We start from the raw sequence: 57671 nt of genomic DNA on the forward strand, positions 1-57671 counted from the left end.
TCAAAAAAATACATCCAAAAAATTTTTGTACCTACCATAAAGTATTTTTCACCCTTGAAATAGGAAAGTCTTCTTCTCGCCCTTTATCACCTCATTTATTCCCCCTTCTTTATCCGCTACATTTCATTGAATAATTTTCATCATTTATCACCCCCTTTATACCCCATCTCCCATTCCTCCCTATCTTGCATTCTACGCATTCAAATCTCATCTTAACGCTATCCTTAGCACAAATCCTTATAGCCTTTATACTCATTCTTTCTCTCATTTATCACCTCATTTATTCCCTCATTTATTGCCTTATTTATCACCTCATTCTTTCTCATTTACTCCCTATCTTTGCCATTTTTTAAACATATTTCTAGCATAAACTTTCCCTGATATATAAAAATACTCATTTCATACCCAAGTTAAATAAAAATACGGTATAATTTCATAAAGCACTAAAACCACAGGAGAAAACTTATGTCTAAAACTAATACACGCCCAAGCGAAAAAACAAAATGCACAAAGCCATAGAAACTTGGTTTACCAAAATATACCTAAACAAAATAATCCACAAAGAGAAAAACGACAAATTATTTGTCAATATAACCAGCTGTCTAGCATTCATACTCTCAATCTATGGCAAAACAGATGAAAACAAAAGCAAAATGACACCTGCTGTTATGTCTTATATCAAAAAAACAAAAAACACTTTTATTGCCAAACTAAAAAGATAAAAACCATGAGAACATTATCGATTTACAAGCCAAATACCCAAAGCTTGATATAGTTTCAGCCTATCAGTTTCTAACACTCAAAGACAAATTCAAAATCACCAAATCAGAAATCCAAGATTTTGAAACACTAATCGATATTCTTTCAAAAAACGCCCAAAAATCAAAAAAATAACCCTAAAACGATAAAAATCATTTTAGCCTTTTAAAGGCTAATTTTGTCATTTTAAACCCTATATCCATTCAAGATACCCACTTGCAATCAAAAAAACACAAAAAAACCTACAAAAATCGCAACACAAAACAAAAACCACAGTCCATTTCAAAACTGCAAAGCATTTTTGAAAATTCGCAAGAACTTCTAAAATAAGCCCTAGCTCTCATATTATCGCTATAAATCAAGCACAATCAAAAATACACGCCATGAAGAAAATTTTGTAGTTTTTAGCTCTAAAGTCTATTTTTGCCAAAAATCTTACACAACAACTCGATTATCAATAATGCTTAAAAACCTACAAAATAGATATTTTAAAAGCTTTTTACAAATCGCAAAATGTCGGTAAAACATTAGCATAATTTGCCTACAACAATAAGATTTAAATGCCTATATTTAGGCTATATTATTGCATTATGCCCATTGGCTCAACTTTTTACATTTTTTTCAAAAAAGCAAAAGAGCCTAAAAATAAGGATTTTAGCATAATAAGCCCTAAATATTGATATTTTATTTTTTTATTACACTTTTTAGTATATTTTTTTCAACAATAAAAATTAAATTAATATTAAAAACCCTATAAAATAGTATTTTAAACAAACTCTTTTTTGTAGTTAAGTTGTAATAAAGTTGCACTCAAGTTATAGTAAAAATAACATTAACTACATATTAACTACACTTTTACTTCAAAAAACATGCAAATTTTCACATTTTTGTAGTTAAAGTGTAGCGAAAGTGTAATAAAGTTGAACTCAAATTGTAGTTAAGTTGCAAATAATTGTAATAAAGTTGAATTCAAGTTGTAATTATGTTGTAGTTAAGTTGTAGTTAAGTTGAAAATAAAATGCAGTTTATCAAGTAGCGTTTTTTTGCACTCAAGTTGTAGTTATGTTGTAGTAAAAGTGTAGTTAAGTTGAAATAAAAATTACATAAACATAAACTATACTTGAAGTAAAGTTGTATTAATGTGTATCACATATTGAAATAAAATTACATATTGCTTGAAAACAACTTGTAATATATGTATTTTATTTAGTTGATTTGTAATTAACTCGCAACAACTTATATTTTAACTCCAACAGGAAAAGTAATAGGCACTCCTATTGAAGGAGCGGTTGATTCTGACATACTTTTGGACTATTGAAAGGTTTAGAAGATTATAAGAAAGGACAATTAGGTTTTTAGCGTGGAAAAAACATAGAAAAATTAATTTTAGAAGCCTATGAAGATAGTAAAACTAAATTTAACCATGTTACTACAGGACATATCAGTCAATATTTGAAAAGAAAATATGATTTAAAAATCAATTGTAGTAAGGCATTAATAGAAGCAGACTTTGATCTTGAAAAAGATGAAAACGAACCTTCTTTAGTTTATGTTAAAAAAGCTACCACAAGAAACAAGACTTCAAATCGTGATCAAATTCAAAACAAAGTTGAAGAGAAACCTTTGTTGTTTCAATTTGCCTATTTTCCAAATTTTCTAAATACACTCCAAGAGCTTTCTAATATAGCCCAAAAAGAATTTTGGGGAAACGGAAATAATATTTTATTTTCTTATCTATTTAAATATTTTGAGTTCATTTACGAAAATAAAAGCTATCCTGATATTATTACTTATAATAAAGACAAAACAAAGGCATGTTTCAATACAGGTTTGTATAGTACAGGTGTTTTTCCAATATTTGCATACTTTGAAATTCAAGAAAACGGAGGATATGTTTTTAGAAAATTTTGTTCTAATGGAGATAGAGTTTTAGATGATTTAGAAATACCTAAATCTTTAAGCGATTATGATACATTCAAAAATGAAATCATTTTTGACAGTAAATTGGATTTTAGGGTAAATCATTTGCATCTTTTTGAGAGAAAAGAGCGATTACCTGAAATTGTGAAAAAACTAAATGATAGGTTCATAGGACACATTATTAATGGTGAATTGAAAATCATCAAAGATAATTATAATCTTCAAAAGATGATTATTCCTGCAGCTTATAAGCAAAGGGTAGTTTTATACATTCCTTTGAAACTTCAAGAAGAATCAGTTGATACGATAGTTGTAGTTGAAAAAGAGGAAGTTAAAAACGAACAGTATTACGCTGTGAGAACTATACTAAATCCGCAAGATAATATCTACAAAACCGCAAGAGTTCTTTCGATAGTTGAATCTGAATGGGTAAAAAACACCATTTGAAAGTGAAAACATTGGTAAAATAGGCTTTTGAGATAAGTCATTTTACCATATAATTTTATTTCCAAAAAAAGAAATGGAAAGAAAGCTTGAAAAAAGTACTTACAAGTGTGAATAATAATATTTTTTGTAAAAATTTGATATGATTTAAGAATATTAATCCAATATTAGAGAAATTCATGCCAACAGAACAGACCGATCTTGAATATTTGTTTTCTAAAGAAAGATTAGAATCTTATAATAATATTTACGAACATTTTGATAATTTAAAAATGATTGCAAGCATAACAACAAAAATAGCAATACTTGAACTAGTATTAAGAAATTTACTAGATAAACATATGAAAGAAAAAGATTTAGAATGGTTAAGAAATTATAACGAAGAAAACATCAAACAAAAAATAATTAAATTGCAAAACAAAGAAATATTAGATAACAATCAACTCATTTCAAGAATTTCTTTAGGAGATGTAATATTTATAATTAAGCTAGAACACTTAGAGGCAAAAATAATTAATTCTTCTAATATAAATTTTAAAAAATATTATGCACACAACAAAGAATATTACTTTCACTATGTAAATAATAAAAAATATAAAAATAGTTTTAGCAATATAGAAAAAGCAAATACTGTTCTTAACCTTTTACTCACAATCAGAAATAGAAGTTTTCACTGGGAAAATTTATATAAAACAAAAATAACAAATCAAAAGGCTTTAGCTCCTAGAATCACCACAAAATCACATAATACCTTTATAGGCGTTATGCCAAATAAAATCAATGCTTTTTTAAGTGATTTAATAGAGAGTTTTGAAAAAGATTTGAATAGCTACTTAAAATAGTATTTAAGATGGGCGATCTCGATCCGCCCTTATAATGATTTTAAATTATATCATACAATAAAAAAATTGTCAATTTAGTTTATGAGGAACTAAAAAATAAAGAAATTTTTATAGAAGTTTTATAATAGAACATATTAACGATAAAGACTTTGCAAGAACAAATAGCCGAAAGCCACGCCTCTTTCGGTTAAGTGTTTTTTGTTACAATTGTATTAAGCTTAGACTAAGTGTGGTTTTTATAGAATTTTCAACGGTTTTTTAAGTGAGATAATCAACAAGCTTGATTATCTCGTTAATTAATTCTAAGACAAGAACTAAAAAATCAATGACTACTCATCATGTCTCCTTCTTATAACCGAAAGAGTAGCCATGCTTAATACGCTTTAATTATAGTATTTTTGAATGAATAAGTTTTAATGTTTTATATGAAAATTTGGGTGTTATCTCAATTCTTTCCTATAATTTGTTTTTTTCTTCATCATTATGAAAAATCATTGTTTCAATACAATTTTCTTTACAAAATTGTTTTATTTCATAATTATTGTTTGTTTCATAGAATTTAACAAGATGGGTAAAAAACTCATTCATATCATTCTTAGCAATTGCCAAAATACCGAATCCATTTTCAATTAAAATTTTATTAGCAATTAGCATTGAAGTTCTTTTATTTCCATCAAAAAATAATTGACTTCTCATAAGATATAACATCAAATACAATGCTACTTCTTTTTTATTTTCATTTTTTAAAATTGTTTCTATGTTTTCACTAACCTCATAATCAATAGGTAATTTTGGTTTAAAATTTGTTCCACTTATTTTAACATCAGCTGTTCTTAAAAATCCTGATTTATGAACCAAATCTCTGCCTACAATCCTATTAAAGTCCTATATCAAACTCAAACTAACTTTTTCATTAATGGTATCAAACAAATAATTCCAAGCTCTTTTGAGATTTAAAATTATTGTTAAATCTTGTATTGTTTTATCAGGAACACTAAAGCCATCTATAATCATTTGAGTTTCAGGAAAAGTAACATTTACACCTTCTAAATTCGCGGATTTCCAAATAATATCTACAAGGTTTCTTTTTGCTAAAAATATATTTTCTTCTAAAGTTAAATTTCTCATTTTAAATCTTTCCTTCATAAAAATCCGCCTTGAGTTTTAACTCTTGGCGGAAATAACCCTAAAGGCTTAACTATGAAACGACATAGTAAGCGTTTTGTGAGATTATATCTAAACTTTATTAAAAGAATTGCGTTCGGTTTATAAGTGATACTTAATAAAAAGTGTGTATAATACATACTCATAAGGATATTATAGTGAGTAAAAAAGATAAAATTATTAAAGATTTAAAAAATAATCCTAACAATATGCGCTTTGAAACGCTTAAGATTTTATTAGAAAGCGAAGGTTATGAATGTTTTAATAAAGGCGGATCACATTATCAATTCAGAAAAAAAGAATGTGATCTTATTACTATTCCATTTAAACGCCCTATAAAGGCTATATATGTCAAAATGGTTTTAAAAGCTATAACAGGAGAATGAATTATGAAAGACTTAGATTACTATCTTAATCTACCTTATGAAATTATTATAAAAAAACTTGATAAAAAAGATGGCGGAGGATATTTTGCAAGATATAAAGATTTCCCTTATATTATGGGAGATGGTGAAAATGAAATAGAAGCCTTAAAAGATCTCAAAGAAGCATTTAAAGGAGCATTAGAAGTTATGCTTGAAAAAGGTGATTATATTAAAGAACCTATTGATAATGAAGCAAAAATTAGAATTAATATTACCTTGCCTAAAAGCTTGGTAGAGGCAATAGATACAATAAGCGATAATAGAAGTAAATTCTTAGCTGATCTTGCAAATAGTGCTATAAAGTCTTATAAAATAAGCACTTAAAAATTGACATAGTTAAATAAAAAAGAAATCCGTTTCAAACCCCTAAAAATAGGCATTTTATAGCATAAATACTTGCAAAAATTATTAAAAAATGGTATTATCATGTTAATAAACTTTAAAAAGGAAATTATAATGCACACTATAACCATTACAAGTGATGATATTGATTTTATAAAAAGTTTAGAATGTTTGTCAAAAAATGCAGGAGCTATTTTTAAAATTTCTAAAAATGATTTAGAGGCTACTTTGGATAATTATGAAGATAATCGAACCATAGATGAAATAAAAAAAGAAGCTGAAGAAACTTTATTACACTATAAACAAGGAAAATTATCAGTAACTCCATTAGGTAGCGAATGGCTGTGAATGAAAATTGTGGAAAGTGATAAATTTAAAAAAGAGCTTAATAATATTTTAGCCTTTATTGCTAAAGATAGTGTGAGTGCAAAAAATTATTTTTCAAAATCTTTAAAAGATGCTATTTTGTGTATTGACAATATGCCTTATAAATTTCGAAAATCTACTCTTTTTAATGATGAAAACATAAGAGATTTTATCTTTAAGAAATATGTCATTCCATATTATATAGATTTAAAAAACGATAAAATACTTTTAATTACGATTTACAAAAATAACCTTGTCAAATAAAAAAAAGAACCCCATTTGAACCCCTAAAAAATAGGCATTTTATAGCATAAATACTTGCAAAAATTTATTAAAATATGGTATAATTTTATTAAAAATATGAATAAGTTATAATTGAAAGGAATAAAGATGGATAAAGTAGAAGTAAAACTTAAAAAATCAAAAATGACTACAACCGAAAAACTCATACTTACTCTTTGGCTTTCTTGCGGAGTTGCAGCTATTGTTTTGCTTTTGGTATATTTAAAAATTATCACTAGCTTTATAGGTATTTTAGGGCTTTTATCTGTATCTAGCCTTGTAATTGCTTTTGTATTATTCCTTGCTAAAAATATAAAAATAGTTCCCTATGATGAGAAAAAGCATGGGGGAACAAGTGAAATTGGGGGATATATAGAAAGCGATCCTCGTAAATTTGATTATATATTCGGTGCTATACGAGATCACTAAGCCTAACTAAAAAGCTAGACTTATTTTTTGCTCATAGCATCAAATAAACCTTGAGCTTCTTTTGCAAGCTCATTACCTGATTTACTTGCATCTTGTATTATATAAGAGCTAGGATTTACTCCCATTCTCCTGTTAGCATTTTGTTCTACTATGGCATCTTTAGCGCTATTATTAACCACATTAGAAGTGCTTGTTCCTTGATTTTTGAAATTACTTATAGCAGCTCCACTTTGCTGACTGAATTCATTTCTTATATTATTTCCCCCTGCTGTTCCTAAGTTATTTAGACTATTTTGATTAGCTACTGTATCATTATTATGAGCATTGTTAGCCCCTACGCTTGAAGGACTGTAATAAGATTTATTGCTAACATCATGAATTCCATCAGCATTTGGCTTAGCTGTATTCATATTAGCATAATGCAACAAGCCTTGCAAATCTCCCCTTGCGGCTAAGTTTTCTAACCCTTTAGCTGCAGCAGCAACTTGTTGTTCTCTAGTTCCGCCCAAATTATTTTCAGCAATGTAATTTTCAGCCATATTAGGTAAAATTACTTGCCTGTATAGCTTCACTGTATTGACTTGCTTCACTATAAGAATGTGCTTTTTGTTTGGCATCAGCAAATTCACTGCCTGTGCTTGTAGATAGAGCATTAGAATAAGCAGAAGCCACACTATCACTAGATTTAATGATATTGCCAAGTTTTTCAGCATACATTTTATCAAATGCAGCCTGTCCTTCTTTGCTTAAGCTTCTTGAATATTCTTGTGTTTCATTTGAACTTGTACCTATTGAAGCTGTTCCTCTAACCGTACCACCTACTTCACCGCCACTTCCAAAGACTTTAAGTCCTGCTGAGGCATTAGCATAAGCACCAATGCTTTCTTCTAAAGCTTTTTTGTCTGTTTCAGAGAAGCTAGATTTATCGCTTAATGCTTCATTCATAGTTTCTTTTAAAGCTTTCGTTTCTGCTTTCTCAATTGCTTTAGTATCTTCAACTCCTGCGCCATGATTTCTAAGGTAGTTAGAAGTAATACCTTGATTAATGCCTGTTTTGTGAGTATCGGCAATAGAATTAGCAAGAGAATCTTGTCTAGTTTGAGTTTCGCTTTGTGCGTGTTTTGCATCAAGTCCTATTCATATTAGAAATTTCACCATGATTTCCCAAAGCAAAACTTGTACCTGTATTCACATCTCTAGCTGTTGTTCCACCCCCTGTTATACTAGACATGCTAAATCTACCACCCCCTGCACTCATAGCACTTTGCAAGCTCATCACCCCTGCATTCATTGCCCAAACTTCATCTCCTCTAGGAGCAGCAATGCTAGTTTGTGTAGATAAGGCTTGCTGATTTGCAAAACTTCCCGCAGCTCTTGAAGCACCTGTTAGAGCTTGAGATAATCCAGAAGCAAAAGTTACAAATCCTTGTTCACTTGCTTTAGCTATAGCATAAGCTAAAACAGGAGTACTCATTACAAGATAATTCATGAAATTTGATCTACTTGCTACTTCTTTAAAGATAAGCATATTATCTCCTAAGCTTAAAGCTGCTTTTCCACCTGTTATTACTTGCGCAACTTTCATAAGATTATAATCATTTAGATAGTTAATAATACAAAGAATAGGAGTCCAAAGTACTATCCAAATACATAGAGTAAAAAACATCTTAATATGAGCATAAGAGCCAAACACAATAGAAAGCAAAGCAACAAGCCAAGACAAACCTATGATAATAGCTGTTAAATAAGCTTTAGCTAAAGGCAAATAAGTTTGCGCCAAGTGTCCTTGTGCTTGCATACTTGCATAAAATTGCTGATCCGCATAAGCAGTATTTGCAGCCACAGAAGCAGGATTTAAACCTACTGATTTAGCGGTATTAATGATTGCATCTTGAGAAGCAAGCATTATCATGGATTGTTGCAAATAAGATCTAGCACTTACAGCTTGTTCGTTATAGATTTGTGCAACGCCTAAGAACTTTTGCTCATAATTTGCCATATCATTCGCCATACCAAGCAAAGCAGCATGAATCTTCATAGCTTCATCTGTATCGTTTTTAATCATTTCAACGATTTGAGGACCTGCATCAGAACAGGGCACAACACTTTGTTTTTCAATATTATTGTTATTTTCAAACAAAGGAGTAAGCTGAGAGCCATTGCCTATGTTTGTGAAAAGATCTTGTATTAAATTATCAGAGTTTTGAAAAAGATTTCTACCTTGTTGATTAAGCAAGATACCTACTGAAACGCAGTTTCTAAAATAAAAATCAATATTTTTTTGCAAAGTTGCATCAATAGCCGAAAGCTTTAAGCTTGGCAAAGTACTCATCACTTGAAGTGAAAAACCTAAACCTGCGTTAGAAAAATTTGTAGATTGTGGAGTTGAAAAATGTTTTTCCATAGCTTCTAGGATAACCTTCTCAAATTGCGTCATCAATGCAAAGCTTTTTCCTATGCCTATAGGAATTTGAGAAATGACATAATCTTTGCTAGTGACTTCATCGTGAATCATGAAGCGGTGATTATTGTCATTTGGCGCCCTTAAAAATATGTACCACACTACAGCAAAAAGTACAAACATTTTTCCAAGTTCAAACACAGGGTTTGTTTGTCCATCCATTGCTTTTTTGATACTAAAAAGCAATAATGAAATAGCTAAGGCTGCATTAACGATATAGCCTGTTTCAGTGGTTATACCTTTAACAGCTTGCATGATTTCATTCATCACATCGCCATAACCCCAAGTATAAATTAAATTGCTATTAGCTATGTTTGTAGCACCAAATAAAAATGAAGGTGCAAAAAACAAAGTGCTAAGGAATAACAAGTAAAATCTTTTCATGGACTATATTAAAGAAGTTAAAGAGTTTGTTTGGTATAATTGCATTAAGGGTTTTGCCACAAGGCTGCAACCCTGTGGCATAATCACGCCCTAGAAAGGGGGTGAAACTATGTTTCGTTTCGTACTTATAATTATACTAATTTATATAATTACTGTCAAGGCTTATTAGCCTTGCCCCTTTTTTAAGGGGCGAAACTCCCTTGTGGCTTACCAAACAAACTTTTAACTAAGCTTCTCTTCTTTCTATTGAATTTCTATATTTTTTTATATTTTTATTTGAACTAAATAATAAACTTAACAAGATTTAAATTTACCAAATCTATCATTTACTTATACTTACTTCAATCTCACATTCATAATCATATTAGATAAAAAGATACTATCTTTATCAAAGTCTTTTGAGTTATATTCATTTTTTGATTGTATATTTTGCATAGTTTGCATTAAAGTTGAAAGATTATATAAACTTAAACTTTCTAATATATTTATGAGTTCTATCTTGCTTAAAGTATTAAAATCATTTAACAATCTAAGATAATTACTTATAATAGAAGAAGAATTTATATTATGAAATACAATTTTATTTTTTATATCTTTTTTAATAAAAAATTGATTATTTTTTATATAAAAATAATTTCTAAAATGATTATTGCTTATTATTTGATTATAAAAACTTAAAAGACTTTCTTTGCTGTTTAAGTCTATAAAATTAAGATAAAAATTCTTTTCTTCTAAGGCTAATTTTAAAGCATTAAGATTTGCAAAAGAAGCATTAAGATTTTCATTATTTTTTAAAGCAAAAACGATATTTTCTTGTTCTTGTTTTTGGGTAATAGCATATTGTAATAAAGGATTTTTATAATGTGTATCGCTATTGATTAAAACATTGATATAAAAAGCTTCTTTGCTTTTCTTAGTTAATTGAAGCAAAGATAAAAGTGTAGAAGGGATATAAAAAGAATCAAGCTTTAAATTTAAATACTTATCATAAGTATTTATATAAGTTAATTCTTGACTAAAATCCAAAGCTTGTTCTTTTAAATTTAAAAGCATTGTTCCACCTAATCCTAATAAAGCTAGATTTTTGAAATTCTCTAAAGCTTTTCTTTTTTCTAAATCGATTTGAAGTATTTTTTGCATTGTTTTTCCTTTCTTTTGTGGTTTACTCTTTTATATTATGCTCTTTAGCATAAGCTAGTATTTTAGCTCGAAGTTCTTGCGGAAAATTATATCTATAAATAGCAGGAATTCTTGGATCAAGAAGTTTATCAAGCTTATGTCTTTTATAAATAATTTCTAGTCTTTCAGGGCTATAGTATCTTGGAGCATTAGGATAGCCTTGAGGAGGAGTTAAGGCTGCGAGTTTGGCGCTTAATACTAGAGTATCTTTGAATAAAGTGGCTTGTCGATCACCCCAATCATTTGGAATATCAGCATCGAATCTAGTTTCCATTCCATTTACATATCCATCCATATAATGATCAAATTCTTTCCTGCTTTCAGGAGTAGAATCTATATCTCTTGGATCTTTTAATTTACCTTTTTCAATATCATCATATAAAGCCCAAATGATTCTACCTTCTTCATCAAGAGCAAATTTATATCGATTTAAATCAATCACCCAATCTACTCCTATAATCTCATCTAAAAAAGGAAGCATACCAAATTCATCTAATAAACTCTCATAATGATAATCGTGTAAATCGTAAATCATTTTTGCTCTAAGCTTATTCCAATGTTGCCCTGTAAGAAAAGAATTAGAACACAATACTGCTAAACCTAAACTTTTAAAAGCATTTTTATCTCCAAGTTGAGCTTGTAAAAACAATGCTTGTTGTTGTCTTGCTTTAAATCCTACGGCAGCTGTAGGACTAGCTTTAATATTTCCCAAAAGTAAAGCAGACAATTCCCATTCATTAAAGAAAGAATAAGATTTTAATGTTCCACGATGAGAACTTACTTCATCGTAAATATAGGCATAATCTTCATTAACCAATCTTCCTTTTTCATCTACATTAGCATAAGCATCATAGGGTATATCTATAACCACAGATCTTAATCCACTTCTTATTGCTAAATATTTATATCTTTCTCTTTTGGTTTTTAAAGATTTATAATAAGCTTTTTCTGCTTTAGTCCAAGGAGCTATAGCTCCTTTTATAGGATCTTTTAAATATATGCTTTGCCATTCTTTAAATTCAACTAGAGTGGATTTTTGCCCTGTATAAAAGTTAGGATCTAGGTATTGGGGTTTATAGTCTTTGTAGGGGGAGTTTCTTAATATACGATCAGCTTCAAACAAAGCTTTAGAATATTCTTGGGTGTATTTACCTACCTTAGCTCCCCCATCATATAATAAAATTTTATTCGTTTTTTTTCTACATCTAATATACCACCATTAGGTGTATAAATCTCGTAAGTTTCACTCATTTTTATCCTTTCATCCTATATATAAACCATCTTCCATGATTATAGTTGTAGCTAGTCTGCCTATAAACTTATTAGAATAATCTTGGGATTTATTAGTATCATCGCTTTCTTCATCCTCTTCTTTCATCTTAATTTCATTTTTTACCTTTTCATCCCCTATCCCCTTATACATCACTTCCAAATTATGTTGTCCTATGGCTTCTAAATTTTCCATCAATCTTCTTGCTTTTTGCTTATCTTCTATGAACTTACCCTTTTCATCTTGAGTGGTATTATAAATCCCATTTGCATATTCATATAAAATTTGTATAGTATCATTATAAGCTAAGATAGGGTGTTGTTTTATCACTGGGTGTTGTATTTTATACTCTTCTTTTCTTTGAAAATGCTCTAGCTTATATATATTACAATTTCTAAGTTCTATATTGTTTTTTTCAAAAAATTCCTTATCATTTAAGATATATTTGCCTTCATTGATTTTATCTTCCATAAAAGCACTTCTTTTTTCATCTAAAATAATATAAGATAAAAGTCTTTTTAAGGCAAATTCCCTAGCTTCACTTGAAGTTGTAGCACAAGCAATACTAGGATAATAATTAAGCCCACCCGTGCATAATAAAGAACCAAAAATAAACTCAGATAAATCAAAACTCATAAATCTAGAATTTATCAATAAAGGATAGGTTATATATTCTTCTTTTTTTACAGCTAAAGGAAAATCATAATTGTAAGTAAATTTTTCATACATTAGTTTTTCATATAAAATTTTCAATCTTTCATAATTTGTAGGCAAAAGTGTATCAATAAAAGATCCTGCTAAATTTTTTAATATATCCACGCTCAAGTCTTTACTCATTTTAATAGAAAAATCAATAGCTAATTGTTTTTTTACTTTTGATATCAAATGAATTTGCTTAGCTTTATCTAATCTTGAAAAACTCTTTGACTTTTTTAATTCACTTGCATATTCTAATTGATTAAAATAATAATAATTTGTTCCTATTTGATATAAAAAAAGCTTATTGAGTGATTTTTTACTTTTTGGATTAATTTTTATAAAACGCCCTTTAGGGCTAAGTGCATAAAATATCCCTAGTTCTTTAAAAAAATGTGCTTTAAAACTAGAAAATAATTTATTACCATAATGCTTTTTATCAAAGCTTGAATCTATAAAAAACAAAATCATTTTTTTAAAAAAATCAGGCTGACTCATAAAAAATTCTGTAAAAGGAAAAAGTTGCTTAATAATATTAAAAAAAGTGATATCTATGGATAATTTTGCAAGTTCATTATCAAGCATAATATCTTGAATGCTTTTATCTAAATCTTTTTTTGAAGGAAGAGTTTTGTCTGTTTGTATATTTTCTTCAAATTCAATCTCCTCATCAAAGCTTTCATTTAAGGTTTTTAAAAAATTTACATAAGTTTGATCTTCTTCTTCAAAATCATTTTCAAACATAGCTTTGGCTAATTCATCTAAATAAATAACTTCATCTTCTTTTTTATTTTTATTTAATTCTTTAGATAAAAAGATATAAATTTTTTTATCATTATCATAAAAATAAATATCATCAGGGATAAATAAGATATACTCATTAAAATAATTTGGTATTTTAATCCTTTGGTAATTAAGTGAAATTTCTTTATCGCCATAATCTGGATTTGGAATTACAATATTTTTAACACCAAGAGAATATTCTTGCGTAAAAGCTAAGTCTTTTTGTAAAACATACAAAGTTAAAGTCAATAAAACAACCGTTAAAGGTGAGTATTTCTTAAAATCTACATTTTCATATGTTTTAAACATTAATGGTTTTGAGTTAAGATTGGATTGTATTTGGTTATAGCGAGAATTGATATTGTCTAAATAATCATTAAAAAGCCTGATATATTCTTTTACTTTTTCTTTTTCGCTAATTTCTTCCAGTTCTTTAGGTAATTTAAAAAAGTTATCAATATAAGCAAAATCTTGCTTAACTTTTTCATATTCTAATCGTTCGTTTATATGTTCCAATAAATAAAGTTTCATCCAAGAATATGTTTGATTATAAAAATTAAAATATCCCTTATATTTTTGATAAATCTGTCCATCAAGTTTCACAAAAGGACAAAGTTGCAATACATAATCATCTTCTTTTTTAACATCTCTTTCTATAAAATAAGAACCATAATCTCTTTTGCTAGGAAAATCGCCTTTTAATGCAAGTTTTTCATTTTTTGTAAGAGCTTTGGGGCGATTTTTTATTATTGCTCCTAATTTTTTTTGATACAAGTCCTCACAAAGTCCTGCATTGTTAAGCTGTGGTGGATTAGTAATAAGCAAATAATTTTTACCCATTTTGGTTGTATTGATTTGATCAGTATTTTTTTTATCTAATATCATTTCTACTAGCATGGAAGAATTTAAATCAGGATATTCTGCATAAAAGAAATGATTGAGTTTAGAGATATTTAAATTGATTGCTTTTTTTAATGTTGTATCAAAATTATTTAAACTAGAATTCACTAAAAGTGTATTATCTAACTTTTCATTTTCAAATTTTAGATTATTTTCTAAAAAATTATCAAAAATACCTTGAAATTCTTCATCTAAAATAACTTTATAAAAACTATTTTTATAAAGACTAATAGAAGGTACATTAGAATAAGATGAAAAATCTAATAATACTTTATCATCTATAATTAATACATCAGATAAAATTTCTTCATTGCACAAAGCGATAATAGGATAAAGCTTACTAGTAATAAGCTCTAAAAGTGGATAAGCAAAATCATAATAATATTTTTGTTCCTTATACTCTTGATACTCAGCAGAAGAATTATAAGCTTCAAATAATGTATTTACAACAAAAACATAAGGATTTTTTTTGACTAAAGAGACAGGTTTTTTAAGATTGGTTACAGAATCTAATATATTGATAAAAAATTTTGCTATAGCTCTAATAATTTGCTTATATTCATCATCATTAGATTGAGTAATATTTTTTAAAAGTGTATTAAAAAGTGTATCTAGGGTAAGTTGTATCTTTGGTTTAATTTCTTGCTCAAAATAGTTAGATTCTTTGATATTTTTTAATAATATATTTAATTCTTTTTGAATTTCTTTTAAAAAATTTTCAATATTTTCTACATTGTTTTCATCAATAATTTTATTGAGCGTTTTATTTTCATTTTGATTAATTGCATTATTTAAAAATTTTAAATTATTAAAGATAATTTTTTTAATGCTAGATAAATTTTTATCAGAGCTAAATTTTTGTTCTTTTGTGATTTCGTCTTTATTGGCTTGATTTAAATGTATGATTTTAAAAGTTTTTGTATTATCAATTTTAAAATTATCTTCAATAGTATGTAGTGTCTTATACAAAGAATTCTTAGCTTCTTTATATCCATCAAAATCACTGCATATAAAAATAATTTTATTAGCATTTTTGGTAAGATTTTTTAACTCGATTTCTAAATTATGATTTGATGCAATTAAAGTAAAATTTTTTATTTTCATATTTTAACCCCATTTACCACCACAAATTTACAAACATAAAGCTCTTGTTTTCTATCTTCATCTTCTAAGATTTCATCTAGTCCTTGTGCGATTTGAAGTTTTAAATTTTGCATTTTAGCAGGAGTTAAAAAACTAAAATGATATTCGTTTAATTCTTTATTATCTTCTAGGGAATTTTTGATGATTTTATCATACTCATGTAGCTGTGTAAAATACCCTGCTCCTAAATCTTTATTTTTAAATTCCTTATAAGCACTTTTATAAACTTTAGCAATGTTTTTTGGGATAATAAAATAAAGTTTGATTAAATTAGTATCAAAGCTAAGATTTAGTTCTTTAAATTCATAATCTTTACTAAAGTCTTGTTTGAATTGATTAAGAATATTTATATCCTCTATATCTTTTAAATCTTTTAAATCTATATTAAATTCATTTAAAGCCTTATTTTGTTCTTTTTTTTCATTATTGATTAAAAGATTATAGATAGGTAAATTATCTTTTTGAAATCTATCACTTTTATAATGAAGTCTTATTATAGGCTCTTTTAACTCTATTTGATTTTTACTTTGTTCTCCTAAGCCCTCTTTAGGATCAAAGCTGTGATCAAATTTAAACTTAGTAGGAGTAAAGCTTACTTTTAAAGCAAAGCCTTTATCTGTTTTACAAGCTGAGATGAGTTCTTGTAAGATTACATATTCATTATTGACTTTCTTTTGAGATAAGGATCCTTTTACATTAACAACTTTAGTACAAGGAACACTTACACCTGCTATAGTATTAGGACAAGCTACTATACTAGAGTTTAATAAATCACTTTCTAGCATTATAGGCACACCATCATCTTTAAAAGTTTTTCCTTTGTTTGATTTAAGTATGACTTTACCTCCATGGATACATTCTAGGTTTTGATTTTCTAAAAGAGCATGAAGTTTAGCTATAGCTTGTTTTTTATCTACTTGTGTGGTTTTTTGTTCTTTTAAAGTGTTTGAAATTAAGTCTTTATACTCTAAGCTTTGTTTGCTTAAACATTCTAATTTGATATTTAAAGAATTTTCTATAATAGAATAATTAAGCAAGCAAAGTTCATCATTTTTATAAAAGATACTAAGTCTTCCTAAACCACTGCTTTCATCTTTAGGAGAAAAATAATAACTAGGTGTATCTTGTTTTATAGTATTATCTTGATCTAATTCTCCAAAGTAAAAAGGATTGTTAGGAAGTTCATTTGAGCCTGTAAGGAGTATACCTTGAAAATAAATTTTAGAATGAGTTAAATCAACATTTTTAGCCCTTAAGACTTCACAATCAATCACTTCTTTATCATAAGCAAAAATTGTTTCTTTTACTTTTTCAAGAGGCATGAATTTTCCTTAAATTTTTAGTCATTTTATGATAACTTAAACTCCAGTATTTATCGCTTTTTTCTCCTGCTAAAACATTAAAATAAAATTCATTTCTATCTTTTTGATATTCTTGTGAGATATTACCATAATCATATTTATGATAAAGCATTCTTGAAAGCATTTCATCTTTAGGTATAAAAATAAAAGGATAAAACTTACTCACACTAAAATTATTATATTTTTGACTCAAATCTAAATCTTGTATCGCAATAGCTTCATAATCATTATCTGCTTTTAAAAGTTTAATTTGTCTATCTTTTCTATCGAAATAAATCAATTCAAAATCGCCTTTTATGCTTGTATTAAATTTTTTAGTGATAGATTCCAAACAAAAATCTAATTTATTATATATACTTTTAAGTTGGGAGGCTTTATCATAAAATTTTTTAATACTTTCATAATATCTTTGATTTTCTATATCTTTTTTACAAAAAGTTTGTATTTTCTTTTCTAAATTTTCCTGATTTACATAACATATATAATTATTATCTAGCATAGATCTAGTCCAAGTAATAAAAGCTCTTGCACCTTTTACGCTTTGTAAATTATCATCAATGTTTTGAAATTTCAAAAAGATAGAGTGAAGAGATTTGATCAAGCCAAAGATATCTATCAAATTTCCAGGCACTTTATATTCATCATCAATAAGCTCTATTCCTATATCAGAAAGTTTTTGAATAACCCAAGTAACGCAGTTGTTTTCAAGAAGCTTATAGGTAAATTCTTCATTGATTGGTTCTTTGCTATTAGGTGTAATTTCTTTTGTAGTATTAAAATCATTTTTAATATTTGCAAGTAGGATTTCATATTGTTCTTTAGAAAGTTCTAAAGTGCAACGATTAGAGGGTTTGAAAGCTTGGGGGCTTCTTAGTTTTTTAATAATATAACAATTTTTATCAATATTGCTATCTAATACATATTGGTTATTGTTAAATACTTTGCCAGGAGATCCTATAAGAGATTCTGCAACATTAGCAATTCCAGTTCCAAAACCCCAAAAACCATCATTGAATTCATTAGGTTCTTTAGCTTCATACCATTTTTGATCTATCTTGTCCCATTCTTTGTTTTTAAGATATTCTTGTCTTAATGTTTCATCTATTTTATCTAACTCATCAGGACTTTTGCCTTTGGTAAGTCCTAAGAAAGCGTGGGTGAAATCTAAGCCGTTTCCATTATAAAGACTAACTAATATTTCATATTCTAAAAACTCATCAATATAAATCGTTGCATAATATTTCATTTATAAAATCCTTTCTAATATGTTGCCAGTCCATAAAAAAAGAACAATGTGCAAGTATAACCCAAGGCGAATAGTAAAACACTAAACATAAACTTTCTTTTAAAAATGGATATTAAGAAAAATACTCCTATACCACAACAACCAACAATAAACAAGCTTAAACTAGAAAAATAAAATGCTAAAAATATAAATACCGCAGATAAAACCAAAGGAATGGCATTATAAATATATAATAAATTAAACATTATGCAAGAATATACAATAACAAATAACTCTATTGCATTTCTATCAAATATTAATAAAAATAAATTCTTATCATATTTACCATAACTAATGTAAATGTAGTGAAAAGTTAGAATAATATAAGTTACCAAAGCAAGAATCAAGCTACACACAAACCAAGCAATTTGTCCACTTGATATATTGTCTATTCCTTTGCTTTCTAGCTTTTCTTTGAGTTTAGAATAAATAGGAATTTGCAAATTTACTCCTAATATAGATAAATTGTTTTATTATAACCAATCTACTTAATACTTTTAATTAATTTAAATTCTTTGTTTTTAAGATATTCTTGTCTTAATGTTTCATCTGCTTTATCAAGCTCATCAGGACTTTTGCCTTTGGTAAGTCCTAAGAAAGCGTGGGTGAAGTCGATTTGCTTTATGCTTTCACCCAGGGTTTGAAAAAGATCATTCATTTATATTTTCTCTACTTGTTCCATAAGTTCTTTTGTACTTACTTGTGGTTTGTAATTAAATGATTTAGAATAACTTGAAGCATTTGCACATTCTTTGATTTTAGATTCTAACTCTGTAGCATTTTTTGGATCTTCATAGTATTACATACTTTTTTGGCTCTGAAGAGCAAGCAGAAAAAACACAAGCAGTAACTATACTTAATAAACTTAGTTTAATTAAATTTTGCATAAAAGTTCTTTTTTTCTATAATTTTATATATATTTATAGTAACTATAATATACTAATATTTATTAATATATAATAAAATTAATTTTATATAATAATATTATTATATAATATTTCACAAAATAATTATAAGAAATAATTATTTTTTATTTTAATATGATGAATTATCTTGTTATATCTTTTTGAGATATTGTTTTTGTAGGATTTTCAAAGGTATTAAGCTTATTATGAAAATCAATGAAATTTAATTGTTTTTTGACTTCATCAAGCCCTTTATTTAAAAAAATGTCATTGAAATCACTTATTCCTTGTTCTGCTTCTTGATTACTGATTTTTGGAATAATAACTTTAATATCTGAAAATTTTTGTTGAATTTCTTTTGCAGTTTCCACCCCGACATTAGAAAGACCTTTTAATTCTCTTTTTTTATCATTATCGGCTATTAAGGTAATAGGAGTGTTTTGAAATTTGTTTTTTAGGGTTTCAACGATTTTTGATAAGTTTCCAGCATCTATACCCATTATTACAGGCTTATTGAGTGCTTTGTATATAGTTGCAGCAGTAGCAAAGCCTTCTGCTATGATAAATTCTTTGCAATATTCTAGGTTTTTTGCACCTATTAGGTGAAAACATCCAGATTTTTTTGCAGAATATTCAATGCCTTGCTCTTTTTCTTCTTTAGTTTTAATTACACCAATAATTTTATCACCATTTGGGAATATTCTTTGCACAGACCATAATTTGCCATTTTCATCTTTTAAGGGAATAAGTAAAGAACCTTTGTTATCCTGCTTAAGATAAAAGTTTTCACTAAAACCTTTTTTCTTTAAATAAGGATGATTTGAATGAGCCCAATTAGCTTGATTATATTCTTCTTCAATTTTTAATGCTGTTTTTTGCTGAAGCTCTAAAATGTCTTGTTTCGTATTATTGCTTGTAGAATTATGTAATCTTTTTTGACTAGGAGTTTGATAACTTACAATGTTTTGTTTTGCATTTTCTGAAGGCATTTTCCAATTTTCTTTAATACCTGTTTTAAAATTTTGAATAAAACCAGCAGGGTATTCATCTAAAAATCCACTATAAGCTCCACTCATTTCTCTACCTTTATCTGTTGTTGTTTTTACTCTGTGGATTTTGCCATCCATGATAGGTGAACCATCAATAATTAAACCTTGATTTTCTAAAGCAGATTTAAAAGTAGTTAAAACTTCATTTTCATCAAATGAAAATTCTTTATTTTGGTGCGGATAAAACCATTGTGAGAAAATATTTTTATCTAAGCTTTTTGGAGCAAACCATTTTTTTTCTTTATCATCCCACATTGCCCCTAATGATTTTACTTTTTCTTTGTCTTTAAATGGAACATAAAGATAAATTCTTTTTTGTGGCATCGTATATCCTTTTAGTTTCCTTTAATATTATTATTGCTATAATTGCAATTAAATTCAAAGGGCTTCCTAGTAGCCCACTTTTTTTATATTAACAATATTCCAAAATTTCTTCGTTAAATGTTTTAATTAAATCACTTAAGAATAGATCTATTTTTTGCAGATCTACTCCTACATGAGTGTTCTCAATCTTTGTTGTTAATCTTGGATAATGTTTGCCATTTTTTTCTGTAGTTTTTAAAATATTTTCCCAATGATAACTTCTATTTCTTAGATTTTGTAATAAGCTAAGAACAATATCAACCTTATGCGTATTTCTAAAGCGTAATTTTATACCATTTTCAAAAAAGAAATTTCTATTGTGTTGATTGTAGTTTCTAAAATTGATATTTTTTAAATCCATTATAGAGTTTTGTAATTTATTTTCTTTGATAAGATGAATAATAGCTCCTAAGCTCATACGAGAAAGATATTGATGATGAGATAAATTTCTATTTTTTTCTCTATATTCAATTTCATCTTTAGCTTTTTTAATATTTTCATCATTAGAATTTTTTATCCAATTACTATCTTTCTCTGATAATTTATTATCTAGTTTATTTCTAAGAATAATTTCTAATGTAGCAATTTTTGGAGTGATTTTTCCTACAAATTTAAGGTTATCATAATGCTTTACAATATCATCATTATAAGAAGATAATCTTATCTGCGATAGCAGCTCATGAAATTTTACCTTATTTAGTGATTTTTTTGAATATATATTATTTTATCTATATAAAATAATATATATTCTACTATGTTTTTATTTTTTTTCATATTATCCTCTAATTTCTGAATATTTTAAATATCTTAACACGAGATAGATGAAATATTATTATATGTTTGTATCACCATATCTTTTTATAGGTATTTTTAAATTTGGAAAATTTTTATCCATAGTATAAATTGCACAGCAATTTTCTTTTTCTGCACAAAAGTATTGCAAATAATCTTCAAAATCACCTTTATTCTGCAAATGAAAATCACAAGCCATATTAATAACACTTGAGCCAAACGATACTATTTCAAAATATGGGTTTGTTATTGTGCTTTTAAAAAAAGACATAAGAGCTGGTAGCTTGTTTTTGTCTATTAAATAGGCAATAGTTGAAATCATATCTTCAGAAAATACGATTTTTATTTCATTTGATATTAAAAAATATATTAATTGCTTAGCTTGCTCATTATTTACCCTTGTTTCATCAAAAAAATCAATAAAAATATTTGTATCAAGAAATACTTTTTTCATATATTACCCTCTTTTAAATCATTCTCTAAAGATTCTTTTTTCATTTCTTTAACTGTTTTGCTCGGATGAAAAGCTCCATTAAACATACCTGCAAATTTATTAATAAAAGCTTTTGCATTTTGTTCATTTTTATTTTCAACAAAAAGAGCAGGTTGCTCTTCTTTGTTATCATCCACTTTAACACCAATTATTTCTTCTTTTGGATAATCTTGATCGTTGTCTTTTTCAAAAATAATAACTTGATTTTCTATTGTATTCTTATTTGAGGCTATTTGTTTGACTTCCTCAATAACATAATTATCTGGATTTTTCTTAACCTGTTCAAATCCTTCATATTCACTCTCAACTGATATTTCTTGTTTAAATTCTAAATTATCAAAATCAAAAGTTTTAACAACAGTTTGTCTTAATTTTTTAAGATCTTTAAAAGAACCTTTGCCTATGATCTGCGGATTCATAATATATGAATTTGAACCTATGATATCATATTCTTTTCTTTGTTCTTCTGTTACTTTAAAAATAACTTGCTTGTCTTCAAGTTCTTTTATTGCACGATAAACACTCGACTTCCCTAAAATCTTTTTACTTTCGAAATAATGAACAAAATCGCTATTATAGTTAAAGACATTTTGGTAATTTAAATTTTTAACCATCATCAAAACAACCCTTAAAGCAGGATTTGAAAGATTATCAGTAAGAAAACTAATGTTTTCAACAAATAATTTAATAAAATCATCTTTAGTTTTTTCTCTTTGTAAAAAAGAACTTATTACGGTAGTAACTTCTCCAGTTGTAGCATCAATTTTTTCCTGAACACTACTATATAATTTTTTAGTATCTCTATTCTCTAAATTAACTATTTTTGCCATTATTAACCTTTTCCCAAAAAATAAAATACATTATAACACATTTTTCCCAAAAAATGATAATTTCCCAAATAAAAACACAAATTATAATTCATATGATGAAATTTATTAATTATTTTGGGAAAAACTACTTTTTAATTTTTTTCCACCACGAGCAGTTTTTCTCCCACTGATGGGAAAATCAAAAACCTTTACAAACAGCTATTTTATAGATATTTAGAAGTATTTTTCATTTAATCTTTTTTTAAAAAATAGTTTTTGTCTTTTTTCTTATCTTCTAGTTTATCTATAGTTTTATTATTTTAGATATTTTGAGTTTCTTTATAAGCTTTTAAAAATTCTAAGAAGCAGTAAAAGTGTAAGAATAAATGAAAACAATTTAGAAAAATCTTTCAAAGATATTTCATTAAATGTTGAAAAATTATCTAAAGAGCTAGAAAAAATAATTATTAAAAATAATAAAAGAGTTTAATGTCAAGACTCAAAATCTAGTAAGGGCAACCTTGTGTCGGTTCGAGTCCGACCTCAGGCACCATTTGTTTTTTACTCTCAAGTGTTATTTTTTGGCAATTTATATTAAAATCAGTTTTTATATTTTCAAAAATAGCTTTCTGATTATACTATGTGAGTTTTATAATATCTTCTAAAGCTTTGAAAAATCACTAGGAACTTTGATAATCAAATTTTCATTTTTAAGTTTAATTTCTTAAATAATAGGTTTTATTATCATAGGAAAAACTTTGGTTTAAAAATACTTTTTTTTAAAAAATGCATAGTCTTTATAGAAAAAACTTCTTGATAAATTTTATTTAAATTTATATCTACTAAAATTCAGTTGCATTCAATTGCATTACCCAAATTCTTTAAATTTTCTCTCTTGTATTGCTTTTTTAAAACCTTGCTATTTTTTCAAATTAATTGAAGATGTATATTTTCATTAACAAATCACACCTGCTAAATCTACTATCTTTTTACTTCAATCTCACATTCATAATCATATTAGATAAAAAGATACTATCTTTATCAAAGTCTTTTGAGTTATATTCATTTTTTGATTGTATATTTTGCATAGTTTGCATTAAAGTTGAAAGATTATATAAACTTAAACTTTCTAATATATTTATGAGTTCTATCTTGCTTAAAGTATTAAAATCATTTAACAATCTAAGATAATTACTTATAATAGAAGAAGAATTTATATTATGAAATACAATTTTATTTTTTATATCTTTTTTAATAAAAAATTGATTATTTTTTATATAAAAATAATTTCTAAAATGATTATTGCTTATTATTTGATTATAAAAACTTAAAAGACTTTCTTTGCTGTTTAAGTCTATAAAATTAAGATAAAAATTCTTTTCTTCTAAGGCTAATTTTAAAGCATTAAGATTTGCAAAAGAAGCATTAAGATTTTCATTATTTTTTAAAGCAAAAACGATATTTTCTTGTTCTTGTTTTTGGGTAATAGCATATTGTAATAAAGGATTTTTATAATGTGTATCGCTATTGATTAAAACATTGATATAAAAAGCTTCTTTGCTTTTCTTAGTTAATTGAAGCAAAGATAAAAGTGTAGAAGGGATATAAAAAGAATCAAGCTTTAAATTTAAATACTTATCATAAGTATTTATATAAGTTAATTCTTGACTAAAATCCAAAGCTTGTTCTTTTAAATTTAAAAGCATTGTTCCACCTAATCCTAATAAAGCTAGATTTTTGAAATTCTCTAAAGCTTTTCTTTTTTCTAAATCGATTTGAAGTATTTTTTGCATTGTTTTTCCTTTCTTTTGTGGTTTACTCTTTTATATTATGCTCTTTAGCATAAGCTAGTATTTTAGCTCGAAGTTCTTGCGGAAAATTATATCTATAAATAGCAGGAATTCTTGGATCAAGAAGTTTATCAAGCTTATGTCTTTTATAAATAATTTCTAGTCTTTCAGGGCTATAGTATCTTGGAGCATTAGGATAGCCTTGAGGAGGAGTTAAGGCTGCGAGTTTGGCGCTTAATACTAGAGTATCTTTGAATAAAGTGGCTTGTCGATCACCCCAATCATTTGGAATATCAGCATCGAATCTAGTTTCCATTCCATTTACATATCCATCCATATAATGATCAAATTCTTTCCTGCTTTCAGGAGTAGAATCTATATCTCTTGGATCTTTTAATTTACCTTTTTCAATATCATCATATAAAGCCCAAATGATTCTACCTTCTTCATCAAGAGCAAATTTATATCGATTTAAATCAATCACCCAATCTACTCCTATAATCTCATCTAAAAAAGGAAGCATACCAAATTCATCTAATAAACTCTCATAATGATAATCGTGTAAATCGTAAATCATTTTTGCTCTAAGCTTATTCCAATGTTGCCCTGTAAGAAAAGAATTAGAACACAATACTGCTAAACCTAAACTTTTAAAAGCATTTTTATCTCCAAGTTGAGCTTGTAAAAACAATGCTTGTTGTTGTCTTGCTTTAAATCCTACGGCAGCTGTAGGACTAGCTTTAATATTTCCCAAAAGTAAAGCAGACAATTCCCATTCATTAAAGAAAGAATAAGATTTTAATGTTCCACGATGAGAACTTACTTCATCGTAAATATAGGCATAATCTTCATTAACCAATCTTCCTTTTTCATCTACATTAGCATAAGCATCATAGGGTATATCTATAACCACAGATCTTAATCCACTTCTTATTGCTAAATATTTATATCTTTCTCTTTTGGTTTTTAAAGATTTATAATAAGCTTTTTCTGCTTTAGTCCAAGGAGCTATAGCTCCTTTTATAGGATCTTTTAAATATATGCTTTGCCATTCTTTAAATTCAACTAGAGTGGATTTTTGCCCTGTATAAAAGTTAGGATCTAGGTATTGGGGTTTATAGTCTTTGTAGGGGGAGTTTCGTTTAATGTCGTGTGCTTCAAACAAAGCTTTGGAATATTCTTCGGTATAGTTGCCCTTTGCTGGTGGATGTGAATCTAAACTTTCTACAAAATATATTTTGTTTGTTTCTTTATCTACTTTTACAGCTATTCCATTAGGTGTATAAATTTTATAAGTCTCACTCATTATTTATCCTTTCTTAATTTATCCCATATATAAACCATCTTCTATGATTATAGTAGTAGCTAATCTGCCTATGAAGTTAGGCGGTAATTTTTGGGATTGTTTGTTTTTAGTTGCACTTTCTGTATATTCCTCATTTTTTTCCTCTTCATCACCTTCTTTTTCTTGTAAATTGTCTTGTTTCTTATTTATCCCCATATACATAGCCTTAAGATTGTTTTGTCCTATGATATTGAGTTTTTCTAGTAATCTTCTGGTTTTATTTTTATCTTCTATATATCTTCCTGTTTTATCTTTACTTGTATTGTAAAGTCCATTAGCAAAATCTTGTAAAATTTGTAAAGCTTCATTGTAAGCATGAATAGGACTATCTTCATCCTTTTTAAAAGCACTAATTTGCTTTTCTTTATTTCTAAACTCTTTAAACAAAGGATGATTACAAGGAAGTTGATATATAGTGCATTTTTTAAGTTCTAAAGATTTTAACTCTTTAAAATAAAAAGTATAATCATCTATAATATATTTTTGTTCTTTTATATCCTCTAAAGCAGTTGCATTTCTTTTCTCATCAATAATCAAATAAGATAAAAGTCTTTTTAAAAGAAATTCTTTATTTTCTTCAAGCTTTTGATCTATTTCATAATGAAAGGAAAAATGAGTGTCAAAAACTCCTGTGCAAAGATCTATGCCATAAAAAATTTTCTTTAAATCAAAGCTAATGAATTTCGAATTGATTGCAAAAGGATAAGTTATAAAATGATCTCTTATAACTGCTAAAGGAGAATCATCTTTAAAGGTGTAAAGCTGATAAACAATGCTTTCATATTGTTCTTGTAGGGCTTTAAAATTTGTTGGAAAGAGATAATTTAAAAAAATACCCACAAATTCTCCAGTCACAATAGAAGCAAGGTCAAGTTTATTTAGCTTAGCATAAGTATAAATAGTATATTTTTGAGTTTGTATATCTATGCTATGCATAAGAGCAATTTTAGATATATTGCTTTCTTGATTAGAGTATATAAATAATTGTTTCATATATTTATCACTCCAATAAATCTTAATTTGTTTTTCATTAAAGTATTCTTTTATCTTTGTGATAAATAGATTTAAACCGGATGTATTTTTTTGTATTATTAAATTGGATTTTATCTCTTGTGCTAAAATCATTTGGATTTTAGTATGAATTAATTCTTTTTCTATTTGTTGCAAGCGTGCTTTTATTATTAAATTAGATTTTATGTGTATATGATATATACTATTCTTTTTTGGAGGTGCAAAAATACCAAGCTGTTCTTTAAAAAATTCTTTAAATCCTTCTTTGTTTATTTTAATACAAGCTTGAATAACATATTCTATTGTTTTTAAAAAATTAAAATCCCACAACATTTGAGCTGTAAAGCTGATAAAAGGACTAGCGCTTAATAAAATTTTTAACATTGCATAAGTAAATATTTCACTTGTTTTTTGTTCTTTTGCCTTATTTAAATATTCTTTTCCATACATCTGTTCCAAAAGCTTTGATAAATCTGATATTTGTTTCTCTATATCCATCCATGCAACAAAAGCTCGTTGCGTTTCTTCGTCTAAATTCATAAATTCTTTAATGCATTTTTGTTCATCTAAATAATACATTTGCTTTAATTTGATTATTTTTTTATCTAATGTATTTGTTGTATCTAAATCTTTTGATAATTCATTAAAAAAATCATCTATAGTTATCGAACTATCATTTTCCACAAAAGAATAATCTTTTTTGTCAAGTATTTTTAATAATTGCGATACAACTTCATATGCTGTAATATTTGTTGGCTCATTATTTACATATATTGGACATTCATCTGTCCATAAAACATAAGTTTTATCTAAGTATTTTATATATACAAAATTACTGCCTCCATATTTTTTCAAATCCAAATTGATATTTGGAAAAATAAGCTTAGCTTGATACAAGACAAATGAAATGAATAAACATTCCATTAAAGAATAGTTCCCAAATGAAGATTTATCCGATTTTTCAAAAAACTCTTTTTTCAAAAAAGTTAAATATTGATGAGCTATCTTTTTTTCTTTTTCTATGATGGATTCTTTGGCTTCGTTTTGTTTAAAGAATTTTTTGATATAAAAATAAGGAAGCCATTTTTTATCATTTATTTTTTTATTGTAGTCAATATAAGCTAAAATGTTTATTCGTTCGCAATGTCGTAAATTTTCCGTCTTTTTTACTATTTCTATTATTGGCTCATTTTCTGATATTGCTAATTTTTCTTTAGCTGTTTTTGCGAATTCTGGTAGCTTCTGCGGTGTAGCAACAAAATTTGTTAAATATTTATAAACCTTTTGCATATCTTCATAAGCTTTTTTACTATTCTCATAAGCTTCTTTGGATATTTTCACAAAAGGGCTTAATTGTAAAATATAAGGTTCATTTTCATCTTGTGGCATTTCTATGCTATATTCGCTATAATCTCTTGTGCTGTCATAAGTTTTTTTTGAAGTATCAATATTTTTTTTAATTCTTCTGTATTTATCTTGTATATTATAGTTGGCGATTTCTTGAGTTAAACTTTCACTAAGTCCTGCATTGTATTTATTGGGGATATTTGAAATAATCAAATAATTTTTACTCATTTTAGTTGTATTTAAATCTATTTGTGCATTTTGATTTTTTTGTGCGAAAAATTCAGCTAGTTTACTTGAGTTAAAATTTGGACTTTCTATATAGGAAAAATAAATAAATTGTTTAATATCTTCTTGCAAATTCTTTAAAATAGCATTGTTTTTTAAATACAAATTAGATAATTTTTGCGTTGAAATGAAAGCGGGTAAATTGCTCGATTTTGAATCATTGGGTGTATTTTTATATCCCTTGTCTTTTTGTTCTGGGTTTAAAAAGATTTCACTAAAAATATTTTCAATGCTTTTTATTTCTTCGCTTAAAGTGATTTTATAAGCCAAATTCGAAGCGATATTGCTTTCATCACTTCCAAGATATAATCCAAAACCACTTAAATCAATAATTTCTTTTTTATTAATAATTAAAACACAAGATAACAAGCGAGAATTAATATAATGAATAAACATAGCACATCTAGTGGCTAAAAATGCGGCTAAAGGCGTTAAAAGTGTGCCATAATCTCTTTGAGCAAATTCATAATACTCGCTTGCAGAACCCATTAAAGAAAATAAACCAGCAGCCAAAATAGCTAATCCTGCCCCACCTGTAAGAACAGCTACCACTGTGGCTATTGCAACACCCGCTATAGCACTTAGTATGATTTTAATTTTTTCATATTCTTTTTCTTCGGCAAGTTTTTTAATGTGTTCTAACAACTCATTGATAAATTTTTCATAAGTATTTTTTAAAGTGGGACTTATGCTATTTTTGAAAAAATCCGATTCTATGACATTTCCAATCTTTTCTAAAACTTTTTTCTTAAAATCATCAAATTTCTCACTGCTTATATCATCAGGATCAATGTTTTCGATTAACTCGTCTAAGGTTGTTATATCTTCAGAATCTTTGGCTAGTTCTTTTAAAGTATTGATAAATTCGATACAAAGATTATTTTTATCTGTATGATAAAAAAGATTAAAATCTTTACCTTGTTTCTTGTCTTGAATTTCTTCTTCTAAGTCTTCTAAATAAACTTTAGTGCAAATTTCACTGCTTGATAAATCTTTTAAATTTACATTTTGTCCAGCATCAAGCTCATTAAGGGTATGGATATTTATTTCTATACTATTGTGATTATCACAAGTTTGTTTTAAAATTTCTAGTATTTCCATAGTCAATATTTGATTTTTAGATAGCATTTTTCTTTGATGAAAATCAATATTTTTTAATATAGCGTGTAAAATAGAAAAATTAGGATAAATAAAATCAATCTGTTTAACTTCTTTATTGTTGATTGTTAAATTTTTAATAGTTTGAATTAACTCTGTTTTAGAACTTATAAACATAAAAGATTCCTTATATAAAGCATTATTATATCATTTTTTATTTGCTAATATTTTTTGTCTCTATTAATCTCTCCTATCCATCTAAGCACATTGCCCTTATCATCAATCTCTACTTCTAAATCTTTGTATTTGTTGTAAAATTTAGGAGCTAAGATTTCATTAATTAGGATTTTTATAACTTTAAAAACTTCTTGTAATTCTTATTGTATCTTTTTAACTTTTTACATATTCTAGGTATTTGTTGTTGCTTGCTGCCTTTGTTGCGTCTATTTTTCACATAATTTCAGACGATATTCTTGTATAATCTGCTTGTTTTTAGAAATATATAAAAAATTATTAAAAATATTGTATTCATAAATACCATTTTTAAAAACATATCCTTTAAAATTCATATTTACATCACTAATAGACTTACCGTTTAAGACAATATATTTTCCATTATTTTTATTGACACCCACATATACAACCTTATCACAAGTTATATTACCCTCTGGACATAGATTTAAAATTTTTATCCAAAACTTTTCATTTTCATAGGTACATTGCTCTAGTGGAGTAAAATCCTCTTGTGCTAACAAATAAGTACTAAAAAATAAAAACAATAATATATTTTTAAAAATTACCATTTTTCATAACCTCCTTGAGTGTAAAGCTTTATTCAGCATTTCTCCTATTAATTAGTCCCTACATTACTTTATTTTGACTTTTGTTCCATGCCATCCAAGCTTCCTTTAATGTTTTGTAACCCGTTTTCTCTGCATTGATGATTTTAGCAACAAAAGAGTTTTTAAAATTATCAATCCCTATATTAAAACATAATATAACCAAGGCATCAAATTCATTCTGTACCAAGGAAGAGTTTATTGAATTTTTTACAGCATTTTCAAAGGGTAACAAATCGCTTTTAAACAATTTATCCGCTTCTTGTAAAGTAATACCATTTTTATACAAATCCCATTCATTTTGCCCTATAAGATGTCCATATCCGATAGTTGCACCTTTAACATATGAAGTAATTTCTTTTCCATTTTGATCATTATAAGGTTTGAGTCTTAGCTTCTCTATATTTTTTAAAAGATTTTGACCATCATTGCTTAGATGAGTGATTTTTTCTTGAGTATTGTTTTCACTAGAACTTATATTATTGCTTTTTGTAGTGTTTGTGTATTTTGTGCCATTATTTATATTTACATCTTTATTTTCTTTTATTTTGTTTTCACTAACCCCATTTACCACCACAAATTTACCAACATAAAGCTCTTGTTTTCTATCTTCATCTTCTAAGATTTCATCTAGTCAAGGTGATAGAATGAAAAAATATAAAAAGATTTTAGTGCTATTATCACCAATAATTTTAATTATATTATTTTATACCCCTTTTTATATCCTAGCTATTGGGAATTTAGAAGGTTATGTAAATTAAATAATTATCCAAAAAGTGAGGAAAAATATAATAGAATCTTAGCTTATTTTTGATAAGAGTTTAGATGGTAGTATAGGAAAAAATGGTTATGCAAAAATAGGTTATAGTAATAGAATAGATTTAGGTATATATATTTATTATAAGAATCCAAATAACAAAACATTAACTTTTAAAAATATTAATAAAATATATTTTAGACCAATATGGAAAAACTATGCACCAAATATTTATGGTAATGAGGGTAATATGGATTTTAGATTAAAGCTTGACGGTGAAATAGATTGCAGAAGCTTATTAGGAGAATTATATGGATAATAAACAACAAATCAATAAACTAAGGGACATGGCAGAACTTGCACAGGCAAGTTATGGATATTTTCATTATGTTGATAATAAATTTGATATAAAAGATGAAGATAAAATTGTTACCTTTGAAAATGTTTTAGATATTACCTATAAAAACTCTAAAATTATTGATGAAAGAGGATTTAAAATCGGCAAGCTCGATGGCGACTTCTCCCCACTCCAAGCTAAACAATTCTTTTCTTGCTATGATTTGTTAAAACATTGCTCTAATACGGGATCTGGCTTTAGTGCTGCTTTATTTGGAGAAAAAAGAAAACAAATTGATAGTAAAACTAAAGAAAAAAGCTATACAAGTGAATATGGCTATATCAATTATATTTTAGCCATTAGAGGAACAGAAATGAGTTCTTTCAAAGATTTGTTTGTAGCTGATGCTTCTTTAGCCATAGGCTCTATACCTAAAGCCCAATATGATGATATGCTAAACTTTTATGAAACTTGTATTAAAGATTATCCACAAATCAAAGAAAAAGATTCTCTTACTATTACAGGACACTCTCTTGGAGGCTGTCTAGCACAACTCTTTGCTTTAAGTATCTGTGATGATAGGAATAGAAACAATATCAAAGCTTTATATACTTATAATGCACCTGGAGCTAGAAAGATAGCACCTCCTTATGATTATATAGTAAAACTCTTTATATTTCACAGTAAAGAACAACAAGAAAGATTTATAAAAGAAGAAATAGAAAATATAGCAAATAGAGCAAGAGATTTAGGCAAAGATAATATTTTCTTAGAAAGTAAGATACGAGAGATATTACACAAGATAATCCAAGAAAAACAAAGTCAATACTATGGGATAACAATGAGTCTTTCTACTCATACAACAATGATGACACTTGATATTAATGCCATTCCTATCTTAGCAGATATTGCACCATATTATAGACAACTTGCTTATAATAATATAGAATCTAAAGAGAGTGTATAAATGATAAGACTTAAAAAGATTCTAAAAATATCAAGTTTTATTCTACTTTCTTTGATAATTATATGGAGTATGATATTTGGTTGGGGGTGGTTTGTGCCTTATAGCCTACAACCGAGTTATCACGAATTTAAAGAGATGTGTAAGCTAGAACCCAAAATATATCAGTCTAATGGTGGTAAGATAGACAAGGAATACTATAATAAATTATTAGCTTATTTTAACACAAATTTTGAAGAAGTTTTACAGGGAAATAAAGGAATGGCCAATGTTTCAAATAGTCAATATATCCAAAGAGAAAATATAGAATTATATAGTTTTAATGAAGATAGAGACAAAGGGCGTTTATCGTTTAGTCTAGGATTGGACATAGAAAAAAATAAAACTACTAATGAAATTTTACCATTAAAAAAAGTTTTTTTCTATGTAGAATGGTATAATAGAAGGAAGTATCTTACAACAAAGAGTGTTGCTTCTTATGAGCTTGAATGGCGTGAAAATTATGAAAATTTTGCTTATTTTAAAAAGGAAATAAAATGAACAATAAAGAACAGATTAAAAAGCTTAGAGACAATGCAGAACTAGCTTGGGCTAGTTATGGTTATTTTGACTTTATAGACAAGCAATATAGCTTTGATGAAAAGGATAAAGATAAGTTTAAAACTTTATATGCAAAAATAAATGATTTAAAGAAAAGCGATGAAAAAGTACAAAATGCCAAAGCTACCTACACCGACATTCTCAATATGGAATATAATTCCTTATTTGATGGCGAATTCTCCCCACTCCAAGCCAAACAATTCTTTGAAAGATATGATTTATTAATCCATCAAACAAATACAGAGTCAAGCTTTTCTGCTGCTTTGTTCTATGATACACACAAAGATGGTTTCGTGGTGTGGTTTAGGGAAACAGAATGCGGATTCTAAAAATACTTTATATTTGTTGGATTATATTATGTGTTGTAGGTTGGTTTATATCTCCTATTGTTGGACATAATCCAAATAGGGTTGAGGAGTTTTTTATAATGCTTGGTTGGATAGTCTTTCCACTAATGATAGCCAATCTATGGCTTTTTGGAATAACAAGAATTAAAAAATATTTAAGGAATTTTTTAATATTGTTTTTATATTACCCTTTGGCATTTGCTCTGTTTTTGGTGCTAAATTAACTTTAGGAGACTAAATGAAAGAATTAATCAACAATCTAAGAGACTATGCCGAGTTGGCCCAAGCAAGTTATTTTAACTTTATGTATATCAATAACGATGAGCGAGAAATGGATAGTTATAAAATAGGGCAAAATAGATTCCCTAAAGATAAAGACAATATAGAAAATTTAGAATATACAAAGACCTTATCTAAAAAATATAAAGATTATTTTATTTATGATGATTCCATTGCACTATATCCGACACTTAATGGAGAATTTGGGGAGATTCAAGCTAAAAACTTTGCTAAAAAATATGAGATTAAATTCCACCAACCAAATACGGCTTCTGGCTTTAGTGCTACTTTGTTTTATGATAAAGAAAAAGATAAGTTTGTAGTAGGGTTTAGGGGGACAGAGGGACTTTGGAGTATGGATACTTTGGCGGATATAGGGCTTACCTTTGGTAAGGGCGATTTTCAACTTAATGCTTTAAAGCAATTTTTATTAGACATAGCACCTATTTTAAACAAAGTAGATTCAAATAATATTATTTTTATAGGGCATTCTTTAGGCGGATATTTAGCAGTTATAGCAATGCAATTTTGCGATACTATTGATAGGAGCTTAAATACACAATTTAATGCAATCAAATTTATGGCATCGCAAGTCTATACTTTTAATTCTCCTGCTATTGATGAGATTGATAATATGCTAATGCGGGCTTTGGCAGCATTATTAGATAAAAATATTATGGAGCAAGTCTTAAATCCTCAAAAAGTATATTGTGTCTATGACAGCGGTGGTATAAATATCATCGCTTCTGCTCAATATGGCTCACACAATAGACTGCCTATCTATACGGGTAAAGATTCTCACTCCATAATCCCCCTAACTCAAACTCTTTACTTCTACTCCTATCTTTTAGAATTAGATGCTAACTATAACAAAGTCAAAGATAAAAGCCTTAGTGAGTGTATAGAGTATCTTAATCATTTTATGAAAAATATTCAAATTTATACAGAAACTTTTGTGTTAAAAAATAATGCTATTAATAATAAAAATTTCGCTCTTAAAAATGGACCTCTTGGACTTTTTAGAAGTTCTCCAGAAAAAATCAATCATTTTGAATATTTTCTTTCATTAATAGCCACCATAATGCAAGAAACAAATGGTATTTTAGAAGAGCTTGGAGATAATTATTATGCAAGCTATAAAGCTCCTACCATTAGTCAAACAAAAATCATAGATTTTATTTTAAAGGTGCAAAAAAAAGAAAAATACATTTTAATTCTTGATAAAAATGATTTTAATAAATACAGAAAAGATTGTTCCTTTATTAATAATCAAGAAAACTTAGCTCATAAAATTGCCATTGGGGAATTTAGAATTTTCATTGTGGTTTATAAAGATATAAAATGTCTTGAAAATATTAATAATATAACAAAAATATATGGATATAATTCAAAAAGTTATAAAATAAAAGATCAAATTTGGGATGAGCAATATTTAGGTGGAGTTTGTAAAATATCACAAGCTTTGTATTTTAATGGAAAAGCTAAAATAGGTATTATTTAGGAAAATTATGATAGGTAAAGACTTTTTATATTCTATTCATAAAGATAAAAAAAGTATTTATTTGTTTTGTGAAAATAAAAGCATAATTGATTGTCAAAGTATTTATGATGAACTTTATAAATTAGAAGCAACGACAGATTTTACTTTTGAAGAACTTCAAAACTATCAAGCTTATATCTTCCTAAACTCCACCCTCCTTACAGGCTCAAATGAACTTCCTAACAATCCTTTTTACTTTGGAGAATTAGATCAAGATAATGCCATAAAACAAGATACACCTAGTTATTATTTTTCTCCTAGTAATGAATTCAAATGCAAATCATAAAGGATAAAATAATATATGAAAACAAGCCAAATATATGAAACTTTATAAATATGCTAGAATGTGCTGGACTAGGTATTCTATAAATTTAAATGAGAACATGCTTAAGGAATTTCTAAAATATAAAAACAATAGGATGAAATAATGGATGAAGAACTTTTTTGGGAAAACATTGTTCCAGTAGGACATATTAATGAAGAAACTTTAAAGAGCCAAATTTATATTAATAATATAAATTTTAGCACTTTACAATATGATGAAACAGTGTTACCTACAGAATTAGAGTGTTGTTATAATGAATTTAAATACTATCAAAAAAGCAATAATGAAATAGCAACACTAGGTTGGGCTATTAGCTATCAACTTCAAGTATTGTGGCAAAATAGCCCTAAGATAGATACAATACAAAATTATCATCTCCCCGTAAAACAAAATAAGCCTAATAATCCCCAAGCAGAACAAAGACTAAAAGAAATACAAAATTTCTTACAAAGTAAAGGTATAGAACCTCTTATTTTACATTATACCCCTTATCCAAACAACACACAAACCCAAGAGATGAAAAGACTAAGGCAAAATTCAGAGCGTTTTTCGCGCCATGTAGATAATAAAACAAATGAAGTAAGAGAAGAAAGGCGTTCTATTAAATTTTACACTACGCTAGATTGGGATAAGTTTTATTCTCATTTTCCTATAATAAAAAGACTAAGTAAAAAATTTCATACAAAAGAAGACATATACACTCAAAATTTTACAAAGCAAATAGAAATAATCTTACAAAAAACTCATAATATTTTGATATTAAAAAATTTACCTCAAGGAGAATATAAATTTGATTTTGCGATCGATATAAAAGAAAATCGAAGCGATAAAAATGAAGAATCTTATTTCATCATTAAAGAAAATGATGAAATTTCAAAAGATTATAAACGCATTTTAGACTGTAAGCCCTATGAGCTTGATACTTTAAATTGTCAATATATAGGTGTGGGTGATGATGAGTTTTTCAGACAAATTTGGCAAAATTTAGGTATAAATATTGCAGAGAAATTTAAGGTAGATTTTTCTTATGCTAGACTTGATAAATTTATTTTTGCGACATCGCCATTTGGACTTACTTATAATACATATGAGACTTTAGAGCAAACTTATGATGAACTCATGCAAGATCTATCTCTTTATGCTTGTAGTGGTAAATTTTCTTTTAATTTTGTTCCTTCAAAATTAAGCATTAAAAAAGAAATTCAAGGAGATAGAGAAAAGGTATCATACCGCGTTGATGAAATGCTTGTTTATGTTTATGATAGCTTTGATTTTTTAGATCAAGGACATGAATTTGATGATGAGGGAAATTTTATCAAGCTAGGACAACCTGTTGGAGCTTGGGATTTTAATACGAAAACTTTTAGCATAGAAGGTTCTTTATATCAAATGGCAACTTATAGAGAATGGCTTGAATGGGAAATAGATGGATATAAAATTGATTGTTCAATAAGCCCTCAAAGAATTCTGCAATCTCCAAAAACCAAACAATACTATCTTTACAATCAAGATTATCAAGACTATCAAAAATTCACTCCTTATGGTTTGGATTTTAGACTTTATAGTAAAGATTTTATCACTAAACTTGATTTTAAAGATGAAGCTTATAATGTGCTTTATAATACAGGAGTTTAAATGGGAGAAGATATTATACTTTCTATTTTTTGGGGTTTATTTGGATTTATTCTTGCTTTTACTAATATAAAATTTTATCTTACAACTTTAAGTGTTCTTGTTGTCTTTTCTATTTTAAATTATTGGATTAAAATTAACATAAAAGAATTTGTAAAATCTTATTTTTTAATATCTTTTATTATCTTTTTTATGGCTATTGTTATCATATTTTATCTTAGCTATGATCTTGAATTTTATAAATCGCTTGTATTACTTGATCCTCCAGAAATTGAAAAATTATCACCGCAAGAATATAGAGTGCGTAATTATTTTAAATTTTTAACCTTTGCAACTATGTTTTTTTTAGTAATCACATTTATCATATTTCCTTGTTTATTACAAGCTTATTTATTTAAATGTTATAGCACAGGAGAAAAACGCAAAAAATTAAGTTGGCTTATAGGGTTTGTGTGTAATGTTCCTATATTGATCTCAAGTGTTTATGTGATATATGAAAATCTTTAAAGACTATCAAAAATTTAATATATTTGATATAATATTCATTTATCTTAAATATTTAGAAAAAAATGGATAGAGAATTATTTATAACAAGGCTTGCTTTTATAAACAATGATGAAATAGACACAATAGATAAAAATTCATCCATAGCATACTTAAAAGCCTTATATCAATGTGAAAATTCCATAGCTATAAATTATAATCAAGAAGAGCTTTTCACCCAAGCTACCGCTATAAACAATCTAGGCTATAATTCTACTTTCACAAAGATCTTCATCCTAGATAAAGAAAAGCTCAATGATACCTATCTTGATGCTAGAAAAAGGCTTTATAAATCTATCAATACTTTAAAAGAAAAAAGAAATGAAAAAATAAAAGATATCCAAGACTATTTAAATAAAGAAATTTCCTTACAAGATAATCTAAATAATCAAAGCTTTAATACTAAGGAAAATGATGTTAATTTAATTTTAAACGAAGTATTTAACATAGAGCAATTTTATGATAAAAATACCAATACCATAGTATTAAAGACAAATAATATAAAAATCATATTCTTAGATAAAGTAAATTTACAAGATTTGCAAGATAATTCTAACAATACTTCTTTCATCTCTATGTCAAATTTGATCCATATTTATGATAATCATTGTGATATTTTTGCAAAAGATAGAAGTGTTTTGGATATAAAGGACATAGAAGAAAAATATCAAATAGATTTTAAAAGTTTAGATATAAAAATCTTCCTAAACTCCACTCTCCTTACAGGCTCAAATGAACTTCCTAACAATCCTTTTTACTTTGGAGAATTAGATCAAGATAATACTATAAAACAAGATACACCTAGTTATTATTTTTCTCCTAAAGATGAAAGCAGTGGTTTAGGAAGACTTAGTATCTTTTATAAAAATGATGAACTTTGCTTGCTTAATTATTCTATTATAGAAAATTCTTTAAATATCAAATTAGAATGTTTAAGCAAACAAAGCTTAGAGTATAAAGACTTAATTTCAAACACTTTAAAAGAACAAAAAACCACACAAGTAGATAAAAAACAAGCTATAGCTAAACTTCATGCTCTTTTAGAAAATCAAAACCTAGAATGTATCCATGGAGGTAAAGTCATACTTAAATCAAACAAAGGAAAAACTTTTAAAGATGATGGTGTGCCTATAATGCTAGAAAGTGATTTATTAAACTCTAGTATAGTAGCTTGTCCTAATACTATAGCAGGTGTAAGTGTTCCTTGTACTAAAGTTGTTAATGTAAAAGGATCCTTATCTCAAAAGAAAGTCAATAATGAATATGTAATCTTACAAGAACTCATCTCAGCTTGTAAAACAGATAAAGGCTTTGCTTTAAAAGTAAGCTTTACTCCTACTAAGTTTAAATTTGATCACAGCTTTGATCCTAAAGAGGGCTTAGGAGAACAAAGTAAAAATCAAATAGAGTTAAAAGAGCCTATAATAAGACTTCATTATAAAAGTGATAGATTTCAAAAAGATAATTTACCTATCTATAATCTTTTAATCAATAATGAAAAAAAAGAACAAAATAAGGATTTAAATGAATTTAATATAGAGTTAAAAGATTTAAAAGATATAGAGGATATAAATATTCTTAATCAATTCAAACAAGACTTTAGTAAAGATTATGAATTTAAAGAACTAAATCTTAGCTTTGATACTAATTTAATCAAACTTTATTTTATTATCCCAAAAAACATTGCTAAAGTTTATAAAAGTGCTTATAAGGAATTTAAAAATAAAGATTTAGGAGCAGGGTATTTTACACAGCTACATGAGTATGATAAAATCATCAAAAATTCCCTAGAAGATAATAAAGAATTAAACGAATATCATTTTAGTTTTTTAACTCCTGCTAAAATGCAAAATTTAAAACTTCAAATCGCACAAGGACTAGATGAAATCTTAGAAGATGAAGATAGAAAACAAGAGCTTTATGTTTGTAAATTTGTGGTGGTAAATGGGGTTAGTGAAAACAATACTCAAGAAATTATCCCTGATAATGTTATAAGAATACAAACACAAGATGGCAGTGGGGAGTTTATTGAGATAGTATTTCCTAGTCAATTAGAACTCAATGATAAACCTTTGGAAGATGTGAGTTATACATTTGTTCCGGCTTTAAAATTTTTTAAAGATACTGAGTATTTAAAACCCAGAACATTGACTAAAGATGAAGTGTTGCAGATAGTAGATAAACTGCCAAAAAATGTTCGAGATAAACGCAGGAGAATAGTTGAAAATAAAGAGGAATTAGACAAATTATGGAAAAAGTTAACTAAAAATTCTGAAGAGTTTGAAAATAAAGTAGATAAAAAATACGGACAGCCGATTTATATGAGAAAACTAGATGATCAAACTATTATACAATATAAGAAAACTTCTAAAAGCGGGGGTGAGACCATAGAGATAAATTCCAATAAGCCAAGAGGAAATCTTAAAACAATACATATAGAAAATGGGATAAAAAATGAAATATAGGTATATAAAATGGGATGAAAACGAAAAGTGTGCTATTTTTTTTCCTGATATAGATTTTGATATATGGAAAAAAACCCAGCTTTTAGAGAATGATTATGCTAATCCAACTTTAATTATATCATCTCATTTAAAAGATAAGGTCGGTATTTTAGAACTATTTGAATATTATATTTTGCTTATTTGTGGAAAAAGCATGGGTGTCTCAAGGTGGGAATGTAATAATTTAATTTTATTAGATACTTACAGCATCGATAATATTAGCAGTCCATTTTATTTAAATACACCCAAACCTACCTATATAAGTGAATATATTAATGTCTTGGGGCAACTTTTTCTAGCAGGTTATATAGATTTTGGATCTTATTGTGATGAAGATAGAAATAAAATAGATTATCCCTCAAACTTATCTTATTATAAAGAAGATAAATATCAAGCTTGGATATATTTTAGAGATAATTTCTTTTATCAAGACAAATTTATTAGAGATTTGGACGATCCTGAAACATTAGACGAGGGTGGATATAGTCTTATTTTAAATGATGTTTCTTGGGATACACCACAATATTGGTCACAATACAATATCTGGATAGCAACAACCCCAAAAGGCACAAAATACTTCCAAGAAATCTTAGCTCCTAAATTTTACAACAAATACAAAGATTTAGAAGTAGAGATTGATGATAAGGGCAATGTGCTTAGATGGATAGGAGAGATTAATAGAGACAAAAAATATTAGCAAATAAAAAATGATATAATAATGCTTTATATAAGGAATCTTTTATGTTTATAAGTTCTAAAACAGAGTTAATTCAAACTATTAAAAATTTAACAATCAACAATAAAGAAGTTAAACAGATTGATTTTATTTATCCTAATTTTTCTATTTTACACGCTATATTAAAAAATATTGATTTTCATCAAAGAAAAATGCTATCTAAAAATCAAATATTGACTATGGAAATACTAGAAATTTTAAAACAAACTTGTGATAATCACAATAGTATAGAAATAAATATCCATACCCTTAATGAGCTTGATGCTGGACAAAATGTAAATTTAAAAGATTTATCAAGCAGTGAAATTTGCACTAAAGTTTATTTAGAAGACTTAGAAGAAGAAATTCAAGACAAGAAACAAGGTAAAGATTTTAATCTTTTTTATCATACAGATAAAAATAATCTTTGTATCGAATTTATCAATACTTTAAAAGAACTAGCCAAAGATTCTGAAGATATAACAACCTTAGACGAGTTAATCGAAAACATTGATCCTGATGATATAAGCAGTGAGAAATTTGATGATTTTAAGAAAAAAGTTTTAGAAAAGATTGGAAATGTCATAGAATCGGATTTTTTCAAAAATAGCATAAGTCCCACTTTAAAAAATACTTATGAAAAATTTATCAATGAGTTGTTAGAACACATTAAAAAACTTGCCGAAGAAAAAGAATATGAAAAAATTAAAATCATACTAAGTGCTATAGCGGGTGTTGCAATAGCCACAGTGGTAGCTGTTCTTACAGGTGGGGCAGGATTAGCTATTTTGGCTGCTGGTTTATTTTCTTTAATGGGTTCTGCAAGCGAGTATTATGAATTTGCTCAAAGAGATTATGGCACACTTTTAACGCCTTTAGCCGCATTTTTAGCCACTAGATGTGCTATGTTTATTCATTATATTAATTCTCGCTTGTTATCTTGTGTTTTAATTATTAATAAAAAAGAAATTATTGATTTAAGTGGTTTTGGATTATATCTTGGAAGTGATGAAAGCAATATCGCTTCGAATTTGGCTTATAAAATCACTTTAAGCGAAGAAATAAAAAGCATTGAAAATATTTTTAGTGAAATCTTTTTAAACCCAGAACAAAAAGACAAGGGATATAAAAATACACCCAATGATTCAAAATCGAGCAATTTACCCGCTTTCATTTCAACGCAAAAATTATCTAATTTGTATTTAAAAAACAATGCTATTTTAAAGAATTTGCAAGAAGATATTAAACAATTTATTTATTTTTCCTATATAGAAAGTCCAAATTTTAACTCAAGTAAACTAGCTGAATTTTTCGCACAAAAAAATCAAAATGCACAAATAGATTTAAATACAACTAAAATGAGTAAAAATTATTTGATTATTTCAAATATCCCCAATAAATACAATGCAGGACTTAGTGAAAGTTTAACTCAAGAAATCGCCAACTATAATATACAAGATAAATACAGAAGAATTAAAAAAAATATTGATACTTCAAAAAAAACTTATGACAGCACAAGAGATTATAGCGAATATAGCATAGAAATGCCACAAGATGAAAATGAACCTTATATTTTACAATTAAGCCCTTTTGTGAAAATATCCAAAGAAGCTTATGAGAATAGTAAAAAAGCTTATGAAGATATGCAAAAGGTTTATAAATATTTAACAAATTTTGTTGCTACACCGCAGAAGCTACCAGAATTCGCAAAAACAGCTAAAGAAAAATTAGCAATATCAGAAAATGAGCCAATAATAGAAATAGTAAAAAAGACGGAAAATTTACGACATTGCGAACGAATAAACATTTTAGCTTATATTGACTACAATAAAAAAATAAATGATAAAAAATGGCTTCCTTATTTTTATATCAAAAAATTCTTTAAACAAAACGAAGCCAAAGAATCCATCATAGAAAAAGAAAAAAAGATAGCTCATCAATATTTAACTTTTTTGAAAAAAGAGTTTTTTGAAAAATCGGATAAATCTTCATTTGGGAACTATTCTTTAATGGAATGTTTATTCATTTCATTTGTCTTGTATCAAGCTAAGCTTATTTTTCCAAATATCAATTTGGATTTGAAAAAATATGGAGGCAGTAATTTTGTATATATAAAATACTTAGATAAAACTTATGTTTTATGGACAGATGAATGTCCAATATATGTAAATAATGAGCCAACAAATATTACAGCATATGAAGTTGTATCGCAATTATTAAAAATACTTGACAAAAAAGATTATTCTTTTGTGGAAAATGATAGTTCGATAACTATAGATGATTTTTTTAATGAATTATCAAAAGATTTAGATACAACAAATACATTAGATAAAAAAATAATCAAATTAAAGCAAATGTATTATTTAGATGAACAAAAATGCATTAAAGAATTTATGAATTTAGACGAAGAAACGCAACGAGCTTTTGTTGCATGGATGGATATAGAGAAACAAATATCAGATTTATCAAAGCTTTTGGAACAGATGTATGGAAAAGAATATTTAAATAAGGCAAAAGAACAAAAAACAAGTGAAATATTTACTTATGCAATGTTAAAAATTTTATTAAGCGCTAGTCCTTTTATCAGCTTTACAGCTCAAATGTTGTGGGATTTTAATTTTTTAAAAACAATAGAATATGTTATTCAAGCTTGTATTAAAATAAACAAAGAAGGATTTAAAGAATTTTTTAAAGAACAGCTTGGTATTTTTGCACCTCCAAAAAAGAATAGTATATATCATATACACATAAAATCTAATTTAATAATAAAAGCACGCTTGCAACAAATAGAAAAAGAATTAATTCATACTAAAATCCAAATGATTTTAGCACAAGAGATAAAATCCAATTTAATAATACAAAAAAATACATCCGGTTTAAATCTATTTATCACAAAGATAAAAGAATACTTTAATGAAAAACAAATTAAGATTTATTGGAGTGATAAATATATGAAACAATTATTTATATACTCTAATCAAGAAAGCAATATATCTAAAATTGCTCTTATGCATAGCATAGATATACAAACTCAAAAATATACTATTTATACTTATGCTAAGCTAAATAAACTTGACCTTGCTTCTATTGTGACTGGAGAATTTGTGGGTATTTTTTTAAATTATCTCTTTCCAACAAATTTTAAAGCCCTACAAGAACAATATGAAAGCATTGTTTATCAGCTTTACACCTTTAAAGATGATTCTCCTTTAGCAGTTATAAGAGATCATTTTATAACTTATCCTTTTGCAATCAATTCGAAATTCATTAGCTTTGATTTAAAGAAAATTTTTTATGGCATAGATCTTTGCACAGGAGTTTTTGACACTCATTTTTCCTTTCATTATGAAATAGATCAAAAGCTTGAAGAAAATAAAGAATTTCTTTTAAAAAGACTTTTATCTTATTTGATTATAGATGAGAAAAGAAATGCAACTGCTTTAGAGGATATAAAAGAACAAAAATATATTATAGATGATTATACTTTTTATTTTAAAGAGTTAAAATCTTTAGAACTTAAAAAATGCACTATATATCAACTTCCTTGTAATCATCCTTTGTTTAAAGAGTTTAGAAATAAAGAAAAGCAAATTAGTGCTTTTAAAAAGGATGAAGATAGTCCTATTCATGCTTACAATGAAGCTTTACAAATTTTACAAGATTTTGCTAATGGACTTTACAATACAAGTAAAGATAAAACAGGAAGATATATAGAAGATAAAAATAAAACCAGAAGATTACTAGAAAAACTCAATATCATAGGACAAAACAATCTTAAGGCTATGTATATGGGGATAAATGGAAATGAAGAAAGCTTGAAAAACAAAGACAATGAAGAAGGAAACGAGGAGGATATAGAAAGTGTAACTAAAAACAAACAATCCCAAAAATTACCGCCTAATTTCATAGGCAGACTAGCCACTACCATAATCATAGAAGATGGTTTATATATGGGATAAATTAAGAAAGGATAGATAATGAGTGAAACTTATGAGATTTATACACCCAATGGATTAGCATTAGATGTGGAAAAAGATACCAATAAAATACTCTTTAAAGAAAATGTTAAGCCCACAGGCAACTATACCGAAGAATATTCCAAAGCTTTGTTTGAAGCACACAACATTAAACGAAACTCCCCCTACAAAGACTATAAACCCCAATACCTAGATCCTAACTTTTATACAGGGCAAAGTTCTACTTTACTTGAATTTAAAGAATGGCAAAGTATTTATTTAAAAGATCCTATAAAAGGAGCTATAGCTCCTTGGACTAAAGCAGAAAAAGCTTATTATAAATCTTTAAAAACCAAAAGAGAAAGATATAAATATTTAGCAATAAGAAGTGGATTAAGATCTGTGGTTATAGATATACCCTATGATGCTTATGCTAATGTAGATGAAAAAGGAAGATTGGTTAATGAAGATTATGCCTATATTTACGATGAAGTAAGTTCTCATCGTGGAACATTAAAATCTTATTCTTTCTTTAATGAATGGGAATTGTCTGCTTTACTTTTGGGAAATATTAAAGCTAGTCCTACAGCTGCCGTAGGATTTAAAGCAAGACAACAACAAGCATTGTTTTTACAAGCTCAACTTGGAGATAAAAATGCTTTTAAAAGTTTAGGTTTAGCAGTATTGTGTTCTAATTCTTTTCTTACAGGGCAACATTGGAATAAGCTTAGAGCAAAAATGATTTACGATTTACACGATTATCATTATGAGAGTTTATTAGATGAATTTGGTATGCTTCCTTTTTTAGATGAGATTATAGGAGTAGATTGGGTGATTGATTTAAATCGATATAAATTTGCTCTTGATGAAGAAGGTAGAATCATTTGGGCTTTATATGATGATATTGAAAAAGGTAAATTAAAAGATCCAAGAGATATAGATTCTACTTCTGAAAGCAGGAAAGAATTTGATCATTATATGGATGGATATAAAAATGGAATGGCAACTAGATTTGATGTAGATATTAGAAACGAAAGAGATGAAAGATCTGCTAAACTGACTATGGATACCCTAGTATTAAGCGCCAAACTAGCAGCCTTAACTCCTCCTCAAGGCTATCCTAATGCTCCAAGATACTATAGCCCTGAAAGACTAGAAATTATTTATAAAAGACATAAGCTTGATAGACTTCTTGACCCAAGAATTCCTGCTATATATAGATATAATTTTCCAGAGGATTTAAGAGTTAAGATACTAGCTTATGCTAAAGAGCATAATATAAAAGAGTGAAAATCACTCAAAATCTTTAATATACTTTTCCAATGCTTTGATGGTAAGATTTTCAAAAAGAATCTTATCTTCTTTGATATTGTTTTGTATGGCAGCTTCAATATATTTAATAAACATATTTTCTTCCATTTCTTCAAATATTGGAGTATATAATTCTTTTGCGATTAGGCTAAGGGCTAAAATATTGATCAATCTTGTGGATTTGATTAAGGGTATATTATTAATAATACTTTCAAAATCTTTGATACTAATAGAAGAATAATCTTTATTTAATTTAGAGCTTTGTTGTTTTGTTTTAATATCTTTTAAATTTTTTACCAAACTTTTTAAAACATTTTCATATTCTAATGAATTTGGATTTTTTTGAATTATTTCTTTTAAAAAGCTATCATCTGCCTTTTCTTCTTCGATAAATTTATAATCATTATTTTCTAAAATCTCTTTTAACTCTTTGTTTTTGTCAAAATTTATACTTGTTTTTCCTCTAGGTTTAATTTCAATTTCATCAAAATGATTGCGTTTTTCAATATCTTCTAAGTATTTTTTATTTTCTTTAATGCTTGCTTCAATGCTTTTTGCATCCACAAATCTAAATTCTAAATTACCGATTTTAAAAATATCGCCTATGCTGATTATTATTTCATAGCCACTTGGCATTCTAGAAAAGGACTTATTATAATAAATGTCAGAATCTTCAAAAGCCGCAATTGTAAAAGATCCTTCTTCATAAGATACTATGGCATGGGTATTTTTGATTTGTTCTAGTTTATCTTGAATACGAAAAGTGCAATCATCACCGCTTCCTATAGTTCCACCCTTTGTGTTAAATACAAATGTTTTAGAACCACTAATACATTCGTCATAATTCTCAATAGCAATTCCTATCTCTTCTTTTTCTATCATTGTTTATTTACCCCTGTAATATTTTCTACTATTTTAAGATTGTTTAAAATATAAACTATATTATTTAATTCACTAGCACCGTTAATAATTTCAAAGTCAAAATATAAGTTTTTATTATTGTTAAATATAATGCTGTATATAGAATTACTTTTATTATCTTTTATAAACTTATACCATGCCCATTCTCCTTTATATGATTTTGTATAATTTAAATTAGGATTAGAGTAGTTATAGGCTGTAAAATTTAAACTTGTTCCATTATTGAATTTTTCTGCTACAATTTGTAGGGTTTGATTAAGAGTATGATCGTATTGGATATTTTTATTATCATAGCCAAGCTTTATAAAGGAAAAATCCGCACTTAAATCAAGGCTTTGAATAGTAAAATTAACTTTTATATTATCATTACCATTTAGTATGAGACTAGAGAGATTGCCTGCATTGGTGATAAAATCTAAAAATTCTTTAGAGAAATTTAATTTTGAAGCAAATTGAGAATTGATAGAATAGTTATTTTTTCTTTTTACTAAAACATTGTTCAAGTATTTTTTATAAAAACTATTTAATGTCCCATTTCTTCCAAAAAATGTTTTAAAACTATCCATACTAAGATCTGCTACACTCTCATCATTAAAAGGATAATATGGTGCAATATCATTAACAAATGGATTATACACTTCATTAATCCAAGCAGTATTAAATAAAGAAATACCATGATTTTCTATAAAATTCCACGAATAATTAGAAAGCTGACTATAATATCTCTCTAAATCATTAGGTAATTTTTTTATGTTCATTTGAAATACAGCAAAAGGATCATTGGCATCTTTATTGCCTCCAAGAGCATATGAAATTTTTTCTTCAGCACTTTGGTTATTATTAGAACTAAAATCTATAATTTTATTGGACATATTTGTAATATTTGTATTAAGAATATCTAATATTTTTTCATCATCAGTGCCTTTGCCCACTTCTATATTACCAACACTCAAAAGTGTATTTTTGTTTACTAGCTTATGATATTGTGTGAAAGCATTGCTTACCCCAATAAAATTTGATCTAATTTCCCCAGCATTTAACCCTAAATTGTAGGCTTGAGTTAGTAAAACTGCATCATTTAAATTTGTATTAGAACTAACAATTTTTAACAAAGAATATAAAGGGTTTTCTTTTTTTGATAAGATATTAAGCTCATTAACCATTGCCTCTTTGGTATTATACCTAACAGGTTGCAATGAAGCGAGTAGATTTTGCCAAGCATTTTGGTATTCACTTAAGTATAATTTTAAAATACCCATAGTCAAAGTGTTTTTATTTTCTTTAAAATTGTTATCTAGCATCCAAGATTCAATATTGATTGCGGTGTCAACTTGTTGATTTAAATCATTTAAAAAGTCCATCATACCAACTTTTGTATATATTTTATCTATAGAAGTTATTTGAGAATTATTTGAAAATACACTATTTGCAGCAAAACCTAAATCCTCTTTTATAAGATATTTTTCTTTAGGTTTATCGCTATTTAAAAAATTAAGAAGAATGTAAATTCTTTGAGTTCTACTTATACTCTCAAGTTTTCTTTTTCCTGTATGTATACTGTTTTCATCTTCTGTAAAAGATTTAAGATTAAATTGTTTAAGCTCATCCACCCCTTCTAGAAAGTCATCTTTAGAGATTGAATACTTACTTAAAGTATTCCAATTCTCGTTAATCCAAATTTTTAGTATTTCTTTATTAAAATATTTTTGTTCAAACAAAGATCTATACATATATAATGTTTTGATTAAATTTTCTTTATTTGTATCGGTAAGTAAAGTATATTCCATTTCTTTTAATAAAGTATTTTTTAACACATCTTCATTCAGTTTATAATAAAGTTGTTTAGCTTCTTTAAATCCTTTGTATGAGAGATTTAGATTTAAATATTGAAATATATTATTATCTTGCCAAAGTTCAGGATAAGTATTTAAAATATTTCTCAATTCAATTAAGAAGTCAGCTTTTTGTTTAATATTTAAATTTTGATAATCTTGATCTTTAAGAAGCAATTGTAAAGATCTTAAGGTGTTTTGGCTTTTTTCGAATTCTTTATTATTTTTACTTATAAAATAAGAAGATATAGCATATGTTCCAAAGCTTATGATTAAAATTATAATTAAAAAAGATAATTTTTTAGAATAAGATTTCATAGTGCTTAAAGAATAATCTGTAAAAATTAAATCTTCGAGCAGTGATTTAACAAAATAGCTTTGTTTATTATGTATAATATTGGATTTTGATAATACTTTTTTGCAGTTATATTTCTCACATATGGCATCGAGTAAGAAATTTCTAGGAATATTTTCTTGATAGGCACTAACAAAATAAACTCCTCTAAGATAAGAATTATTTTTAAGCTTATTTTCTTCTTGCACTTCCAAAATAAAAGTCTTTGCTAATGCAAATAAATTATCAAGTTGTTTTAAAAATAAGTAGCTTTTATTTTTATTTTCTATATTATAAATATGGGAGTTTTTACTCATCAAGGAACATAATAATGAATCACTTAATTCTTTAAATTCATTATTTAAAAATTCTTCACTTAAGATTTTATCAAAAGATAATCCTAAAATTTTATCTGAAATTTTTTTATCGAAAATATCAAAATACTCTTTCATGCCTTCGATCAAGTCGAGTTTTGAAAAAACTATATAAATAGGCAGTTTTAAATTTAAAGTTTTTTCACATTCATTTACTCTTTTTGTTAGATATCTAATAAGATTTTTGGAATACTCCTTAGGATTATTTAAGAAAATTACAGTGTCAACAACTAAAATAATTCCATTTAGTTTGCTATGAAAAAAATTTTTATTGAGAAAAGTAAGGAATTTTTTCCATATATTTTTTTTAATTAAAAAATCTCTATTTTTATCTATATCATCTTCGGGTATTTCATCGCTACTTGTAGGCTTAAAAAATTCTTCTTGTGAAAAATAGTTTCCTTCTGTATCTAACAAAGCACCTTTTTTTGATACATAAAGTGCAAAATTTCTAGTAGACTTATGGAATTTTTTATAAGACTCTAAACTATCACTGAGTGGGTATTCGATGTCAGAATAATTAATAAAAGTGCTTTTTCCAGCTCCTTCATTTCCTATGATGATAATTAAGGGTAAATTTTTTGTTTTTAAATCATTCTTCCATGTTTCTTTGGCATCTTTAAGAGATAAAAAGAAGTTTCTTTTAGATTTGTAAATGAACTCATCAGCTTCTTTTTTTAGGACTTTAAATTTTAATCTTTTTTCACTTTTTAAAGAAGATATAAAATTTATAATAGGCTTTAATAAAAAAAACAAAAAAACAATAAGCCAAATTATCAAAATAATACTAAATCTTAAAAATGAACTACTAAAAATATATATGTCATTAAAAGCTACTAAAGAACCCCAAAACCAAAATAAAATACTCAAAAGAAAAATACAACAAAGCAAAAAAGCAGTTATAAATAATCTTGATTTCACAAAATCAAATATTTTTTTAAACATCATTATTCCTTAGTAAAGTAAAAACAAATTAATATGCAAATATTTTGCAAAAATTTAATAGATTAAGATTAAAATGATACAATTTTGAATGTTAAAAAAAATTAAAGGAGTTTTTTTATGGCTGAACCAGCGTTTATAAAAATTGAAGGTTCCACACAAGGTTTGATTTCAAGCGGTGCATCTACTGAAGCGAGTATTGGCAATAGATATAAATCGGGTCATGAAGATGAAATCATGGCTCAAGAGGTATCTCATATTGTAACCGTACCTGTTGATCAGCAAAGCGGACAACCTTCTGGACAAAGAGTTCATAAGCCTTTTTCTTTTACTTGCTCATTAAATAAATCTGTGCCTTTGCTATATAATGCACTTACCAAAGGAGAAAGACTTCCAACAGTCGAAGTTCATTGGTTTAGAACCGCAACAAGTGGCGGATCTGAACATTTTTTTACTACAAAATTGGAAGATGCAATTATTACAAATATTGAATTAATAATGCCAAATGCGCAAGAGTCAAGTAATCATGATAAAACCGAGCTTTTAAAAGTTTCAATGAGCTATAGAAAAGTAGTTTGGGAACATACTGCTGCTGGAACTAGCGGAAGTGATGATTGGAGAGAGGGCAAAGCTTAATTATAATTTATCTTAAATAATCCTGACTAAAATACATAATTATAGTTGGGATTGTATCGTGAATTATATCCATGGCATAATTATGATACGACCTTATACTTATTTGTACTAATAATTTGCATAATTAAAGTTTGTTTTTATATTATTTTTATCCTTTAGATTTGCATTTGATTTTTATTCTAGCTGTAAAATAATTTTTATTTAATTTTACTCATAACAAATAAATTGATATTTAAAAATTTAGTATATTTATTCTATATGTGTTAAATTTTTTATCAATACAGATATATTATTATCCACTTTAAGATTATTTGTTTCTAAATTGAAAATTGCATAGCTTAATACTCCTAATATAATCAATACTGGCACAACGATAATAAGTTTTTTAAAATACAATCTTATAAATTTTTGCCAAATATTTTCTTTCAAACCAGTTTTATATGCTTTATTAAAAGCTAACTCTTCTTCTATCTTATAAACCGGTTTTAAAGATGTGGCAATATTATTGCAAAAATGAATTATTTTTTCATCTCTATCCTTAGTCTCATTATATTTTCCTTTATAACCAAGAATTAAACAAGCATAGATAAATTCCAAAAAATCTTTAAACTTAAAAGGGTTATTAATCCAAGATGATGCAATATCATAAAAATTATTTCCACCTAAAGTTTCATCAAATAACCTTACAGTTAGAGTATTGTGAGCCCAAAAATTAATAAAAAGTTCATTTTTCATTAAGCTTTCATCTATAAAGACACAAAGACAATATTTGAATTTAATAATTTCTTTTTCATCATATTCTTTACACATACTTAGTTTAGCGGTTATATCTAAAATTTTATTAATCAATGTTTCTCTAAGTTGATTAATACTACTTGTATCCATAGAGCTTATTTTTGAAAGTCTATAAGAAAGCAAAAGCAACTCCAAAGAATAATCAATAATTTTATTGTTTTTTAAACCATCAAAATCTGAATCAAGAAGTAAGCTTAATGCCTTTTTTTCTTCATTTATTTCTTTCATTGAAATACCGCCCACATTATAATATCAGGGTTTTTTATATTGTTGGTCAAGTACATACTAATGATACTTTCATTTTTAAAATCTTTAAACAGTTGATCTCTTTTATCTAATTTATAATAAACATAACCATTTAAATAAGGAATGCTAGATGGAACATTAGGTACTTGATCTACATTTAAGCCCTCAAGCTGAGTTGCGACTATATTTTTAATTTTACTTTGAGTATGTATCTTGCTTTGAATTTTAAAATTATTAAGTAGATATTCTGTAGTAACATCTGCACGAATTGCGAAATAAATTTCACTTTCTTCTAAAATTCCCGAATTATCAAAAATAAAATCATAAAAACCATTGCCGTTAATACTGGTCTTAGCTATAAAATATTTAGGGCTTGTAATTTTAGAAAATAACAATCTTAGATTATTCATCATATTTAAAAAAGTATTATAAAGATTATCGTGTTTATAAGGAATAAAATCTAAAAAAGATTCTTCGTTGCTAAAAGCTGCAAGCTCTCCTTGAAATTCTAAAAATTTTTCGTATAAAAATTCAGGATGTATTTTATCTTTTTTTGATAGATGTGAAAATATTAAATACCATTTTTTTAAAAGATTAAGGGATAAAAAAGTGCTAAAATCCAATGTATTTTTTGTTTGATCGATTCCTTTAAAAACATTAGATAGAACTTTTTTATGTTGATTGATTGAAAAAATAATTTCTTCCAAAAAGGATCTTATGGTAGATATTTTGCTGATATTTAAGCAAGTGGGTATAAAATCACTTTCTAATTCAATTTTTTTATTGATATCAATATTTTTAATTTTTGCAATTGGTAATTCAAGTTCATCAGGAGTTGAATTACCTAAAATGCCAAGTTTTAATCTTAAACTAGCAAGAAGTAAATCTTTTTTCTCTTGTGTAAAAGTCAGATTTTCAAGTTCGTACTCATCTTCAATTTTGTCCATTACATTAGATTTTGAATCATCATAATTTCTTAAAGCAATACTATTTCTAAGACATATAAACTTTGAATTTGGAAAAGTATTTCTTAAAGATAAATCAGCAATATCAGTAACTCCGATAGGAATTTTTAATACCACAACTGAATCAATTAAAGATTCATAATTGATTTCAATAGGCTCAGGCAACAAATCTTGCTCAGGTGCATTAAAAATGCTTCCATCTTGTGCGATACCTGAAATTTTAGAAAGTGCAATTTTTCCTTGCAATAACATCTCTTGAGAAAATTCCAAGTCTATTATTCCATATAAATTACTATATATATTTATAGTTTTAAGATCTATATTTCTATTAAAAAATCTTTCTTGCTGCTCAAAATGGGTTTGTCCAATATTAAGTCCATCAAACCAAGCAACTTTTAATTTATTTGCCATATATTATTCCTATTTAATTCTTTTGATACCTTCTTTGGATATTTCAAATTTTAAATACTTATTCTTCCCAAACCCATTTGCATCTTCGGTCTTTGCCCATATTTTTGTTGTTTTTTTTGTATTATTTGCAAATAATACAAGAATGCCTACATAAGGAACCTCTTCTTCATCTACTTTAACCGCGATAATATTGTCTTTAGGTGCAATTTGCGTTTTAATAGAATCAAGTTTATCCTTGCCTAGTACCCCCTCTTCTCTAGTAGCCAAATCTATATCACTTGCTTCTTCAAATTTTTTAATATCCTTAAGTTGATATACAATAGCCGTAACAGGAACATCATCATGTCTATTATTAAGATTGGAATTCTCTACATTATTTATCTTAACGCTAACAACACTTGAGCAAGCGCAAAAGAATAATGGCAATAAAAAAAATAAGCTTTTTTTACAAAACATGAAACTAAAGTATCCTTTCTATCTTAGAATATATAATTTATGATTAATTGAGTAATTTTTTTAAAAAATTAACATAATATTTTTTAAAATTTAATTATAATGAGGCAAATTTTTGGAGGAATTAAATGTATTTTTGTGATCAATTGAAAAATAATTTAGATGAACTACAAGAATTTCAGTTACTTGAAGATGAGATGTCAAAATATAAGACTTTAAACCATGAAAATATTTCTTGGGATAAAGTTTATCAATATTCTCAGTTTATATTATTAAATCATTCTTTAGATTTTAAAATTTGCAACTATTTTCTTTTATCGTGTTTTAATTTAAACAATGAAGAATGCTTTGAAAAGCTTTTGCTTCTTTTTCAACATTTAAAAAAACTTATAGATGAAAATAATGCTTATATATTAGCTCAAAAGCGAAAAATTCAAATTTTTATTCAAAATTTTATTCAAGAATACAATAAAACAAAAGTGCTTATATCATCTGAGATTGTTAATCAATTTATTACTTTATTTTCCGAATTTGAAAATTTACTATCTTGCAATTTTGCAAAAATTGAAATTGCTCAAGTTGCACCACAACTTCCAAAATCTCCTGTAACTCAAGTATCTGTAAACATTAGAAGCGATAATATTAACTCTTTAAACGAGAGAGAATATAAAAATTTTTATCAAAAACTTGCATTTGAGCTTTTGGAAGAGGATGAAAATAATCTCAATATCTACGCTTTATTCACCCAAGCAATGTGGGGAAAAATCAGGTGTTTGCCTGAATGTAATAATGAAAAAATTACTAAAATAAGAAAACCTGATGCAGATATAATTCGCATATTACTTTCTGATAAAGAAAATGATATAGAACATATTAAATGTTTTATGCATGAACTTATTTTAAATCCTTTTTGGATAGAGGGTGTACAACTCTTTTGTGATTTTTTAGAAAAAAAGAAAAAAAATAAACAATTAGACATTCTTATAATATTAACAAGTGATTTTATTTCTAAATTTGATACTATTGAACTTCTCCGTTTTCAAAATGGTGATTTTATCTGCAAAGAAGAAGTTTATAAATATTTTGTTAAATCCAAAGAAAATAAAAAAAGTTTTTTTTCAAGTAAAAAAACTGACAAAGAACATACACTACAAGATTTTGAGCAAATGCTGATGAATATTGATAAAGAAAATTTTAATAATTCTATTATGAATAATATTAATTCCTTGCTAGATATGGTAAAAATTTTTGAGTCAAAAGGAATGAAAAAGAACTCTAAAATTTTAAATATATACTTAGTAGAGTTAATGGAGAAAACTCTACTAAAAGATTATCTAGCCGAAGAATACGAAAACGCAAAAAGTAAAATTAAGTGATACAAGATTAAATTTAGTAAATTTTAATATAATTATTAAACTAAAAATTTTGTTTTTAAGGATTTTAAATGTCAGATGGATCTTATGCTCCAAAAGAGCGGATTAATATTACATACAAAGCTAAAACTAATGGACAAAATGAGGATGTGGAGTTGCCGTTAAAATTAATGGTAATGGCAAATTTAAAAGGAAAAAACGAAACTCCTTTAGAGGAAAGAGAAATTTTGCAAATTAATAAGATTAATTTTGATCAAGTCATGAGAAAACTCAATATAACAACAAGTTTTAGCGTAAAAAACACTCTTGGAACAGGAGCTGAAGAGCTTGATGTTAAGCTCAATATTGCTAGTATGAAGGATTTTTCTCCAGATAGCTTAGCTAAACAAATACCCGAGCTAAACAAATTATTGCAGCTAAGAGAAGCATTAATGGCTTTAAAAGGTCCTATGGGTAATATTCCTGATTTTAGAAAAGCTGTTTTAGAAGCGTTAAAAAATGAAAAAACTAAAGAAAAATTACTTTTAGAAATTAAACAAGAAGAGCAAGGAAATTAAGATGGCAAATACTAAAGCAGTTGATATGCCAATTATTGAACAAATTATGGAGAAAAGCAAATACTCTAAAACCGATGAAAGTTATAGTATTGCTAAAAGAGGTGTTGCTGAATTTATTTCAGAAATTGTAAAAAGCGACAATGCTGAAGAAAAAATCAATAAATTTGCACTTGATGAAATGATAGCCCATATTGATTATTTACTCTCAAAACAAATGGATGAAGTTTTACATAATGAAGAATTTCAAAAACTTGAATCTACTTGGCGTGGACTTAGATTTCTAGTTGAAAGAACTGATTTTAATGAAAATATAAAAATTGACCTATTTGATATAAGAAAAGAAGAAGCTTTAGAGGATTTTGAAAACAATCCGGATATAACACAAAGCGTTGTTTATAAAAATATATATTCTTCAGAATATGGACAATTTGGAGGAGAGCCTGTAGGAGCAATCATTGGAGATTATCAACTTGGATCAGCAAGTCCTGATATGACTTTTTTAAATAAAATGGCTAGTATTGCGGCTATGAGTCATTCTCCCTTTTTAACATCTTTTGGACCAAAATTTTTTGGGCTTGATGATTATTCTGAACTTGCAAATATTCAAGATTTGCAAGGTTTGTTAGAAGGTCCTCAATATACAAGGTGGAGAACTTTTAGAGAAAATGAAGACTCTAAATATACAGGCTTACTAGTGACAAGATTTTTAGCAAGAAGCCCTTATGATCCTGAAGAAAACCCTATTAAAAGCTTTAACTATAAAGAAAATGTTCATGCTTCGCATAATCATTTATTGTGGGCTAATTCTTCGTATACTTTTTGTACAAGATTAACAGAAAGCTTTGCTAAATATAGATGGTGTGGAAATATTATAGGACCAAAAAGTGGAGGGGCTGTTAAGGATCTGCCTACTTATCTTTATGAAAATTTTGGAACTATACAATCAAAAATACCTACAGAAGTTTTGATTACAGATAGGAGAGAGTATGAACTTGCTGAAGCAGGTTTTATAACTTTAACATTAAGAAGAGATAGTAATAATGCAGCATTTTTTTCAGCAAATTCTCCGTTAAAACCAAAATTATTTCAAAATACCCCAGAAGGTAAAGAAGCTGAAACAAATTACAGATTAGGAACTCAACTTCCATATATCTTTTTAATTTCAAGATTGGCGCACTATTTAAAGGTTTTACAACGAGAAGAAATAGGGAGCTGGAAAGAAAGAAGCGATATTGAAAATGGACTTAATGAATGGATTAGACAATATATTTCCGATCAAGAAAATCCGCCTTCTGAAGTAAGAAGTCGTCGTCCATTTAGAGCAGCACAAGTGAAAGTTAGTGATATACCAGGAGAGCCAGGATGGTATAAAATAGGGCTAAGTGTCCGACCTCATTTTAAATATATGGGCGGTAATTTTGAACTTTCTTTAGTAGGAAAATTAGATAAAGAATAATAATG

Annotated in this window: 46 protein-coding genes and 2 pseudogenes (1 of these 48 cut by a window edge); 23 read left to right on the forward strand and 25 right to left on the reverse strand. The window is 26.8% G+C overall.

The window, feature by feature from the left end; genetic code table 11:
- Positions 1–109 precede the first annotated feature (109 nt).
- On the reverse strand, positions 110–268 hold the full coding sequence (locus FBF06_RS05550; protein ID WP_168977565.1) for a hypothetical protein: 159 nt from the start codon (positions 266–268) through the stop codon (positions 110–112).
- A gap of 1862 nt (positions 269–2130) precedes the next feature.
- On the opposite strand from FBF06_RS05550, the gene FBF06_RS05555 reads away from it, so the two are divergent.
- Together FBF06_RS05555 and FBF06_RS05560 are read left to right on the forward strand one after the other, a co-directional pair.
- Entirely contained in the window at positions 2131–3126 is a 996-nt protein-coding gene (locus tag FBF06_RS05555) for a DUF3825 domain-containing protein (RefSeq protein ID WP_052796492.1), read from the forward strand.
- A gap of 176 nt (positions 3127–3302) precedes the next feature.
- Positions 3303–3965 (forward strand): hypothetical protein, encoded by a 663-nt coding sequence (locus FBF06_RS05560; protein WP_002835411.1) that lies wholly within the window; start codon positions 3303–3305, stop codon positions 3963–3965.
- Positions 3966–4421: 456 nt separating this feature from the next.
- Here FBF06_RS05560 and FBF06_RS05565 read toward each other — a convergent pair whose 3' ends face one another.
- Positions 4422–4823: a Fic family protein gene (locus FBF06_RS05565; RefSeq protein ID WP_167843127.1), complete on the reverse strand. Its 402-nt coding sequence runs from the start codon at positions 4821–4823 to the stop codon at positions 4422–4424.
- 27 nt (positions 4824–4850) lie between these two features.
- Positions 4851–5093 (reverse strand): hypothetical protein, encoded by a 243-nt coding sequence (locus FBF06_RS05570; protein WP_168977566.1) that lies wholly within the window; start codon positions 5091–5093, stop codon positions 4851–4853.
- Positions 5094–5287: 194 nt separating this feature from the next.
- Between FBF06_RS05570 and FBF06_RS05575 the strand changes: the two genes are divergently transcribed.
- The 5 genes from FBF06_RS05575 to FBF06_RS05595 all read left to right on the forward strand — a co-directional run bounded on the left by FBF06_RS05575 (position 5288) and on the right by FBF06_RS05595 (position 6973).
- Complete coding sequence (locus FBF06_RS05575; protein WP_052796235.1) at positions 5288–5515, forward strand: type II toxin-antitoxin system HicA family toxin; 228 nt, start codon at positions 5288–5290, stop codon at positions 5513–5515.
- Between the two features lie 3 nt (positions 5516–5518).
- On the forward strand, positions 5519–5878 hold the full coding sequence (locus FBF06_RS05580; RefSeq protein WP_032591365.1) for a HicB family protein: 360 nt from the start codon (positions 5519–5521) through the stop codon (positions 5876–5878).
- Positions 5879–6010: 132 nt separating this feature from the next.
- Positions 6011–6244 (forward strand): hypothetical protein, encoded by a 234-nt coding sequence (locus FBF06_RS05585; RefSeq protein WP_002883553.1) that lies wholly within the window; start codon positions 6011–6013, stop codon positions 6242–6244.
- Complete coding sequence (locus FBF06_RS05590; protein ID WP_002883551.1) at positions 6245–6526, forward strand: type II toxin-antitoxin system RelE/ParE family toxin; 282 nt, start codon at positions 6245–6247, stop codon at positions 6524–6526. It begins immediately after the preceding gene.
- Positions 6527–6652: 126 nt separating this feature from the next.
- Positions 6653–6973, forward strand: coding sequence for a hypothetical protein (locus FBF06_RS05595; protein ID WP_052796228.1), 321 nt, complete (start codon positions 6653–6655; stop codon positions 6971–6973).
- 20 nt (positions 6974–6993) lie between these two features.
- On the opposite strand, the pseudogene FBF06_RS10105 reads toward FBF06_RS05595, so the two are convergent.
- The 17 genes and pseudogenes from FBF06_RS10105 to FBF06_RS05680 all read right to left on the reverse strand — a co-directional run bounded on the left by FBF06_RS10105 (position 6994) and on the right by FBF06_RS05680 (position 31138).
- Positions 6994–9818: pseudogene (locus tag FBF06_RS10105) on the reverse strand (conjugal transfer protein TraG N-terminal domain-containing protein).
- A 336-nt stretch (positions 9819–10154) separates the two neighbouring features.
- Positions 10155–10958, reverse strand: coding sequence for a hypothetical protein (locus FBF06_RS05605; RefSeq protein WP_052796217.1), 804 nt, complete (start codon positions 10956–10958; stop codon positions 10155–10157).
- 22 nt (positions 10959–10980) lie between these two features.
- Positions 10981–12248, reverse strand: a pseudogene (locus FBF06_RS05610) (hypothetical protein).
- A gap of 10 nt (positions 12249–12258) precedes the next feature.
- The gene (locus FBF06_RS05615) at positions 12259–15750 is read right to left on the reverse strand and encodes a hypothetical protein (protein ID WP_168977567.1); all 3492 of its coding nucleotides are present in this window, start codon (positions 15748–15750) and stop codon (positions 12259–12261) included.
- Positions 15747–17111, reverse strand: coding sequence for a hypothetical protein (locus tag FBF06_RS05620; protein WP_079463158.1), 1365 nt, complete (start codon positions 17109–17111; stop codon positions 15747–15749). Before FBF06_RS05620 ends, FBF06_RS05615 begins: the two co-directional genes overlap by 4 nt.
- The gene (locus FBF06_RS09820) at positions 17101–18396 is read right to left on the reverse strand and encodes a hypothetical protein (RefSeq protein ID WP_052776534.1); all 1296 of its coding nucleotides are present in this window, start codon (positions 18394–18396) and stop codon (positions 17101–17103) included. The genes FBF06_RS05620 and FBF06_RS09820 overlap by 11 nt, the downstream gene beginning before the upstream one ends.
- A 14-nt stretch (positions 18397–18410) precedes the next feature.
- Positions 18411–18878: a hypothetical protein gene (locus tag FBF06_RS05630; RefSeq protein ID WP_044780638.1), complete on the reverse strand. Its 468-nt coding sequence runs from the start codon at positions 18876–18878 to the stop codon at positions 18411–18413.
- 41 nt (positions 18879–18919) lie between these two features.
- The gene (locus FBF06_RS05635; protein WP_153605095.1) at positions 18920–19093 is read right to left on the reverse strand and encodes a hypothetical protein; all 174 of its coding nucleotides are present in this window, start codon (positions 19091–19093) and stop codon (positions 18920–18922) included.
- A 390-nt stretch (positions 19094–19483) separates the two neighbouring features.
- A complete protein-coding gene (locus FBF06_RS05640; RefSeq protein ID WP_168977568.1) occupies positions 19484–20713 on the reverse strand; it encodes a DUF5710 domain-containing protein in 1230 nt (409 codons plus the stop codon).
- 88 nt (positions 20714–20801) lie between these two features.
- A complete protein-coding gene (locus tag FBF06_RS10110) occupies positions 20802–21470 on the reverse strand; it encodes a hypothetical protein (protein ID WP_168977642.1) in 669 nt (222 codons plus the stop codon).
- A 114-nt stretch (positions 21471–21584) separates the two neighbouring features.
- The gene (locus FBF06_RS05650; RefSeq protein WP_002902203.1) at positions 21585–21998 is read right to left on the reverse strand and encodes a PIN domain-containing protein; all 414 of its coding nucleotides are present in this window, start codon (positions 21996–21998) and stop codon (positions 21585–21587) included.
- Positions 21995–22867: a replication/maintenance protein RepL gene (locus FBF06_RS05655; RefSeq protein WP_002902200.1), complete on the reverse strand. Its 873-nt coding sequence runs from the start codon at positions 22865–22867 to the stop codon at positions 21995–21997. The genes FBF06_RS05650 and FBF06_RS05655 overlap by 4 nt, the downstream gene beginning before the upstream one ends.
- Positions 22868–23835: 968 nt before the next feature.
- Positions 23836–24639 carry a hypothetical protein gene (locus FBF06_RS05660; protein ID WP_052796217.1) on the reverse strand — a complete coding sequence of 268 codons (804 nt, stop codon included), beginning with the start codon at positions 24637–24639 and terminating at the stop codon, positions 23836–23838.
- 22 nt (positions 24640–24661) lie between these two features.
- Positions 24662–25942 (reverse strand): hypothetical protein, encoded by a 1281-nt coding sequence (locus FBF06_RS05665; RefSeq protein ID WP_168977569.1) that lies wholly within the window; start codon positions 25940–25942, stop codon positions 24662–24664.
- Positions 25943–25960: 18 nt separating this feature from the next.
- Positions 25961–29899 (reverse strand): hypothetical protein, encoded by a 3939-nt coding sequence (locus tag FBF06_RS05670; protein WP_168977570.1) that lies wholly within the window; start codon positions 29897–29899, stop codon positions 25961–25963.
- 266 nt (positions 29900–30165) lie between these two features.
- On the reverse strand, positions 30166–30525 hold the full coding sequence (locus FBF06_RS05675; RefSeq protein WP_002779560.1) for a hypothetical protein: 360 nt from the start codon (positions 30523–30525) through the stop codon (positions 30166–30168).
- Between the two features lie 58 nt (positions 30526–30583).
- On the reverse strand, positions 30584–31138 hold the full coding sequence (locus FBF06_RS05680) for a lysozyme (RefSeq protein WP_168977571.1): 555 nt from the start codon (positions 31136–31138) through the stop codon (positions 30584–30586).
- A gap of 491 nt (positions 31139–31629) precedes the next feature.
- Here FBF06_RS05680 and FBF06_RS05690 point away from each other — a divergent pair, with 491 nt between their 5' ends.
- From FBF06_RS05690 to FBF06_RS05745, 11 genes are all read left to right on the forward strand, one after another.
- Positions 31630–32622: an Mbeg1-like protein gene (locus FBF06_RS05690; RefSeq protein ID WP_168977572.1), complete on the forward strand. Its 993-nt coding sequence runs from the start codon at positions 31630–31632 to the stop codon at positions 32620–32622.
- The gene (locus tag FBF06_RS05695) at positions 32623–33159 is read left to right on the forward strand and encodes a hypothetical protein (RefSeq protein WP_002902277.1); all 537 of its coding nucleotides are present in this window, start codon (positions 32623–32625) and stop codon (positions 33157–33159) included.
- Positions 33156–33548 (forward strand): hypothetical protein, encoded by a 393-nt coding sequence (locus tag FBF06_RS05700; protein ID WP_002902280.1) that lies wholly within the window; start codon positions 33156–33158, stop codon positions 33546–33548. The genes FBF06_RS05695 and FBF06_RS05700 overlap by 4 nt, the downstream gene beginning before the upstream one ends.
- A gap of 256 nt (positions 33549–33804) precedes the next feature.
- Positions 33805–35346: an Mbeg1-like protein gene (locus tag FBF06_RS05705; protein WP_168977573.1), complete on the forward strand. Its 1542-nt coding sequence runs from the start codon at positions 33805–33807 to the stop codon at positions 35344–35346.
- A gap of 7 nt (positions 35347–35353) precedes the next feature.
- Positions 35354–35671, forward strand: coding sequence for a hypothetical protein (locus tag FBF06_RS05710; protein ID WP_042635852.1), 318 nt, complete (start codon positions 35354–35356; stop codon positions 35669–35671).
- Between the two features lie 141 nt (positions 35672–35812).
- A complete protein-coding gene (locus tag FBF06_RS05715; protein WP_168977574.1) occupies positions 35813–37345 on the forward strand; it encodes a DUF6402 family protein in 1533 nt (510 codons plus the stop codon).
- Positions 37346–37849: a hypothetical protein gene (locus tag FBF06_RS05720; protein WP_052804317.1), complete on the forward strand. Its 504-nt coding sequence runs from the start codon at positions 37346–37348 to the stop codon at positions 37847–37849.
- Positions 37850–37911: 62 nt separating this feature from the next.
- Positions 37912–40350 (forward strand): hypothetical protein, encoded by a 2439-nt coding sequence (locus FBF06_RS09835; RefSeq protein ID WP_248276702.1) that lies wholly within the window; start codon positions 37912–37914, stop codon positions 40348–40350.
- On the forward strand, positions 40340–41086 hold the full coding sequence (locus tag FBF06_RS05735) for a hypothetical protein (RefSeq protein ID WP_002799324.1): 747 nt from the start codon (positions 40340–40342) through the stop codon (positions 41084–41086). The genes FBF06_RS09835 and FBF06_RS05735 overlap by 11 nt, the downstream gene beginning before the upstream one ends.
- A gap of 44 nt (positions 41087–41130) precedes the next feature.
- Positions 41131–45063: a hypothetical protein gene (locus FBF06_RS05740; RefSeq protein ID WP_168977575.1), complete on the forward strand. Its 3933-nt coding sequence runs from the start codon at positions 41131–41133 to the stop codon at positions 45061–45063.
- Between the two features lie 18 nt (positions 45064–45081).
- A complete protein-coding gene (locus FBF06_RS05745; RefSeq protein ID WP_168977576.1) occupies positions 45082–46350 on the forward strand; it encodes a hypothetical protein in 1269 nt (422 codons plus the stop codon).
- A 3-nt stretch (positions 46351–46353) separates the two neighbouring features.
- Here the strand turns inward: FBF06_RS05745 and FBF06_RS05750 are convergent, their stop codons facing one another.
- A complete protein-coding gene (locus tag FBF06_RS05750) occupies positions 46354–47253 on the reverse strand; it encodes an FHA domain-containing protein (RefSeq protein ID WP_002882780.1) in 900 nt (299 codons plus the stop codon).
- On the reverse strand, positions 47250–50777 hold the full coding sequence (gene tssM / locus FBF06_RS05755; protein ID WP_002902236.1) for a type VI secretion system membrane subunit TssM: 3528 nt from the start codon (positions 50775–50777) through the stop codon (positions 47250–47252). Before tssM ends, FBF06_RS05750 begins: the two co-directional genes overlap by 4 nt.
- Positions 50778–50894: 117 nt before the next feature.
- Here tssM and FBF06_RS05760 point away from each other — a divergent pair, with 117 nt between their 5' ends.
- On the forward strand, positions 50895–51410 hold the full coding sequence (locus FBF06_RS05760; RefSeq protein ID WP_002779662.1) for an Hcp family type VI secretion system effector: 516 nt from the start codon (positions 50895–50897) through the stop codon (positions 51408–51410).
- A 249-nt stretch (positions 51411–51659) separates the two neighbouring features.
- Here the strand turns inward: FBF06_RS05760 and icmH are convergent, their stop codons facing one another.
- From icmH to tssJ, 3 genes are read right to left on the reverse strand one after another with little or no spacing between them, the layout of a single operon-like run.
- A complete protein-coding gene (icmH, locus tag FBF06_RS05765) occupies positions 51660–52433 on the reverse strand; it encodes a type IVB secretion system protein IcmH/DotU (protein WP_002908498.1) in 774 nt (257 codons plus the stop codon).
- Complete coding sequence (gene tssK / locus FBF06_RS05770) at positions 52430–53827, reverse strand: type VI secretion system baseplate subunit TssK (RefSeq protein ID WP_002779660.1); 1398 nt, start codon at positions 53825–53827, stop codon at positions 52430–52432. Before tssK ends, icmH begins: the two co-directional genes overlap by 4 nt.
- Before the next feature lie 9 nt (positions 53828–53836).
- Positions 53837–54283, reverse strand: a complete 447-nt coding sequence (gene tssJ / locus FBF06_RS05775) for a type VI secretion system lipoprotein TssJ (RefSeq protein ID WP_002779659.1) — start codon at positions 54281–54283, stop codon at positions 53837–53839.
- Between the two features lie 125 nt (positions 54284–54408).
- Here tssJ and FBF06_RS05780 point away from each other — a divergent pair, with 125 nt between their 5' ends.
- The 4 genes from FBF06_RS05780 to tssE all read left to right on the forward strand — a co-directional run.
- Positions 54409–55656 carry a type VI secretion system domain-containing protein gene (locus tag FBF06_RS05780; protein WP_052813920.1) on the forward strand — a complete coding sequence of 416 codons (1248 nt, stop codon included), beginning with the start codon at positions 54409–54411 and terminating at the stop codon, positions 55654–55656.
- 68 nt (positions 55657–55724) lie between these two features.
- The gene (gene tssB / locus FBF06_RS05785) at positions 55725–56210 is read left to right on the forward strand and encodes a type VI secretion system contractile sheath small subunit (RefSeq protein WP_002800584.1); all 486 of its coding nucleotides are present in this window, start codon (positions 55725–55727) and stop codon (positions 56208–56210) included.
- 1 nt (position 56211) lies between these two features.
- A complete protein-coding gene (tssC, locus tag FBF06_RS05790) occupies positions 56212–57666 on the forward strand; it encodes a type VI secretion system contractile sheath large subunit (RefSeq protein WP_057041281.1) in 1455 nt (484 codons plus the stop codon).
- Positions 57667–57668: 2 nt separating this feature from the next.
- A protein-coding gene (gene tssE / locus FBF06_RS05795; protein ID WP_002779655.1) for a type VI secretion system baseplate subunit TssE crosses the window boundary here: on the forward strand, positions 57669–57671 show its start. It continues 390 nt past the right edge of the window; 3 of the gene's 393 nt are visible here — the first part of the coding sequence; it begins with the start codon at positions 57669–57671; its stop codon lies off the right edge, out of view.

It is taken from the genome of Campylobacter sp. CFSAN093227 (assembly GCF_012897855.1).
In the GTDB taxonomy this organism is placed as follows: domain Bacteria; phylum Campylobacterota; class Campylobacteria; order Campylobacterales; family Campylobacteraceae; genus Campylobacter_D; species Campylobacter_D jejuni.

Bases quoted from the DNA above. Each gene is read 5' to 3' on its own strand.
- FBF06_RS05550 (WP_168977565.1), bottom strand. From the start codon at position 268: ATGAGAGAAAGAATGAGTATAAAGGCTATAAGGATTTGTGCTAAGGAT.
- FBF06_RS05560 (WP_002835411.1), top strand. From the start codon at position 3,303: ATGCCAACAGAACAGACCGATCTTGAATATTTGTTTTCTAAAGAAAGA.
- FBF06_RS05570 (WP_168977566.1), bottom strand. From the start codon at position 5,093: ATGAGAAATTTAACTTTAGAAGAAAATATATTTTTAGCAAAAAGAAAC.
- FBF06_RS05580 (WP_032591365.1), top strand. From the start codon at position 5,519: ATGAAAGACTTAGATTACTATCTTAATCTACCTTATGAAATTATTATA.
- FBF06_RS05585 (WP_002883553.1), top strand. From the start codon at position 6,011: ATGCACACTATAACCATTACAAGTGATGATATTGATTTTATAAAAAGT.
- FBF06_RS05590 (WP_002883551.1), top strand. From the start codon at position 6,245: ATGAAAATTGTGGAAAGTGATAAATTTAAAAAAGAGCTTAATAATATT.
- FBF06_RS05595 (WP_052796228.1), top strand. From the start codon at position 6,653: ATGGATAAAGTAGAAGTAAAACTTAAAAAATCAAAAATGACTACAACC.
- FBF06_RS05605 (WP_052796217.1), bottom strand. From the start codon at position 10,958: ATGCAAAAAATACTTCAAATCGATTTAGAAAAAAGAAAAGCTTTAGAG.
- FBF06_RS05615 (WP_168977567.1), bottom strand. From the start codon at position 15,750: ATGAAAATAAAAAATTTTACTTTAATTGCATCAAATCATAATTTAGAA.
- FBF06_RS05620 (WP_079463158.1), bottom strand. From the start codon at position 17,111: ATGCCTCTTGAAAAAGTAAAAGAAACAATTTTTGCTTATGATAAAGAA.
- FBF06_RS09820 (WP_052776534.1), bottom strand. From the start codon at position 18,396: ATGAAATATTATGCAACGATTTATATTGATGAGTTTTTAGAATATGAA.
- FBF06_RS05635 (WP_153605095.1), bottom strand. From the start codon at position 19,093: ATGAATGATCTTTTTCAAACCCTGGGTGAAAGCATAAAGCAAATCGAC.
- FBF06_RS05640 (WP_168977568.1), bottom strand. From the start codon at position 20,713: ATGCCACAAAAAAGAATTTATCTTTATGTTCCATTTAAAGACAAAGAA.
- FBF06_RS05650 (WP_002902203.1), bottom strand. From the start codon at position 21,998: ATGAAAAAAGTATTTCTTGATACAAATATTTTTATTGATTTTTTTGAT.
- FBF06_RS05655 (WP_002902200.1), bottom strand. From the start codon at position 22,867: ATGGCAAAAATAGTTAATTTAGAGAATAGAGATACTAAAAAATTATAT.
- FBF06_RS05660 (WP_052796217.1), bottom strand. From the start codon at position 24,639: ATGCAAAAAATACTTCAAATCGATTTAGAAAAAAGAAAAGCTTTAGAG.
- FBF06_RS05665 (WP_168977569.1), bottom strand. From the start codon at position 25,942: ATGAGTGAGACTTATAAAATTTATACACCTAATGGAATAGCTGTAAAA.
- FBF06_RS05670 (WP_168977570.1), bottom strand. From the start codon at position 29,899: ATGTTTATAAGTTCTAAAACAGAGTTAATTCAAACTATTAAAAATTTA.
- FBF06_RS05675 (WP_002779560.1), bottom strand. From the start codon at position 30,525: ATGGTAATTTTTAAAAATATATTATTGTTTTTATTTTTTAGTACTTAT.
- FBF06_RS05690 (WP_168977572.1), top strand. From the start codon at position 31,630: ATGGATAATAAACAACAAATCAATAAACTAAGGGACATGGCAGAACTT.
- FBF06_RS05695 (WP_002902277.1), top strand. From the start codon at position 32,623: ATGATAAGACTTAAAAAGATTCTAAAAATATCAAGTTTTATTCTACTT.
- FBF06_RS05700 (WP_002902280.1), top strand. From the start codon at position 33,156: ATGAACAATAAAGAACAGATTAAAAAGCTTAGAGACAATGCAGAACTA.
- FBF06_RS05705 (WP_168977573.1), top strand. From the start codon at position 33,805: ATGAAAGAATTAATCAACAATCTAAGAGACTATGCCGAGTTGGCCCAA.
- FBF06_RS05710 (WP_042635852.1), top strand. From the start codon at position 35,354: ATGATAGGTAAAGACTTTTTATATTCTATTCATAAAGATAAAAAAAGT.
- FBF06_RS05715 (WP_168977574.1), top strand. From the start codon at position 35,813: ATGGATGAAGAACTTTTTTGGGAAAACATTGTTCCAGTAGGACATATT.
- FBF06_RS05720 (WP_052804317.1), top strand. From the start codon at position 37,346: ATGGGAGAAGATATTATACTTTCTATTTTTTGGGGTTTATTTGGATTT.
- FBF06_RS09835 (WP_248276702.1), top strand. From the start codon at position 37,912: ATGGATAGAGAATTATTTATAACAAGGCTTGCTTTTATAAACAATGAT.
- FBF06_RS05735 (WP_002799324.1), top strand. From the start codon at position 40,340: ATGAAATATAGGTATATAAAATGGGATGAAAACGAAAAGTGTGCTATT.
- FBF06_RS05740 (WP_168977575.1), top strand. From the start codon at position 41,131: ATGTTTATAAGTTCTAAAACAGAGTTAATTCAAACTATTAAAAATTTA.
- FBF06_RS05745 (WP_168977576.1), top strand. From the start codon at position 45,082: ATGAGTGAAACTTATGAGATTTATACACCCAATGGATTAGCATTAGAT.
- FBF06_RS05750 (WP_002882780.1), bottom strand. From the start codon at position 47,253: ATGATAGAAAAAGAAGAGATAGGAATTGCTATTGAGAATTATGACGAA.
- tssM (WP_002902236.1), bottom strand. From the start codon at position 50,777: ATGTTTAAAAAAATATTTGATTTTGTGAAATCAAGATTATTTATAACT.
- FBF06_RS05760 (WP_002779662.1), top strand. From the start codon at position 50,895: ATGGCTGAACCAGCGTTTATAAAAATTGAAGGTTCCACACAAGGTTTG.
- icmH (WP_002908498.1), bottom strand. From the start codon at position 52,433: ATGAAAGAAATAAATGAAGAAAAAAAGGCATTAAGCTTACTTCTTGAT.
- tssK (WP_002779660.1), bottom strand. From the start codon at position 53,827: ATGGCAAATAAATTAAAAGTTGCTTGGTTTGATGGACTTAATATTGGA.
- tssJ (WP_002779659.1), bottom strand. From the start codon at position 54,283: ATGTTTTGTAAAAAAAGCTTATTTTTTTTATTGCCATTATTCTTTTGC.
- FBF06_RS05780 (WP_052813920.1), top strand. From the start codon at position 54,409: ATGTATTTTTGTGATCAATTGAAAAATAATTTAGATGAACTACAAGAA.
- tssB (WP_002800584.1), top strand. From the start codon at position 55,725: ATGTCAGATGGATCTTATGCTCCAAAAGAGCGGATTAATATTACATAC.
- tssC (WP_057041281.1), top strand. From the start codon at position 56,212: ATGGCAAATACTAAAGCAGTTGATATGCCAATTATTGAACAAATTATG.